Source organism: Mycobacterium colombiense, assembly GCF_001953985.1.
In the GTDB taxonomy this organism is placed as follows: domain Bacteria; phylum Actinomycetota; class Actinomycetes; order Mycobacteriales; family Mycobacteriaceae; genus Mycobacterium; species Mycobacterium colombiense_B.
Window position 1 is genome coordinate 57,672 of the sequence record NZ_MBEI01000008.1, and the last position, 55,775, is coordinate 113,446.

The 55,775-nt window shown below is 67.7% G+C and carries 57 protein-coding genes (2 of these 57 cut by a window edge); 27 read left to right on the forward strand and 30 right to left on the reverse strand.

Annotated elements, in window-relative coordinates; all coding sequences use genetic code 11:
• The 3 genes from gndA to A5732_RS01910 form a co-directional block, all read right to left on the reverse strand.
• On the reverse strand, positions 1-647 hold the beginning of the coding sequence (gene gndA / locus A5732_RS01900) for an NADP-dependent phosphogluconate dehydrogenase (RefSeq protein ID WP_076100306.1). 823 nt of this gene lie to the left of the window's left edge; 647 of the gene's 1,470 nt are visible here — the first part of the coding sequence; its start codon is at positions 645-647; the stop codon falls past the left edge of the window.
• 100 nt (positions 648-747) lie between these two features.
• Positions 748-1,698 carry a M56 family metallopeptidase gene (locus A5732_RS01905; RefSeq protein ID WP_076050606.1) on the reverse strand — a complete coding sequence of 317 codons (951 nt, stop codon included), beginning with the start codon at positions 1,696-1,698 and terminating at the stop codon, positions 748-750.
• Between the two features lie 14 nt (positions 1,699-1,712).
• Complete coding sequence (locus tag A5732_RS01910) at positions 1,713-2,132, reverse strand: BlaI/MecI/CopY family transcriptional regulator (RefSeq protein WP_064881047.1); 420 nt, start codon at positions 2,130-2,132, stop codon at positions 1,713-1,715.
• A 317-nt stretch (positions 2,133-2,449) separates the two neighbouring features.
• On the opposite strand from A5732_RS01910, the gene A5732_RS01915 reads away from it, so the two are divergent.
• On the forward strand, positions 2,450-2,878 hold the full coding sequence (locus A5732_RS01915) for a PaaI family thioesterase (RefSeq protein ID WP_371915846.1): 429 nt from the start codon (positions 2,450-2,452) through the stop codon (positions 2,876-2,878).
• A gap of 66 nt (positions 2,879-2,944) precedes the next feature.
• Here the strand turns inward: A5732_RS01915 and A5732_RS01920 are convergent, their stop codons facing one another.
• The 3 genes from A5732_RS01920 to A5732_RS01930 form a co-directional block, all read right to left on the reverse strand.
• Positions 2,945-4,330: an NAD(P)/FAD-dependent oxidoreductase gene (locus A5732_RS01920; RefSeq protein ID WP_065052888.1), complete on the reverse strand. Its 1,386-nt coding sequence runs from the start codon at positions 4,328-4,330 to the stop codon at positions 2,945-2,947.
• Positions 4,331-4,517: 187 nt separating this feature from the next.
• Positions 4,518-5,435: an LLM class F420-dependent oxidoreductase gene (locus A5732_RS01925; protein ID WP_076100308.1), complete on the reverse strand. Its 918-nt coding sequence runs from the start codon at positions 5,433-5,435 to the stop codon at positions 4,518-4,520.
• Between the two features lie 52 nt (positions 5,436-5,487).
• Positions 5,488-6,165: an SDR family oxidoreductase gene (locus A5732_RS01930; RefSeq protein ID WP_076050607.1), complete on the reverse strand. Its 678-nt coding sequence runs from the start codon at positions 6,163-6,165 to the stop codon at positions 5,488-5,490.
• 182 nt (positions 6,166-6,347) lie between these two features.
• On the opposite strand from A5732_RS01930, the gene modA reads away from it, so the two are divergent.
• The 6 genes from modA (at position 6,348) to A5732_RS01960 (ending at position 11,732) form a co-directional block, all read left to right on the forward strand.
• Positions 6,348-7,127, forward strand: coding sequence for a molybdate ABC transporter substrate-binding protein (gene modA, locus A5732_RS01935; RefSeq protein ID WP_076050608.1), 780 nt, complete (start codon positions 6,348-6,350; stop codon positions 7,125-7,127).
• Between the two features lie 8 nt (positions 7,128-7,135).
• Positions 7,136-7,930: an ABC transporter permease gene (locus A5732_RS01940; RefSeq protein ID WP_076100311.1), complete on the forward strand. Its 795-nt coding sequence runs from the start codon at positions 7,136-7,138 to the stop codon at positions 7,928-7,930.
• Complete coding sequence (locus tag A5732_RS01945) at positions 7,927-9,030, forward strand: sulfate/molybdate ABC transporter ATP-binding protein (protein WP_076100314.1); 1,104 nt, start codon at positions 7,927-7,929, stop codon at positions 9,028-9,030. Before A5732_RS01940 ends, A5732_RS01945 begins: the two co-directional genes overlap by 4 nt.
• 121 nt (positions 9,031-9,151) lie before the next feature.
• Positions 9,152-10,207, forward strand: a complete 1,056-nt coding sequence (locus A5732_RS01950) for an alanine and proline-rich secreted protein Apa (RefSeq protein ID WP_076100316.1) — start codon at positions 9,152-9,154, stop codon at positions 10,205-10,207.
• Positions 10,208-10,353: 146 nt separating this feature from the next.
• Positions 10,354-10,656 (forward strand): GlsB/YeaQ/YmgE family stress response membrane protein, encoded by a 303-nt coding sequence (locus A5732_RS01955; RefSeq protein ID WP_064950814.1) that lies wholly within the window; start codon positions 10,354-10,356, stop codon positions 10,654-10,656.
• Between the two features lie 47 nt (positions 10,657-10,703).
• Positions 10,704-11,732, forward strand: coding sequence for a zinc-binding alcohol dehydrogenase family protein (locus tag A5732_RS01960; protein WP_076100319.1), 1,029 nt, complete (start codon positions 10,704-10,706; stop codon positions 11,730-11,732).
• 7 nt (positions 11,733-11,739) lie between these two features.
• On the opposite strand, the gene A5732_RS01965 is transcribed toward A5732_RS01960, so the two are convergent.
• From A5732_RS01965 to A5732_RS01980, 4 genes are all read right to left on the reverse strand, one after another.
• Entirely contained in the window at positions 11,740-12,501 is a 762-nt protein-coding gene (locus A5732_RS01965) for a CPBP family intramembrane glutamic endopeptidase (RefSeq protein ID WP_076100322.1), read from the reverse strand.
• A gap of 67 nt (positions 12,502-12,568) precedes the next feature.
• The gene (locus A5732_RS01970) at positions 12,569-14,953 is read right to left on the reverse strand and encodes a phosphoketolase family protein (RefSeq protein WP_076100324.1); all 2,385 of its coding nucleotides are present in this window, start codon (positions 14,951-14,953) and stop codon (positions 12,569-12,571) included.
• A 44-nt stretch (positions 14,954-14,997) separates the two neighbouring features.
• The gene (locus A5732_RS01975; RefSeq protein ID WP_076050623.1) at positions 14,998-15,846 is read right to left on the reverse strand and encodes an SDR family oxidoreductase; all 849 of its coding nucleotides are present in this window, start codon (positions 15,844-15,846) and stop codon (positions 14,998-15,000) included.
• Positions 15,847-15,953: 107 nt separating this feature from the next.
• Positions 15,954-16,871: an undecaprenyl-diphosphate phosphatase gene (locus A5732_RS01980; protein WP_065055802.1), complete on the reverse strand. Its 918-nt coding sequence runs from the start codon at positions 16,869-16,871 to the stop codon at positions 15,954-15,956.
• Between the two features lie 209 nt (positions 16,872-17,080).
• On the opposite strand from A5732_RS01980, the gene A5732_RS01985 reads away from it, so the two are divergent.
• The 3 genes from A5732_RS01985 to A5732_RS01995 all read left to right on the forward strand — a co-directional run bounded on the left by A5732_RS01985 (position 17,081) and on the right by A5732_RS01995 (position 23,233).
• Positions 17,081-19,489: a CaiB/BaiF CoA-transferase family protein gene (locus A5732_RS01985; RefSeq protein ID WP_076100327.1), complete on the forward strand. Its 2,409-nt coding sequence runs from the start codon at positions 17,081-17,083 to the stop codon at positions 19,487-19,489.
• A gap of 19 nt (positions 19,490-19,508) precedes the next feature.
• Complete coding sequence (locus A5732_RS01990; protein WP_076100331.1) at positions 19,509-20,993, forward strand: acetyl-CoA acetyltransferase; 1,485 nt, start codon at positions 19,509-19,511, stop codon at positions 20,991-20,993.
• 113 nt (positions 20,994-21,106) lie between these two features.
• The gene (locus A5732_RS01995) at positions 21,107-23,233 is read left to right on the forward strand and encodes an NAD-dependent epimerase/dehydratase family protein (protein ID WP_076100333.1); all 2,127 of its coding nucleotides are present in this window, start codon (positions 21,107-21,109) and stop codon (positions 23,231-23,233) included.
• A gap of 3 nt (positions 23,234-23,236) precedes the next feature.
• Here A5732_RS01995 and A5732_RS02000 read toward each other — a convergent pair whose 3' ends face one another.
• The 7 genes from A5732_RS02000 to lon all read right to left on the reverse strand — a co-directional run bounded on the left by A5732_RS02000 (position 23,237) and on the right by lon (position 29,640).
• Positions 23,237-24,469, reverse strand: coding sequence for an NAD(P)/FAD-dependent oxidoreductase (locus A5732_RS02000; protein WP_076100335.1), 1,233 nt, complete (start codon positions 24,467-24,469; stop codon positions 23,237-23,239).
• A gap of 46 nt (positions 24,470-24,515) precedes the next feature.
• Positions 24,516-25,241 (reverse strand): DUF72 domain-containing protein, encoded by a 726-nt coding sequence (locus tag A5732_RS02005; RefSeq protein ID WP_076100337.1) that lies wholly within the window; start codon positions 25,239-25,241, stop codon positions 24,516-24,518.
• 7 nt (positions 25,242-25,248) lie between these two features.
• Complete coding sequence (locus A5732_RS02010; RefSeq protein WP_076100338.1) at positions 25,249-25,875, reverse strand: endonuclease; 627 nt, start codon at positions 25,873-25,875, stop codon at positions 25,249-25,251.
• Positions 25,876-25,918: 43 nt separating this feature from the next.
• Positions 25,919-26,251: a TfoX/Sxy family protein gene (locus tag A5732_RS02015; protein ID WP_076100340.1), complete on the reverse strand. Its 333-nt coding sequence runs from the start codon at positions 26,249-26,251 to the stop codon at positions 25,919-25,921.
• A gap of 40 nt (positions 26,252-26,291) precedes the next feature.
• Positions 26,292-26,681 carry a nitroreductase family deazaflavin-dependent oxidoreductase gene (locus tag A5732_RS02020; RefSeq protein WP_064952501.1) on the reverse strand — a complete coding sequence of 130 codons (390 nt, stop codon included), beginning with the start codon at positions 26,679-26,681 and terminating at the stop codon, positions 26,292-26,294.
• 66 nt (positions 26,682-26,747) lie between these two features.
• A complete protein-coding gene (locus A5732_RS02025) occupies positions 26,748-27,098 on the reverse strand; it encodes a hypothetical protein (RefSeq protein ID WP_065142035.1) in 351 nt (116 codons plus the stop codon).
• A gap of 220 nt (positions 27,099-27,318) precedes the next feature.
• Positions 27,319-29,640 (reverse strand): endopeptidase La, encoded by a 2,322-nt coding sequence (gene lon / locus A5732_RS02030; RefSeq protein ID WP_171974942.1) that lies wholly within the window; start codon positions 29,638-29,640, stop codon positions 27,319-27,321.
• Positions 29,641-30,062: 422 nt separating this feature from the next.
• Between lon and A5732_RS26815 the strand changes: the two genes are divergently transcribed.
• A complete protein-coding gene (locus tag A5732_RS26815; RefSeq protein WP_139334476.1) occupies positions 30,063-30,284 on the forward strand; it encodes a hypothetical protein in 222 nt (73 codons plus the stop codon).
• A gap of 305 nt (positions 30,285-30,589) precedes the next feature.
• Here A5732_RS26815 and A5732_RS02040 read toward each other — a convergent pair whose 3' ends face one another.
• Complete coding sequence (locus A5732_RS02040; protein WP_065051096.1) at positions 30,590-31,834, reverse strand: alpha-hydroxy acid oxidase; 1,245 nt, start codon at positions 31,832-31,834, stop codon at positions 30,590-30,592.
• Positions 31,835-31,852: 18 nt separating this feature from the next.
• Between A5732_RS02040 and A5732_RS02045 the strand changes: the two genes are divergently transcribed.
• Positions 31,853-32,290 (forward strand): DUF1810 domain-containing protein, encoded by a 438-nt coding sequence (locus A5732_RS02045; protein ID WP_076100344.1) that lies wholly within the window; start codon positions 31,853-31,855, stop codon positions 32,288-32,290.
• A 20-nt stretch (positions 32,291-32,310) separates the two neighbouring features.
• Here the strand turns inward: A5732_RS02045 and A5732_RS02050 are convergent, their stop codons facing one another.
• From A5732_RS02050 to A5732_RS02060, 3 genes are read right to left on the reverse strand one after another with little or no spacing between them, the layout of a single operon-like run.
• Complete coding sequence (locus A5732_RS02050; RefSeq protein ID WP_076100346.1) at positions 32,311-33,639, reverse strand: alpha-amylase family protein; 1,329 nt, start codon at positions 33,637-33,639, stop codon at positions 32,311-32,313.
• Between the two features lie 10 nt (positions 33,640-33,649).
• Positions 33,650-34,186, reverse strand: coding sequence for an alkyl hydroperoxide reductase (locus A5732_RS02055; RefSeq protein WP_076100348.1), 537 nt, complete (start codon positions 34,184-34,186; stop codon positions 33,650-33,652).
• Positions 34,187-34,224: 38 nt separating this feature from the next.
• Positions 34,225-34,812 carry a peroxiredoxin gene (locus tag A5732_RS02060; protein WP_064951400.1) on the reverse strand — a complete coding sequence of 196 codons (588 nt, stop codon included), beginning with the start codon at positions 34,810-34,812 and terminating at the stop codon, positions 34,225-34,227.
• A 100-nt stretch (positions 34,813-34,912) separates the two neighbouring features.
• Here A5732_RS02060 and A5732_RS02065 point away from each other — a divergent pair, with 100 nt between their 5' ends.
• Genes A5732_RS02065 through A5732_RS02080 form a run of 4 tightly spaced genes read left to right on the forward strand, consistent with a single transcriptional unit; the run spans position 34,913 to position 37,797 of the window.
• A complete protein-coding gene (locus tag A5732_RS02065; RefSeq protein ID WP_076050645.1) occupies positions 34,913-35,848 on the forward strand; it encodes a hydrogen peroxide-inducible genes activator in 936 nt (311 codons plus the stop codon).
• Between the two features lie 26 nt (positions 35,849-35,874).
• On the forward strand, positions 35,875-36,576 hold the full coding sequence (locus tag A5732_RS02070; protein WP_076100350.1) for an EthD domain-containing protein: 702 nt from the start codon (positions 35,875-35,877) through the stop codon (positions 36,574-36,576).
• A 9-nt stretch (positions 36,577-36,585) separates the two neighbouring features.
• Entirely contained in the window at positions 36,586-37,029 is a 444-nt protein-coding gene (locus A5732_RS02075; protein WP_076050648.1) for a PPOX class F420-dependent oxidoreductase, read from the forward strand.
• An 18-nt stretch (positions 37,030-37,047) separates the two neighbouring features.
• The gene (locus A5732_RS02080; RefSeq protein WP_076100353.1) at positions 37,048-37,797 is read left to right on the forward strand and encodes an enoyl-CoA hydratase/isomerase family protein; all 750 of its coding nucleotides are present in this window, start codon (positions 37,048-37,050) and stop codon (positions 37,795-37,797) included.
• A gap of 4 nt (positions 37,798-37,801) precedes the next feature.
• Here A5732_RS02080 and A5732_RS02085 read toward each other — a convergent pair whose 3' ends face one another.
• A complete protein-coding gene (locus A5732_RS02085) occupies positions 37,802-37,987 on the reverse strand; it encodes a (2Fe-2S)-binding protein (protein ID WP_064951405.1) in 186 nt (61 codons plus the stop codon).
• A 338-nt stretch (positions 37,988-38,325) separates the two neighbouring features.
• Between A5732_RS02085 and bfr the strand changes: the two genes are divergently transcribed.
• The 10 genes from bfr to A5732_RS02135 all read left to right on the forward strand — a co-directional run bounded on the left by bfr (position 38,326) and on the right by A5732_RS02135 (position 48,951).
• Positions 38,326-38,805 carry a bacterioferritin gene (gene bfr, locus A5732_RS02090; protein WP_064951406.1) on the forward strand — a complete coding sequence of 160 codons (480 nt, stop codon included), beginning with the start codon at positions 38,326-38,328 and terminating at the stop codon, positions 38,803-38,805.
• An 89-nt stretch (positions 38,806-38,894) separates the two neighbouring features.
• On the forward strand, positions 38,895-40,967 hold the full coding sequence (locus A5732_RS02095) for an MDR family MFS transporter (RefSeq protein ID WP_076100356.1): 2,073 nt from the start codon (positions 38,895-38,897) through the stop codon (positions 40,965-40,967).
• A gap of 65 nt (positions 40,968-41,032) precedes the next feature.
• A complete protein-coding gene (locus A5732_RS02100; RefSeq protein WP_064951408.1) occupies positions 41,033-41,527 on the forward strand; it encodes a carboxymuconolactone decarboxylase family protein in 495 nt (164 codons plus the stop codon).
• Positions 41,528-41,634: 107 nt separating this feature from the next.
• Positions 41,635-42,516, forward strand: a complete 882-nt coding sequence (locus A5732_RS02105) for a TIGR03854 family LLM class F420-dependent oxidoreductase (RefSeq protein WP_076100359.1) — start codon at positions 41,635-41,637, stop codon at positions 42,514-42,516.
• A gap of 57 nt (positions 42,517-42,573) precedes the next feature.
• Complete coding sequence (locus A5732_RS02110) at positions 42,574-43,923, forward strand: glutamine synthetase family protein (protein WP_076100362.1); 1,350 nt, start codon at positions 42,574-42,576, stop codon at positions 43,921-43,923.
• 8 nt (positions 43,924-43,931) lie between these two features.
• Entirely contained in the window at positions 43,932-45,065 is a 1,134-nt protein-coding gene (locus A5732_RS02115) for an amidohydrolase family protein (RefSeq protein ID WP_076100364.1), read from the forward strand.
• Between the two features lie 86 nt (positions 45,066-45,151).
• The gene (locus tag A5732_RS02120; RefSeq protein WP_076100367.1) at positions 45,152-47,116 is read left to right on the forward strand and encodes an adenylate/guanylate cyclase domain-containing protein; all 1,965 of its coding nucleotides are present in this window, start codon (positions 45,152-45,154) and stop codon (positions 47,114-47,116) included.
• Between the two features lie 109 nt (positions 47,117-47,225).
• Positions 47,226-47,480: a DUF3761 domain-containing protein gene (locus A5732_RS27775; RefSeq protein WP_075237425.1), complete on the forward strand. Its 255-nt coding sequence runs from the start codon at positions 47,226-47,228 to the stop codon at positions 47,478-47,480.
• Positions 47,481-47,683: 203 nt separating this feature from the next.
• Positions 47,684-48,517, forward strand: coding sequence for a lysophospholipid acyltransferase family protein (locus A5732_RS02130; RefSeq protein ID WP_076100370.1), 834 nt, complete (start codon positions 47,684-47,686; stop codon positions 48,515-48,517).
• Positions 48,517-48,951, forward strand: coding sequence for an SRPBCC family protein (locus A5732_RS02135; RefSeq protein WP_076100373.1), 435 nt, complete (start codon positions 48,517-48,519; stop codon positions 48,949-48,951). Before A5732_RS02130 ends, A5732_RS02135 begins: the two co-directional genes overlap by 1 nt.
• A gap of 64 nt (positions 48,952-49,015) precedes the next feature.
• Here A5732_RS02135 and A5732_RS02140 read toward each other — a convergent pair whose 3' ends face one another.
• The 8 genes from A5732_RS02140 to ag85B form a co-directional block, all read right to left on the reverse strand.
• The gene (locus A5732_RS02140) at positions 49,016-49,459 is read right to left on the reverse strand and encodes a nuclear transport factor 2 family protein (RefSeq protein WP_065054017.1); all 444 of its coding nucleotides are present in this window, start codon (positions 49,457-49,459) and stop codon (positions 49,016-49,018) included.
• An 84-nt stretch (positions 49,460-49,543) separates the two neighbouring features.
• Complete coding sequence (locus A5732_RS02145; protein ID WP_076100375.1) at positions 49,544-50,866, reverse strand: cytochrome P450; 1,323 nt, start codon at positions 50,864-50,866, stop codon at positions 49,544-49,546.
• 56 nt (positions 50,867-50,922) lie between these two features.
• Positions 50,923-51,345, reverse strand: a complete 423-nt coding sequence (locus A5732_RS02150; protein ID WP_076050665.1) for a lipoprotein LpqH — start codon at positions 51,343-51,345, stop codon at positions 50,923-50,925.
• 12 nt (positions 51,346-51,357) lie between these two features.
• The gene (locus A5732_RS02155) at positions 51,358-52,191 is read right to left on the reverse strand and encodes an SDR family oxidoreductase (protein ID WP_076050667.1); all 834 of its coding nucleotides are present in this window, start codon (positions 52,189-52,191) and stop codon (positions 51,358-51,360) included.
• 5 nt (positions 52,192-52,196) lie between these two features.
• Positions 52,197-52,670: an SRPBCC family protein gene (locus A5732_RS02160; RefSeq protein WP_170879892.1), complete on the reverse strand. Its 474-nt coding sequence runs from the start codon at positions 52,668-52,670 to the stop codon at positions 52,197-52,199.
• A 35-nt stretch (positions 52,671-52,705) separates the two neighbouring features.
• Positions 52,706-53,143: a resuscitation-promoting factor RpfC gene (gene rpfC / locus A5732_RS02165; protein ID WP_076050671.1), complete on the reverse strand. Its 438-nt coding sequence runs from the start codon at positions 53,141-53,143 to the stop codon at positions 52,706-52,708.
• Positions 53,144-53,248: 105 nt separating this feature from the next.
• A complete protein-coding gene (locus A5732_RS02170; RefSeq protein WP_076050672.1) occupies positions 53,249-53,833 on the reverse strand; it encodes a chorismate mutase in 585 nt (194 codons plus the stop codon).
• 174 nt (positions 53,834-54,007) lie between these two features.
• Positions 54,008-55,000: a diacylglycerol acyltransferase/mycolyltransferase Ag85B gene (gene ag85B / locus A5732_RS02175; protein WP_076050674.1), complete on the reverse strand. Its 993-nt coding sequence runs from the start codon at positions 54,998-55,000 to the stop codon at positions 54,008-54,010.
• 684 nt (positions 55,001-55,684) lie between these two features.
• Here ag85B and A5732_RS02180 point away from each other — a divergent pair.
• Positions 55,685-55,775, forward strand: partial view of a DUF7159 family protein gene (locus A5732_RS02180; protein ID WP_076050676.1) — the beginning only. Its footprint extends 1,028 nt past the window's final position; 91 of the gene's 1,119 nt are visible here — the first part of the coding sequence; it begins with the start codon at positions 55,685-55,687; its stop codon lies off the right edge, out of view.

Here is a 55,775-nt window from a genome sequence, read left to right on the forward strand (position 1 = left end):
CGCAACAACTGGTAGGCCTCGCCGATCAGCTGCATGTCGGAGTACTCGATGCCGTTGTGCACCATCTTGACGAAATGACCGGCGCCGTCGGGGCCGATGTGGGTGCAGCACGGCACGCCGTCGACGTGCGCGGAGATCTCCTCGAGCAGCGGGCCGAGCGACTTGTACGACTCGGCCGGGCCGCCGGGCATGATCGACGGGCCGTTGAGCGCGCCCTCCTCACCGCCGGAGATGCCTGCGCCGACGAAGTGCAGGCCCCGCTCGCGGATCGCCTTCTCGCGGCGGATGGTGTCGGTGTAGAGCGCGTTGCCGCCGTCGATGATGATGTCGCCGGATTCCATGGCGTCGGCGAGCTCGTTGATGACGGCGTCGGTGGGGTCACCCGCCTTGACCATGATGATCACCCGTCGCGGCTTCTCCAGCGCGTCCAGAAATTCCTCGATCGTCTCGGAGCGGACGAAGTTGCCGTCGTCGCCGTGCTCCTTGAGCAGCGCATCGGTTTTGGCGATCGAGCGGTTGTGCAGCGCCACGGTGTAGCCGTGCCGGGCGAAGTTGCGGGCGAGGTTTGAACCCATCACGGCCAGGCCCGTGACGCCGATCTGCGCGGTGCCGGTCTTGGAGCTGGAGCGGGCATCCGACGAACTCATGTTTTCGCCTCTCAATGTGGACAACTTTTCCGAAAAGCTTTCGGTGACACTGTGGCACAGCGAACAGTCGGGCGCCCGGGGTGATCGGCCCCCGGCTGCGTCAGAGGTTGAACAAGCGTTCCAGCTCGGTGAGCCACGGGACGGCCAGCGCGACGGTGGGCACCACGAACACCGCGGCCGCGGCCAGGTATGCGGCCGCCGACAGCAGCGGGCTGTTGCCACGTCCACCCAGCCGGCGCACCCTGACCACCGTGCTGGGGCCGCTGGCCGCGAGTGCACCCGACGGGGCCAGCCCCGATGCGCACGCGACCAGCGCCCGGGCCAGGGGAGCGCGACCCGCGGCGCGGACCGCCGCATCGTCGGCGAGCAACTCGACCAGGAGCTGGACCGCACCGAGCGCGTTGGCGCTGCGGACCAGCCGCGGGAATGCGGCGTGCACCGCTGTGAAGGCCTCCAGCACCAGGTCGTGTCGCGCGCGCAGGTGGGCGCGCTCGTGGGTGAGAATCGCCTCGACCTCGGCGTCGGCGAGCGTGGTCAGCGTTCCCTCGCTGACCACCACCCGGCTGCGCACGCCGGGCAGGCAGTAGGCGAGCGGCTGCGCCACGTCGAGCACGCGCAGATCGCGCGTGCGGGCGCGGGGCTGGGACAGCGCCGCGCCGTGGCCGACTCCGACCAGGTCGACGACCATGCGGTGGTGGGCCCGTCGTTTCCGGTTGGCGATGGCCACCCGGACCACCGCGACCATCAATCGGGCGCCGACCAGCACGGTCAGGGCGAAAACGCTGACGTAGACCGTCCACAGCGGCCAGCCGAGGCGGTCGGCGGCGCCGACGATGCTGGTCGTGGGGCGCCCGTCGCGGCCGGGCATCAGCAACCGGGTGGCGATCGCGATGCCGGCGCTGAACGCCGACAGCACCGCGGCCAGCGCGACGGCTTGCCAGAGCACCATGGCGGCGCGGGGAGCGCGCAGCGGCCAGCGCGCGCGTGCCAACATCGCCGGCACCGGGCCGGTCAGTAGCACCGCGAGAATGGTGAAAGCCAGCGCGGACACATAGTTAGTGTCCCTCAGCCCTCCGGTGGAGCGCCAGCAGATGGGGAGTTGTTGCGTTGATTGGCTTCCAGTTCGGCGAGTGCGCGCCGCAGCGCCTCCGCCTCGTCGGCGCCGACGCGTTCGACGAAGTGCACCAGCGCGGCCTGACGGCCGCCGGAATCCTCGGCCTGGGCCAGCGCGTCCACCATGAGTCCGGCGACCAGTTCGTCGCGACCGTGCACCGGTGCGTACCGGTGCGCCCGGTCGTCGCGGATCTGGGAGACCAGGTTCTTCTTGGCCAGCCGTTGCAGGACGGTCATGATCGTGGTGTAGGCCAGGTCGCGCTGTGCCGATAACGCCTCATGGACCTGGCGAACGGTCTGAGGCTCGGGCGTGGACCACAGGTGGTCCATGACGGCCCGTTCTAGATCCCCCAGCCGTGTCAGTTTGGCCATAGTTCGTTCATCTCCTGAGCGTCGAATCAAGCGTACTCCGGCTTACTACCGACGGTCGTACGAAAGCCTGACAAATCGCTGTGTCGGCCACCGCGCGCCCCCGCCGCGAACAAGAAGAACAATACCCCTTGCAAAGTTAGGGCAGCCTTGCCTATTCTGATCGAGTCGAGCGATAACGGACCGTGTGAGAGTCCTGAGGGCTGCAGCGACCCCCGGTCTACTCGATCGGCGAGCCCCGTGCCTTCGAGGCGCGGGGCTCAGCCGTTTTCCGGCCCAGAATCCGCCGCGACGTCGTGCCGGGGCCATGGTGTAGACACATGGACGTGCCAGAGCCGCAGAAAACGATCCTCCCGCCGGACTTCGCCGCACCGTTCGACCGCGAAATCGGGCTGCAATTCACCGAACTCAGCCCCGACGGTGCCCGCGCCCAGCTCGAGGTCACGCCCAAGCTGCTGCAGCCGATGGGTTTGGTTCACGGTGGCGTTTACTGCTCGATGATCGAGAGCATGGCCAGCGTCGCCGCCTACACGTGGCTGGCCACCCGCGGCGGCGGAAACGTGGTGGGCGTCAACAACAACACCGACTTTTTGCGCTCCATCGGCTCGGGCATGGTGTACGGCACCGTCGAGCCGATCCACCGCGGGCGAAGCCAGCAATTGTGGTTGGTCACCATCACCGACAGCGACGACCGGATCGTCGCCCGCGGTCAGGTGCGGCTGCAGAACCTCGAGGTTCGCGAGGGCTGATCAGGCTCGACCAGCGATGAAATGCGTTGTCGCGCACCCTCATCCGAGGGAGTCAGCGGCGATCGGCTAGCTGGCCCGCCTGGCCGCCGGCCGCTTGGCCTCCGCGGCGACCACTGCCAGCTGCTCGAGCCGGGTCCGGGCGAACGCCTGCTGCTCGGTGATCGTCAGCTGGCCGCGCCGGGTGCTCAGGAACGTCACCGTCCAGGACAGCAGCGTGCTGATCTTGGTCTTGAACCCGACCAGGTAGACCAGGTGCAGCACCAGCCAGGCGAACCAGGCGAACAGGCCGCTGAATTCGAGGGGGCCGATCTTGGCCACCGCGGAGAACCGCGACACCGTGGCCATGGAGCCCTTGTCGAAGTACTGGAACGGCTCCCGGTCGGCCGGGTTGGCGCCGCCGAGTTCGGCCTTGATGGCGCTCGCGACGTACTTGGCGCCCTGAATCGCCCCCTGCGCCACCCCTGGCACGCCTTCCACGGCGGCCAGGTCGCCGATGACGAACACGTTCGGGTGGCCGGGGACCGACAGGTCGGGCAGCACCTTGACGCGGCCGGCCCGGTCCAGTTCGACCGACGACTGATCGGCGAGGTCGCGCCCCAGCGGGCTGGCTGACACGCCGGCGGACCACACCTTGCAGGCCGACTCGATGCGCCGGACGGTGCCGTCGGAATCCTTCACGGTGATGCCGTTGCGATCGACGTCGGTGACCATCGCACCCAGTTGGATTTCTACGCCCATCTTCTCCAGCCGGGCCGCCGCGCGCTGACCCAGCTTGTCGCCGAACGGCGGCAGCACGGCGGGCGCGGCATCGAGCAGAATCACCCGCGCCTTCGTCGAGTCGATGTGCCGGAACGAGCCCCTCAAGGTGTCCTTCGCCAATTCCGCTATCTGCCCGGCCATTTCGACGCCGGTGGGCCCGGCCCCGATCACGGTGAACGTCAGCAGCTTGGCTCTCCGCTCCGGATCGCGCGACCGCTCGGCCTGTTCGAACGCGCTGAGGATGCGCCCTCGCACCTCGAGGGCGTCGTCGATCGACTTCATGCCGGGCGCGAATTCGGCGAAATGGTCGTTGCCGAAATACGACTGGCCGGCGCCGGCGGCGATGATCAGGCTGTCGTAGGGAGTGTCGTAGGTGTGTCCGAGCAAATCGGACACCACGAACTTGCCCTCCAGATCGATGTGAGTGACGTCCCCGAGCAGCACCTGAACGTTGCGCTGCCTGCGCAGCACGACCCGGGTCGGCGGCGCGATATCGCCTTCGGACACAATGCCCGTCGCCACTTGGTACAGCAGCGGCTGGAAGAGGTGGTGCGTCGTCCGCGCGATCAGTTTGATGTCAACGTTGGCGTGCTTGAGTTTCTTCGCCGCGTTCAGTCCACCGAACCCGGAGCCGATGATGACCACCTGATGACGGCGCTCCGGTCCAGCTGTGGTACCTGGCTGGGGGCTCATGTTTCCGCTGCTCCTGACGGGGGGCTTCTGGACGCGCGACTGCGATTAGCCACCACGCTAGTCAGGCGGATACCCGCAAACCTAGCTGGCAACATGTGTAATCAAACACATCGCCTGTATCACTGCTGGTCGTCGAGCGTGATACTCGTCATGTCCGCCCGGCCGGTCCGCTGAGGCGCCGAAATGCCTACAGCCCCACGAGCGGACGCAGCGCCGCGCCGGCCGCCTCGATGACGCCGGGCGTATAGAAGGGCAGGTTGATGATCACGCCGCCGATGCCCGCATCGATCACCTTTGACTTGATCTGATCGGCGACCGAATCCGGCGTGCCGACCACCATGCGCTGCGTCATCTCGGCGGGAATCTGGTCGAGGCTCGCGTTTTCGTCGATCAGCACCGTGGTCAGCGTGCTGGTTTCCAGGCTGGCGGGGTCGCGGCCCACGTCGTCACAGGCCCGTCGCACCGCGTCCAGCTTGCGCGGCAGCTCGTCGAAACCCGCAATCACGTTGAGGTGGTCGAAATGCCGTGCTGCGAGCGGGATTGTCTTCTTCTCGCCGCTGCCACCGATCATCAGCGGAATGTGGTCCCGGAAGCGGGGATTGGCGAACGCCTCGCTGGTTTGGTACCACTTGCCCGAGAAGGTGGCGCGCTCGCCCTTGAGCATCGGCAGGATGATCTCCAGGGCCTCGTCGAGCCGGTTGAACCTGTCGGTGAAGGTGCCGAATTCGAAGCCCAGCTGTTCGTGCTCGAGCTGGAACCATCCGGTGCCGATCCCCAGGATCGCCCGGCCCTGGCTCACCACGTCGAGCGTGGTAATGGTCTTCGCGAGCAGGGACGGGTTGCGGTACGTGTTGCCGGTTACCAAGGTGCCCAGCTGCACCCGCTCGGTGGCGGTGGCCAGTGCCGCCAGGGCGGTGTACGCCTCCAGCATCGGCTGATCCGGCGATCCCAGCATCGGCAGTTGGTAGAAGTGGTCCATCACGAAAACCGAGTCGAATCCGGCGGATTCGGCCTCGCGGGCCTGGGCGATGACCGTTGGGAAGAGTTGCTCAACCCCGGTGCCGTAGGAGAAGTTGGGAATCTGCAGACCGAGTCGAATAGCCACGAGATTTACCGTAGCGATCCGCCCCGCCCGGGAGAAGGGTGCGCGCTACGCCTCAGGCGAAACGAGCCAACGCGCCGTGGCTCACGTGCAGCGTCTGGCCGGTGATGTGGCGCGCCGCCGACGTGGTCAGGAACAACGCCAACCGGGCGGCCTCCGCGGCCACCGGCGCCGGGCTGCGGGACAGCCCGTCATAGCCGGCCTCGGCGCTGCGTCCACTCGCCACCACGTTGACCGTGATTCCGCGGGTGCCGAAAATGCCCGCCTGCCCGGCGGTCCAGTTCGACAGCGTGGCCTTGATGGCGGCGTCGGCGCTGCCCGCCGGCGGGTTCTCGGGCACCAGGCTGATGATGGAGCCGCCCGAGCGCAGGTGATCGCCCACGGCCTGCACGGTCAACACTGCCGAAAGCACCGTCGCGTCAAGGGCATTGCGCCAGGCGTTCGCCGTGTCGGCGATCGAATAGGTGCGCGGATCGCCGGCGTCCCAGGTTGGGGCCGGCACGTTGACGATGGTGTCCAGGTGATGCGGGAAGAGGGGACGGGCCTCTTCGAGGCTGGCCGGGTCGGTGGTGTCGCAGACGATCGCCTCGACCTCGAGCTCCTTGGCGGCGATCTCCACATCGCTCTTGCGTGCGCCCACGAGGGTCACCTTGTGGCCGTCATCGCGGAAGCTCTCGGCTACCGTGCGCCCCAGGTCCGTGTCTCCGCCGGTAACCAGCACCTCCACTGCCATGCCCTCCTCGTGTTCACGCGCGTTATGGCATCAATTCCCACATATGTTACTGGACAGTAGCTAGTCGGCGAAACTTTCGCCGGCGCGACGCGCGGATCATTTGCGTAACTATTCGGCCGCCACTTTCTTGCGGCGATTCAAGCGCCGAGCGGACCGCATCATCGGCGGGCTAGGGTGCATCCATGCGTCGGATCGGGATCCTGGCCGCTGTAATTTCGACCGTGCTGATGGCGGGCCTGATCGGGTGCGGTTCCAAGTCGCCCTCTTCGCAGACATCGTCGACATCCGGCGGCAAGGTCATGGTGTTCGCCGCGGCCTCGCTCAAGCCGTCGTTCACCCAGATCAGCCAGCGGTTCAAGGACCAGAATCCGGGCGTCGGCGTCGACTTCGAGTTCGCCGGCTCCTCCGACCTGGCGACCCAGCTGACGCAGGGCGCCACGGCCGACGTGTTCGCCTCGGCCGACACCGCGCAGATGGATACCGTCAGCAAGGCCGGCCTGCTGAACGGCAACCCGACGAACTTCGCGTCGAACACCCTGGTCATCGTCACCGCGCCGGGCAACCCGAAGAAGATCGGTTCCTTCGCCGACCTGGCCAGGCCCGGCCTCAACGTGGTGACCTGCCAGCAGCCGGTGCCGTGCGGGGCGGCGACCCACCGCGTCGAGGACAGCACCGGGGTGCGCCTCAACCCGGTCAGCGAGGAACTCAGCGTGACGGACGCCCTCAACAAGGTCACCAGCGGGCAGGCCGACGCCGCGCTGGTCTACGTCACCGACGCCAGGTCCGCCGGCAGCAAGGTCGCGACCGTGAACTTCCCGGAGGCCGCCGGCGCGGTGAACGTCTATCCCATCGGCGTGCTGAAGAAGGCGCCGCTCGCCGCGCAGGCGCAGAAGTTCGTCGACCTGGTGACCTCACCGACCGGGCAGCAGATCCTGGCCCAGGCCGGCTTCGCGAAACCCTGACGCCGCCCATGCACCGGCCGACGGATCTGCCCCGCTGGGTGTATGTCCCCGCGGCGGTGGGCACCATCTTCGTGGTGCTGCCGTTGCTGGCCATCGCGGTCAAGGTCGACTGGCCGCATTTCGGATCGCTGATCGGCAGCCGGTCGTCGCGGACGGCGTTGTTGCTGAGCCTGAAGACCGCCGCCGCCAGCACGGCGCTGTGCCTGGTGTTGGGGGTGCCGATGGCGCTGGTGCTGGCGCGCAGCACGGCGCGCGTGATCCGGTTGCTGCGGCCACTGATCCTGCTCCCGCTGGTGCTGCCGCCCGTGGTGGGCGGAATCGCGTTGCTGTACGCGTTCGGCCGGCTCGGACTGCTCGGCCGGTACCTGGAAGCCGCCGGTGTGAGCATCGCGTTCAGCACCACCGCCGTGGTGCTGGCACAGACGTTCGTCTCGCTGCCGTTTCTGGTGATTTCGCTGGAGGGCGCCGCGCGCACCGCGGGGGCCGACTTCGAGCTGGTGGCCGCGACGTTGGGGGCGCGCCCGAGCGTCGTCTGGTGGCGCGTCACCCTGCCGCTGCTGTTGCCGGGCGTGCTGTCGGGGGCGGTGCTGGCCTTCGCCCGCTCGCTGGGCGAATTCGGCGCGACGCTGACGTTCGCCGGATCCCGTCAGGGGGTGACCCGCACGCTGCCGCTGGAGATCTATCTGCAACGGGTGACCGACGCCAATGCCGCTGTGGCGCTGTCGATCCTGTTGGTGGTGGTGGCGGCCCTGGTGGTCTTGGGCCTGGGCACTCGCCGGCTGACCGGAACCGGGCAGCCGTGAGCGAACTGCGGCTGCGCGCGGCCGTCGCCGACCGCCATGTGGACGTGGAGTTCTCCGTGTCCGCGGGTGAGGTGCTCGCGGTGCTCGGCCCCAACGGCGCGGGCAAATCGACCGTCCTGCATGTCATCGCGGGGCTACTTCGTCCGGACGAGGGGGTGGTGCGGCTGGGGGACCGGGTCTTGACCGACACCGCGGCCGGGATAAACGTGGCGACGCACGACCGCCGGGTCGGGCTGCTGCTGCAGGACGCGTTGCTGTTCCCGCACATGAGCGTTGCCGCCAATGTCGCGTTCGGACCGCACAGTCGGCGCGCGAGGTGGCGCCCGGCGCGCGCCGCCCAGGCGGCGACCGCGCTGCGCTGGCTGCGCGAGGTCGATGCCGAACGCTTCGCCGACCGGAAACCGCGGCAGCTGTCCGGCGGGCAGGCCCAGCGGGTCGCGATCGCCCGGGCGCTGGCGGCCGAACCCGACGTGTTGCTGCTCGACGAACCGCTGGCCGGGCTCGACGTCGCTGCGGCCGCGGCGATCCGGGCGGTGTTGCGCAAGGTCATCACCCGCATCCGTTGCGCCGCGATCCTGGTCACCCACGACCTGCTGGACGTGTTCACCCTGGCCGATCGCGTCCTGGTGCTGGAATCCGGCACGATCGCCGAAATCGGCCCGGTGCCCGCGGTTCTCACCGCGCCCCGCAGTCACTTCGCGGCCCGCATCGCGGGCATCAACCTGGTGAACGGAACCGTCGACCGTGACGGCTCGCTGCGCGCGGAGTCCGGCGACCGCTGGCATGCGGCGCCGGGAGAGAGCGGCGAAACGGTCTCGCCGGACCAGCATGCGATCGCGGTGTTCCCGCCAACGGCGGTGGCCGTCTATCGCGACCGCCCGCATGGCAGCCCCCGCAACACCGTTGAGGTCACCGTGGCCGAGATGGACGTCCGCGGGGCGGCCGTGTGGGTGCGCGCCGCGCAGCAACCCGACGGGGCCCCGGGCGTCGCCGCGGAGATCACCGTCGACGCCGCGTCTGAGCTGCAATTGGTGCCCGGGGATCGAGTGTGGTTCTCGGTCAAGGCCCACGAGGTGGCGCTGTATCCCGCCGCGCGGTGAGCCGCCGGGTGCCGGCGTCATGCCGCCGGCAAGATTGCACATTGGCAACATCGGTAAATCCCCACAGCATTAGTCCGCATGCACCCTTGCGTCACAGCGGTAACACGGTAGGTTCGTCGCCATGGAGCAGGTGGATCCGACCTCGACCCGTCGTAAAGGACTGTGGACGACGCTGGCGCTCACCACGGTGACCGGTGCCAGCGCAGTCGCCATCGCGTTGCCGGCGACTTCCAGCGCCGATCCCGAGGTGCCGACGCCCGTCCCGCCGACCGCCACGGCCCCGCCGGGGGCCCCGGCGACCAACGCGCCGCCGGCCGCTCAGCCGCCGAATGGGCAACCGGCACCGGGTGATCCCAACGCGGTCCCACCACCGCCCGCCAACCCCAACGGCGCACCGCCGCCGCCCGTCGACCCGAATGCGCCGCCGCCACCGCCGGCCGACCCGAACGCCGGGCGGATCACCAACGCGGTCGGGGGATTCAGCTACGTGCTGCCGCCCGGCTGGGTGGAGTCGGACGCGTCGCACCTCGACTACGGTTCGGCGCTGCTGAGCAAGGTCACCGGCCCACCGCCGATGCCCGACCAGGCGCCGGCGGTCGCCAACGACACCCGCATCGTGATGGGCCGCCTGGACCAAAAGCTCTATGCCAGCGCGGAAGCCAACAACGCCAAGGCCGCGGTGCGGCTGGGCTCGGACATGGGTGAGTTCTTCATGCCCTATCCCGGCACCCGGATCAACCAGGACGCCACCCCGCTCTCCGGCAGCAACGGAAGCACCGGCAGCGCGTCGTACTACGAAGTCAAATTCAGCGACGCGTCCAAGCCCAACGGCCAGATCTGGACGGGCGTGATCGGTTCCGCCAACGGCGGCACCGCCCAACGCTGGTTCGTGGTGTGGCTCGGAACCTCGAACGACCCGGTGGACCGGGGCGCGGCCAAGGCGCTCACCGAGTCGATCCAGGCATGGACACCGCCGGCGGCTCCTGGAGCCCCCGCGGCACCGGGTGCGCCGGGTACAGCGACGGCTCCTGGCGCGCCCGCTGCTCCGCCGGCGCCCGGGGCACCCGCTGCGCCGCCGGCGCCGGGGGCACCCGCGCCGGTTCCCGGTGGCGCGCCGGCATCTTCCGAGGCCAGCCCGACGCCCACACCGACACCGCAGCAGACCCTCTCGGCCTGATCGCGCCGCTCGACGGCCCGCTCGCACCCGAAACCGACGGGTCAACCGTCTCCAATTCGGCGCTCATTTCGTGACCCAAACTGGGTATACCGAAGTGACGACCCAGCAAATAGCTGGGGTTTGCCAGCGATTGCAAGGAGACTTCGATGGACGTCATTGCTGCTACCGAATATCTGGCCCGCTCCTCGACGCTGACCAGCGTCGGCTGGATCGGCTACATCATCATCGGCGGTCTGGCGGGTGCGATCGCCAGCAGGATCATCAGAGGCAGCGGTGCCGGCATCCTGATGGACATCGTCATCGGCATCGTCGGCGCGTTGATCGGCGGCTTCATCCTGAGCTTCTTCGTCAACACCGCGGGTGGCGGAATCATCTTCACCTTCTTCACAGCGCTGCTCGGCGCCCTGCTCCTGCTGTGGGTCGTCGGCATGGTGCGGCACAGGACCTAATCGGCTTAACCCGTTGCGGCCGTGGTGGTTAGCGGCATGATGGATTGATGCCTCCACCGGTGACCACCACGGCAATGCGCGCCTGGCGCGTGCGTCGGCCCGGGCCGATGAAGAGCGGCCCGCTGGAGCAGGTCACCGCCGAGGTGCCACACCCCGGCCCCTCCGAACTGCTGGTGGCGGTACGCGCCTGCGGCGTCTGCCGCACCGACCTGCACGTCACCGAAGGCGACCTGCCAGTGCACCGCGACCGGGTCACTCCCGGTCATGAGGTGGTCGGCGAAGTCATCGACATGGGTGAGCAGGCCGGCGACGAATTCCGCGTGGGGGACCGGGTGGGCATCGCCTGGCTACGCCACACCTGCGGCGTGTGCAAGTATTGCCGGCGCGGCGACGAGAACCTGTGCCCCGATTCTCGCTACACCGGCTGGGACGCCGACGGCGGTTACGCCGAATTCGCCACCGTCCCGGCCGCTTTCGCCCACCCCTTGCCGAGCGGCTACAGCGACAGCCAGCTGGCCCCGTTGTTGTGTGCGGGCATCATCGGCTACCGCTCGCTGCAGCGCGCCGAGCTGCCGGCTGGTGGCCGCCTGGGTCTCTACGGCTTCGGCGGCAGCGCGCACATCACCGCGCAGGTGGCGCTGGCACAAGGCGCCGAGGTACACGTGATGACCCGCGGATCCCGCGCGCAGGAACTGGCGTTGGAGCTCGGCGCGGCATCGGCGCAGGGTGCGGCCGAGCCGCCCCCGGTGCCGCTGGACGCCGCGATTTTGTTTGCTCCGGTGGGTGATCTGGTGCTGCCCGCGCTGGAAGCGCTGGACCGCGGCGGCACCCTGGCGATCGCCGGGATTCACCTGTCCGACATCCCGGCCCTGAACTACCAGCGTCACCTGTTCCAGGAACGCCAGGTCCGATCGGTGACGTCCAACACCCGGGCGGACGCGCGGGCCTTCCTGGACTTCGCGGGTAAGCACCACATCGAGGTGACGACGCCGGAATATCCGCTCGGACAGGCGGATCGGGCGCTGACGGATCTCAGCGCCGGCCGCATCGCCGGTGCGGCGGTGCTGCTGGCCTGATTCGGCGTCAGGTGGACAGGTGCCACACCAGCGCGGCGGCCAGCGCGCCGAGCCCGTTCAACGACCAGTGCAACGCAATGGGCGCGATCAGGCTGCCGCTGCGCCGGCGTAGCCAGCTGAAGACGAATCCGGCGGCCCCGGTCGCGAGGACGGCCCCGGTCACCCCGGCCATCATGCCCACGATTCCGCCGCCGAACAGCCGGGTGAAGCCGACGTTGCTGCTAGTCAGGCCGAAGGACGTCGCGACATGCCATAGCCCGAACAACAGCGAACCCGCCAGCGCGACGCCGCGAAAGCCCCAGGCCCGGTTGAGCGCGCCGTGCAGGACGCCCCGGAAGGCCAGCTCCTCGGGGATGACGGTCTGCAGCGGGATGACGACCATCGAGGCGATCATCGCCCCGGAGATCGTGGCGTAGCGGTTGTTCATGAACAGCGGCCGGGTCTCCGGCAGCAGCACGCCCAGCGCGATCACCGACGCGACGACGGCCACGGCGGCCACGGCGTAACCCATGCCGGGCTTCCAGTGCTCGCGGCCCAGGCCGAGGTCCGCCCAGCCCAGGCCCCGCCAGCGCATCAAAATGACCAGCCCCACGGCCGCGGCCGGGACGGTGGCGATGCTCGCCCACGGCGTGGTGAAGTGCGCGATCAGGTTGGTCAGCACCAGCACCACGACGACGACGGCAATGTCGAGGTGGATCCGGAATCGGTGCAGCACCGGGAACCTTGACACCGCGGGGTGAATATCGGCTGTCCCGGTGGCGTCAAGCATCCGACCAGTTTACCGGCGCCCGAGGGATCGACCGGGTTGCTCGCGTCACTCGGCGGTCACCCGCGGCTCACTCGGCCGGCCAGGTCCAGCCGGCGATCTTCGGGTCGTCCTCGCCGTGCTCGCGGGTGTACATCCGCGCCGCGAGGCGCGCGTCGACCATCCGCTGCCGCAGTATGGCGGCGCGGCTGGCCAGGCCGTCCACCCGGTCGATGACGTCCATGACGAGGTGGAAGCGGTCTAGATCGTTGAGCATCACCATGTCGAACGGCGTCGTCGTGGTGCCGCGCTCCTTGAAGCCGCGCACATGCAGGTGGGCGTGGTTGGTGCGGCTGTAGGTGAGCCGGTGGATCAGCCAGGGATAGCCGTGGTAGGCGAAGATGACCGGCTTGTCGCGGGTGAACAGCGCGTCGAATTCGCGGTCGGGCAGCCCGTGCGGGTGCTCGGAATCCGGTTGCAGCCGCATCAGGTCGACGACGTTGATCACCCGGACGCCCAGCTCCGGCAGCTCGCGGCGCAGGATGTCGGCGGCGGCCAGCGTCTCCAGCGTGGGGATGTCTCCGGCGCAGGCCAGCACCACGTCGGGCTCCTCGGTGGCCGTGCTCGCCCACGGCCAGATGCCCAGGCCGCGGGTGCAGTGCGCGATCGCGGAGTCCATGTCGAGGTAGGCCAGCGCGGGCTGCTTGCCGGCGACGATGACGTTGATGTAGTCGCGGCTGCGCAGGCAGTGATCGGCCACCGAGAGCAGCGTGTTGCCGTCCGGCGGCAGGTAGACGCGGGTCAGTTCCGGTCGCTTGTTGGCGACGAGGTCGATGAAGCCCGGGTCCTGATGGGACGCGCCGTTGTGGTCCTGACGCCAGACGTGCGAGCTGAGCAGATAGTTGAGCGACGCGATCGGGCGGCGCCACGGCAATTCCCGGCTGGTGGCAAGCCATTTCGCGTGCTGGTTGAGCATCGAGTCGACGATGTGCACGAACGCTTCGTAGCAGTTGAACAGCCCGTGTCGCCCGGTCAGCAGATAGCCCTCCAGCCAGCCCTGGCACAGGTGCTCGGAGAGCACCTCCATCACGCGGCCGTCCGGCGCTAGGTGCTCGTCGTCGGGCTCGACCTCCGAGAGCCACACCTTGTCGGTCGACCCGAAGACGGCGTCGAGCCGATTGGAGGCCGTCTCGTCGGGGCCCATCAGCCGGAACCGGTCCCGGTTGCGGGCGATCACGTCGCGCAGGAACGCGCCCAGCACCCGGGTTGCCTCGTGCGTGGCCGCCGCCGGCCGCTCGACGGCCACGGCGTAGTCGCGAAAGTCCGGCAGGTCCAGATCGTGCAGCAACAGCCCGCCGTTGGCGTGCGGGTTGGCGCTCATCCGGCGATCGCCTTTGGGTGCCAGCGCGCGCAATTCGTCACGCAGCCTGCCGTTGTCGTCGAAAAGCTGCTCGGGCGCGTAGCTGCGCAGCCACTCCTCCAGCTGGGCGCGGTGCTCGGGATTTTTGTGCGTCTCGGACAGCGGCACCTGATGTGAGCGCCAGGTCCCCTCGACCTTCTTGCCGTCCACCACCTTGGGCCCGGTCCAGCCCTTGGGCGTGCGCAGCACGATCATCGGCCACACCGGTCGCTGCGCCTGACCGCCGCCGCGGGCCGCGGTCTGGATGGCCGCGATGTCATCGAAGGCGTCGTCGAGCGCGGCGGCCAGTTGGCGGTGCACGTCGGCCGGGTCGTCGCCGGCGACCGTGATCGGCCGGTAGCCGTAGCCGCGCAACAACGACTCCAGCTCGTCGTGCGGGATGCGGGCCAGCACCGTCGGATTGGCGATCTTGTAGCCGTTGAGCGCCAGGATGGGCAGCACGGCGCCGTCGGTCACCGGGTCGAGGAACTTGTTGGAGTGCCAGCTGGCGGCCAGCGGCCCGGTTTCGGCCTCGCCGTCGCCGACGACGCAGGCCACCACCAAATACGGGTTGTCCAGGGCCGCGCCGTAGGCGTGCACCAGCGCGTAGCCGAGCTCACCGCCCTCGTGGATGGATCCCGGCGTCTGCGCCGCGACGTGGCTGGGGATGCCGCCGGGGAAGGAGAACTGCCGGAACAGCTTGCGCAGCCCTTCGGCGTCCTCTTCGATGCCGGTGTACACCTCGCTGTAGGTGCCTTCCAGGTAGGCGTTGGCGACCAGCCCGGGTCCGCCGTGACCGGGCCCGGTCACGTAGATGACGTCGGCGTCGCGGTTGCGGATGATCCGGTTCAGGTGGGCATAGACGAGGTTGAGCCCGGGTGTTGTGCCCCAGTGCCCCAGCAACCGCGGTTTGACGTGCTCGGTGGCCAGCGGCTGGGTGAGCAGCGGGTTGTCCAGGAGGTAGATCTGTCCGACCGACAGATAATTGGCGGCGCGCCAGTACTTGTCGAGCAGAGCGAGTTCGTCGTCGGAGAGCGGAGATTCGGTGGGCGCGGAGGTTCGGGTTTCTAGGCTCACCCGGCCGATTGTCCGCGCCTTCGGTGAAGAATGCTCGTGCGCGATTACTCTTCGCCGCGGGCGCGGGCCTCATACGCCCGGCGCTTGGCGACGTCGACGTCGTCGGTGAAGACGTGATCACCGCCCAGCATCCGGTTCAGCCCCTCGGCGATTCGGCGCGGCCAGAACTTCTGGGACACCACCATGGCGCCCGCCGCCTTGGTGATCCGCACCCGCGGCTTGGGGTGAGCCACCAGGTTGACGATCGCGTCGGCGATCTCGGTGGGTTCGGCGTTGCGGAACCCCTTCATGCCGGGAGTTCCGGCGACCAACTCGGTGTTGACGAACGTCGGCAACACCAGCGAGAACTTCACGCCGGCGTCCTGGTACTCCAGCCGGGCCGAGTCGGTGAAGCCGATTACCGCGTGCTTGCTGGCGCAGTAGGTGGCCAGCCCGACGATGTTGAGTTCACCGGCCAGCGAGGCGACGTTGATGACGTGACCCTTGCCGCGCGGTGCCATGCGCTGGGCCGCCAGCTTGCTGCCGACGATCACGCCGTAGACGTTGATATCCAAGATCCGCCGGGTGACCGCGTCGGGCTCGTCGACGATCTTGCCGACGGGCATGATGCCGGCGTTGTTGATCAGCACGTCGATCGGGCCGAGCCGGCGCTCGACCTCGTCCAGGAAATCGGAGAACGAGTGCGGATCGGTGACGTCGAGCTTCCCGTAGACGTCGAGGCCCAGGTCGGCACCCGACTCCTTCACCCGCACCTCGTCGACGTCGCCGATGGCGACCTTGGCGCCCAGATTGTGCAGCGCGGTCGCGGTGGCCAGCCCGATGCCGCGGGCGCCTCCGGTGATCACGACGACCCTGCCGCGGACCTTCAGGCCTATCGAAGCCGTGTCTGCCATTCCGGTCCCCTCCAGTTTCTTGACGGGTGTCAACTAAACAACGGGGTTAAGCACAGCACTCGAAGTCGCCCCTGCGCAACAATCCCCGGTGACCGGCGCGCGACGGTTCAGCGCAGGGCGAACCAGACCAGGCTGGCGCCGCCGGCCAGGGCGCAGTAGATCGCGAACGGCGTCAGCGTGCGGGTCTCGAAATACCGTGTCAGGAAACGCACGGCGAGATAAGCACAAACGAATGAGGCGACGCTGCCGGCCAGCACCTGGCCGCCGATTCCGGCGCCCAGCGGCCCGAAGAGTTCCGGGATTTTGTACACGCCCGCGGCCAGGATGATCGGCGTCGCAAGTAAAAAGGAGAACCGGGCGGCATCTTCGTGCGACAAGCCCCGCCACAAGCCGGCCACGATGGTGATTCCCGAGCGGCTGATGCCGGGCAGCAGCGCGAGGATCTGCGCCGCACCGATCACCAAGCCGCGGGGCAGGGGGAGTTGGGCGAGCCGGCGGTCCGAGGCCTCGTCGCCGTGTTCGAGTTGCCCGCCGGCCATCGCGGCCTCATCCGGTGCGGGCGCGATGCGCCGGCGCAGCACCTCGCCCACATACAGGGCGATGCCATTGAGCAATAGGAACGCCGCGGCGGGGACGGGCTTGCCGAGTGTGGTGCGGAACAGCTGTTCCAGCAAGAGCCCGGCCAGGCCCACCGGGATGGTGCCCACCACGATCAGCCAGGCCAGCCGTTCGTCGGGCGTCTGGATCCGCCGATGGCGCAGCGAGGTGAAGAACCCCGTCAGGATCCGCACCCAATCGCGCCAGAAGAACACCAGCAGGGCGGCGGCGGTGGCCACATGCAGGCCCACGATGAACGCGAGATACGGCGATTTGGGGGCGGACACGCTGAGGTCCTGGGCCCATCGCCCGCCGACCAGCGCCGGCACCAGCACCGCGTGCCCCAGGCTGGAGACCGGAAACAGCTCGGTCACGCCTTGGAACGCGCCGACCACCACGGCCTCCACGTAGCTCAGGTGCGCGGTCATAGTGATGCCTCCATGAGACGACGGACAGGGTCGGGCGGATCGGCCTGTGACGATAGCCGACGCCGACCTTCGAGGAGAACGTTGCGCCGGTGCCGACGGCGCGCCGGGCGAAACAGCTTGCCCGCCCGGCACTTTGGCCGCCGCGGTAGCCGTTCGACGTCGGGAACGCCCGCCGCGCAGCGGCCTGACCAGGCAGGTACGGTGTCCAGATGGCCGACGGATTGCTCGATGCCGTGCGCGTCCTCGACTTGTCGAGCGGCGTCGCGGACGCGGTCACCCGGCTGTTCGCCGACCTGGGCGCCGATGTCCTCAAGGTGGAACCGCCGGGCGGTTCCCTGGGACGCGATGCGCTGCCCACGCTGCGCGGGGCCAGCATTCCGTTCGCGGTGCACAACGCGAACAAGCGCAGCGCGGTGCTCGACCCGTTCGACGACGAGGACTGCGACCGCTTCCTGGACCTGGCCGCCGAGGCCGACATCATCGTGGACACCGGCGCCGACGAACGCGGAGCCATGTTCGGGACCTCGGGCGACGAGCTGGCGGCCCGCTATCCGCACCTGGTGGTGCTGTCGATCACCGACTTCGGTGCGACGGGTTCGCGGTCGTCGTGGCGTGCCACCGATCCCGTGTTGTACGCGATGTGTGGCGCGTTGTCGCGATCCGGCCCCACCACCGGCACCCCGGTGCTGCCGCCGGACGGTATCGCGTCGGCGACCGCCGCGGTTCAGGCGGCGTGGGCCGCGCTCGCTGCGTACTACAACCGATTACGCTGCGGCACAGGCGATTACATCGACTTCTCCTGGTTCGACGCCGTCGTCATGGCCCTCGATCCGGCCTTCGGCGCGCACGGGCAGGCCGCCGCCGGGGTCCGTCGCAGCGGGCGGTGGCGGGGCCGGCCGAAGAACCAGGACGCCTACCCGATCTACCCGTGCCAGGACGGCTACGTCCGGCTGTGCGTGATGGCGCCGCGGCAGTGGCGCGGCCTGCGGCGCTGGCTGGGGGAGCCCGACGAGTTCCAGGACCCGAAATACGACGCGATCGGTGCGCGGTTCGCGGCCTGGCCGCAGATCAGCGAGCTGATCCGGGAGCTGTTCGCCGGGCAGACCATGAAAGACCTGGTGGCCGCAGGCCAGGCGAACGGGGTGCCGATCGCCGCGGTGCTGACACCCGCACGGATCCTGGGGTCCGAACACTTCCAGGCGGTGGGCGCCATCACCGACGCCGAACTGGTCCCCGGCGTGCGCACCAGCGTGCCGACCGGCTATTTCGTCGTCGACGGCCGGCGCGCGGGTTTCCGCACGCCGGTGCCGGCCGCGGGCAACGACGAACCGTATTGGCGGGGCAACCCGTCGGTGGTGCCGTCGTCCTCGGGCCGGCTCGGCGATTATCCGTTCGCCGGGCTGCGGATTCTCGATCTGGGCATCATCGTCGCCGGTGGCGAGCTGAGCCGGTTGTTCGGCGACCTGGGCGCCGACGTCATCAAGGTCGAAAGCGTCGATTACCCGGATGGATTGCGGCAGGCCCGGGTCGGCGATGCCATGAGCGAGTCGTTCGCCTGGACGCACCGCAACAACCGGGGATTGGGACTGGATCTGCGCAGCGCCGAGGGCAAGCAGATCTTCGGCCGCCTGGTGGCCGAAGCTGACGCGGTGTTCGCCAACTTCAAGCCGGGAACCCTTACGGCACTGGGCTTTTCCTATGATCAGCTGCGCGCCATCAACCCGCGGATCGTGCTGGCCGAGAGCAGCGCGTTCGGCGACACGGGGCCGTGGAGCGCCCGATTGGGCTACGGCCCCCTGGTCCGCGCCACCACCGGGGTCACCCGGCTCTGGACGTCCGACGGCGCGCTGGGCGAAGCCGCCACGGGCAGGCACGGGTTTTACGATGCGACAACGGTCTTCCCCGACCACGTGGTGGGGCGGGTCACGGCGACCGGGGCGCTGGCCGCGTTGATCCACCGCAACCGGGCCGGACAGGGTGCCCACGTGCACATCTCGCAGGCCGAAGTCGTGGTCAATCAGCTCGACACGCTGTACGTCACCCAGGCCGCGCTGGCCGCGGGCGTCGCGCAGATTCGCGAGGACACTAGCCTGCATGCGGTCTACCCCTGCGCGGGCGACGACGAATGGTGCGTCATCTCGATCCGCACTGACGACGAATGGCGCCGCGCCGCTTCGGTTTTCGACCATGCCGGGTGGGCCGACGATCCGCGCTTCGCCACCGGCGAAGCGCGGCTGAACCATCGCGACGAGCTGGTGGAGCTGGTCTCCGGCTGGACCCGCACGCGCACGCCGCTGCGGGCGGCCGAGCTGCTGCAGTCGGCCGGGGTCCCCGCCGGGCCGATGAACCGCCCGCCGGACGTACTCGAGGACCCACAGCTGATCGCGCGAAACGTCTACAGCCCCATGACGCATCCGCTGATCGAAAGCCCGTTGCCGGCCGAGACGGGCCCGGCGCCGTACCGCCACATCCCCGCGGCCCGGCAGGCCCCGGCGCCGCTGCCCGGCCAGGACACCGTCGAGATCTGCCGAAGCGTGCTGGGAATGAACCCCGCGGACATCGAGCGGCTGGTCGAGGACGGTGTCCTGTCCGTGCCGCCCGACACCGCGGATCCATAGCCACGCTAAATTCGTTCCCATGAGCGTCGACCCCAGGACCCCGGTGTTGATCGGTTTCGGCCAGGTCAACCATCGCGACGAGATCGACCCGGACACCCGCTCGGTCGAGCCGATGGACCTGATGGTCGCCGCGGCCCCCCAGGCCGCCGATGCCGCGGTGATCGAGGCCGTCGATTCCATCCGGATCGTGAACATCCTGTCCGCCCAGTACCGCGACCCGGGCCTGTTGCTCGGCCAGCGGCTCGGCGCGTCCGACTTCAGCACGCTGTACAGCCCCGTCGGCGGCAACGTGCCGCAGTCGCTTGTCAACCAGGCCTGCCTGGATATTCAACGCGGCCACGCCAAGGTGGTGCTGCTGGCCGGCGCCGAAACCTGGCGCACCAGGCGGGGACTGCGGGCCAAGGGCGGCAAGCTGGTGTGGACCGAGCAGGACCAGTCGGTCCCGATGGCCGAGATCAGCGGTGACGACGTCGCGATGGCCGGCGACGCCGAGATCAGGATCTCCCTCGACCGGCCGGCCTACGTCTACCCGATGTTCGAGGAGGCGCTTCGGGTCGCGAACGGCGAGTCGATCGACGATCACCGCAAGCGCATCGGGGCGCTGTGGGCACGGTTCAACGCCGTGGCGGTGGACAACCCGAACGCCTGGATCCGCAAGCCCTCGAGCGCCGACGACATCAGCCAGGCGGGCCCGCAGAACCGCATGATCAGTTGGCCCTACACCAAGCTGATGAACTCGAACAACATGGTCGACCAGGGCGCTGCGCTGGTCCTGACGTCGGTCGCGGAGGCGACCCGGCTGAAGATCCCGGCCGAGCGCTGGGTGTACCCGCACGCGGGCACCGACGCGCACGACACCGCGTCCATCGCCGAGCGCCACGAACTGCACCGGTCGACGGCGATCCGGATCGCCGGTGCGCGGGCGCTGGAGCTGGCCGGCCTCGGCATCGACGACATCGATTACGTCGACCTGTACTCCTGCTTTCCCTCCGCCGTTCAGGTGGCGGCCGCCGAGCTCGGGTTGAGCACCGACGATCCCGCCCGACCGCTGACGGTCACCGGTGGGCTGACGTTCGCGGGCGGACCGTGGAGCAACTATGTGATGCATTCGATTGCCACCATGGCGGAGTTGCTGGTTGCCAATCCGGGCCGCCGCGGCCTGATCACCGCCAACGGCGGCTACCTGACCAAACACAGCTTCGGGGTCTACAGCACCGAGCCGCCGGCCGAATTCCGTTGGGAAGACACGCAACCGGCCGTCGATCGGGAGCCGACGACGGACGCGGTGGTGGAGTGGGAAGGCGTCGGCACCATCGAGGCCTGGACGACGCCGTTCGACCGCGACGGCCAGCCCGAGAAGGCCTTTCTGGCCGTCCGCACGCCCGACGGGTCGCGCGCGCTGGCCGTGGTCACCGATCGCGCCACGGCGCGGGCATCGGTGCGGGAAGATATCGGTGGCGCCAAGGTTGCCGTCGCCGCGGACGGCAGCGCGACGCTGCGGTAGTCCTGGCCCACGGCAACACGACAGGTCACCGAACCGTTATCGGAGTAACGGTCGCGTAGCCAGTGCCTACTTGCCTATTGTTGATTGCTGAGGGTTGGGGGAGGTGAGCCCAGGTGCACATCCTGGTTACCGACGCCACCGGCGCACTCGGGCGGCTGGTCGCTGGGCAGCTGATCGCTGCCGGGCACACGGTCACCGGCATTGCTGAGCTTCCCCATCCGTGTCTGGACGGCAACGTCGAGTTTGTTTGCGCGTCGCTGCGCGACCGGGTCCTGCGCGAGCTGACCGACGAGGCGGACGCGGTGGTCCACCTGGCCCCCATCGACCCGTCCGTCCCCGGCAGCGCGGACTTGGACGGACTCGCGCGGGTGACCGATGCGGCCGCCCGCGCCGGCTCCCGGCTGCTGTTCGTGTCGCAGGCCGCCGGCCGTCCCGAGCTATACCGGCCGGCCGAGGACCTGGTGTCCTCGAGCTGGGGGCCCACCGTGGTCGTCCGGATCGCGCCACCGGTCGGTCGACAGCTCGACTGGATGGTGTGCCGTACCGTGGCCACCCTGGTGCGGGCGAAGGTCTCGGCCCAGCCCATTCGGGTGCTTCATCTCGATGACCTGATGCGCTTTCTGGTGCTGGCGCTCAACACCGACCGCACCGGTGTGGTGGACCTCGCCAGCCCGGACACCGTCAATCTGATCACCGCATGGCGGATGTTGCGAGCCACCGACCCGCGGTCCCCGCTGCATCGGGTGCGCAGCTGGTCACAGCTGACTCCGGACATGAATATCTCCGCGGCACAAGAGGATTGGGCGTTCGAGTTCGGCTGGCACGCGCTCGACGCGGTCGCCGACACCGCGCGCGGACTGGTCGGCCGCCGACTCGACACGGCCGGCGCGATCAACCACGGCGGGCGGCTCGCGCTCCCGGTCGAGGTGCTGGCACACGCCCGGCGGCCGGCTAGCGACGCGCACAGCGCGGCGCCGGAAGGCATCGAGGGCGAATTCGACGACCAGATCGATCCGCGGTTCCCGGTCTTCAGCAGCTCCGCCCTCAACCAGGCGCTGCCCGGACCGCTCACGCCGATAACGCTCGACGTCCAGCTGAGCGGGCTGCGCGCCGCGAGCCGGGTGCTCGGTCAGGCGCTCGCGCTCGGCGACGCGGTCGACGAGGAGTGGGGCAGCAGGGCGATCGCGGTGTTCGGCCACCGTCCCTACGTCGGGGTATCCGTCAACATGGTCGCCGCCTCCCAGCTGCCCGGTTGGGACCACGAGGCCGTCGCCCGCGACGCCCTGGTCGGCCGGCCCCACGTCGGGGATCCGCTGCCGTTCGGTGAGCCGGCCCTGTCGAACGGAGCGCTCGGCTCGGTCGCCAAGGCGGTGGCCGCGGGACGGTCGGTGGCGCTGCTGCGCCATCTGCGGGCCGACACCCGCGCCTACGCCGCCGCGGCGACCGCGGAGCACCTCGACTCCGGCCAACTCGCGCTACTGCCGGAGGCGGCACTGGAAGTTCGGCTCCGGCTGCTGCGCGACCGGATCCATCAAGGCTGGATGCTCAACGCGCTGTGGCTGATCGACGCCGGCGTCAGCGCCGTGACACCGGTACGTAGCCAGGCGCATCGCAGCGTGCCCGGGATGGGCATGATCACCGACAGCGGCCTCGTCGCCGCGGAGATCGCCGGGTTGGCGGCCGCGCTGCGGGCCGACCCGCCGCTGTGTGCGCTGGCCGCCGACGGCAACCTCGCGAGCATTCGCGCGTTGTCGCCGACAACCGCCGCCGTGGTGGATGCCGCCGCCGCACGGATCGGGCACCGCGGCCCGGGCGAGGCCGAGCTGGCCAGCACGACATTCGCCGACGACCCGACGATGCTGCTGATCGCCGCCGCGGCCGCCGCCGCGGTGCCCGCACCGTCGCCGACGCCGGACGGACATCCCGCCACCGGCTCCCGCGGCACCCGGGAGCTGGCCCACGACACCACGATGCGGTTCACGCACGAACTCCGAATGACGCTGCGCGCCTTGGGTTCCCTGCGAGTCGAGGCCGATCTGATCGACGACGTCGACGACATGTACTACCTGACCTGCAACGAATTGGTCACCCTGCCCGGCGATGCGCGGCTGCGGATCAAGCGCCGCCGCACCGAGCGAGAACGGCTGCAGGTGCAATGCCCACCCGACGTCATCGACGGGACGTGGGCCCCGACGCCGCGCAGCACCGACGGCCCCGACGCCGAGCGCACCGCCGGCTGACGTTCAGCCGAGCAGCTCACCCAGCGGCGACTGCGGATCGCGCAATTTGGCGACGTCGACCGGGGCCTGGGCTCGGATCAGAGCTTTGACGTCGTCGAGCACCTCCCAGACATTGACGTTCATCCCGGCCAGCACCCGGTCGTCCCCGTCGAGCCAGAACGCGACGAACTCGCGGCCGGCGACGTCGCCGCGGAAAACCACCCGCTCGAAGTCGGGGGCATGCCCGGCGTATTCCATGCCCAGGTCGTATTGGTCGGTGAAGAAGTAGGGGAGCTCCGCGTATTCGCCTGGCGTGCCCAGCATCCCGGCCACCGCGACCGCGGGCTGCTTGAGCGCGTTGGCCCAGTGCTCGGTGCGGATCCGGGTGCCGAACAGCGGGTGTAGGGCCGCGGCGATGTCGCCGACGGCATAGATGTCGGGGTCGCTGGTGCGCAACGAGGCATCGACGAGCACCCCGCCGTCGCCCATGGACAGCCCGGCCCGTTCGGCGAGTTCGGTGTTCGGCTTGGCGCCGACGGCAACCAGCACGGCGTCGGCCGTGATCGTCGCGCCGTCGCCGGTCCGCAAGCCGGTCGCCGCTCCGTCTGCCCGGGTGATCTCTTCGACCTGGGTCTCGAGCCGCAGATCCACACCGTGCTCGCGATGCAGGTTGGCGAACACTTCGCCGACGGTTTCGCCCAGTGCGGCCAGCAGCGGTTGGCTGGCCGCCTCGACCACCGTGACGTCGACGCCGCGCTGGCGCGCGCCGGCGGCCACTTCCAGCCCGATCCAACCGGCGCCCACGACGGCCAGCGAAGCGCCTTCGGTAAGAACGGAATTCAATGCCACCGCGTCTTCATAGGTGCGCAGATAATAGACGCCGGGGGCATCCGAGCCCGGTATCGGCGGACGCCGCGACCCCGAGCCGGTCGCCAGCAGCAGCTTTTCGTAACCGACGGTGGTGCCGTCGGCAAGACCCACGGTGTGGCCGGCGGCGTCCAGCTCGGACACCCGGGTGCTGAGCCGCAAGTCGACGTTGTTGTCCCGGTACCAGTCGGAGTTCTGCACGGTGAAATCGGTCAACGACTTCTTGCCGGCCAGATACTCCTTCGACAGCGGGGGCCGCTCGTAGGGCAGATGCTCCTCGTCGGCGAACACCATGATGTGACCATCGAAGTTGTTGTCGCGCAACGCCTCTGCGGCCTTGGCCGCCGCGAGCCCACCGCCGACGATCACGAAGCTGGTCGAGCTGGCCATAATGGGCGCTCCCTTCTTCGAAGGATTCCAGCCTACTCGCGGGCGCTCAACCCAAAAGGTCGCGCAAGGCCAGAGCGTTGCGGACCGCATGCCCGCCCAGGTCGTTGTTGAAATACATCCACACGTCCCTGCCGTCGCCGTCCCACTGGGTGAGGCGATCGGCCCAGCGCCGCAGATCGTCGTCGGAATAGGAGCCGGCGTAATTGGCGTCCGGATCCGGGCCGTGCATCCGGATGTACACCAGATCTGTCGTCGCCCGGGGGATGCAGTCCAGCCCGAGGCCACTCATCACCACATAGGCGGCGCGGCGGCGTTCCAGTAACTCGAACACGGCGGGGTCATTCCACGACGGATGACGCAATTCGACGGCGAGACGGATCGATTCGGGCATGAGGGCCAGGAACGAATCCAGGCGCGCGTCGTCGCGCTGCTGCTCGGGGTGCAACTGCACGAGCAGCACCCCGTGCCGATCACCCAGCAGATTCCAACAACGTTCGAATCGCTCGATCCACGGCTCGGGTGAGGCCAGCCTGCGGTAGTGCGTCAAGCCGCGGTGCGCCTTGACCGACATGGTGAAGCCCTCCGGCAGTTGCTGGCGCCAGCCGGTGAAGGTCGAATCCTGGGGCCACCGGTAGAAACTCGCGTTCAGCTCGACGGTGTCGAACACCTCGATGTAGCGGGCGAGCCGGCGTCCCGACGGCGTTCCGGTCGGGTACAGCACATTCACCCAGTGGTTGTACGACCACCCCGAGGTACCGATGCGTATGGTCACGGGTCGCTCAGCCGGCCACCAGCTGACGCACATCGTCGTCCAGCGACGCCCTGACCAGTGCGGCGGCCAGCCGCGCATTCTCCTGGGGCGCAAGCGATCCCAACTTCTTGGGCTCGGTGGGCAAGCCTAGTTGCTTGGCGGTGCCGGTGGTGCGGTCGTCGAAGTACGGCCGCACCCACGTCCACACGTCCTGAACTTCACGCAGGTAGATGTCGGCACCGGTGGCGCCGATCCCCTTGAATTGCTTGAGCATTCGTTTGGCCGCGGCCAGGTCGTGCTGACTGCGCTCGGCCAGCAGGCGCAGATCACCGGAGTAGTCGTCACGAACGCGCTCGGCCATATCGGCGAGCCGGGTCGCCGAGCTCTCGTCGTAGCGCACATAGTGCGCGCGTCCGAACGCGTCGATCATGGTCTGCCGGTTGGCCTGCAGCACGGCTTTGGGTGTCCGCAGGCCGGCTTTGAACAGTTCACGCGCGGCGGCCATGGCGATGCCCGCATCAATCGGCTTGCTGGCCAGCATACACAGGACCAGGAGCTGGAACAGCGGCATCGGCTTGTCGCTCATCGTGATACGCGCCTGCGCGGCATAGGTCGTGCCGGCAACGTCGAGCAGTCGTCGCACCCGCTTGTCCATACGCACCCGCGTACCCGCGCTTTGCGCGAACAAACCGGACCCGCTATTTGGGCGGCAGGCTGCGCGCGTAACCAACTCCGCGGGCGACCCAACTGTCAAGCTGGCGTTTGGTTTGCACGCCGGCGGCCTCAACGCGCAACCAGCCGCGGGCTTCCTTCCCGGCCATCACCATCGGGCTCACGTGCGCACGCTCGACGAGCTTGTCGGTGTCCTGCGGCGGCACCCGCACCAGCAGCCCGCCCTGCCCGCTGACGGCCACCGACATGTTGCCGTTGATCAGAAACGCCAGACCGCCGAACATGCGCTTTTCCTCGACGCCCGATTCGGTGCCCACTAGCTCGCGGATTCGGTTGGCCAGGTCTTCGTCGTAGGCCATGTCACGACCCTAATCCCGGGACCCGACACGCGTAACCGCGTCAGTCCAGATCGACGCGGATTGTCAGCAGGTCGCTGCCCATCAGCCGTACCACCGCGCTGTTCAGCCGCGGCAGATTGCCCAGCCGCTGCACGGCATCATCGTCGGGCAGCAGGTGTGCGGTGCCCTTGCGCCACCGGCCGCCGACCCGCACGCGGACAGCGGGATTGGCCTTGATGTTGCGGACGTAGTCCGAGTGCTCGCCGTGCTCGGAGACCATCCAGAACTGGTTGTCCACGACGCGCCCGCCCACCGCGGTGCGGCGCGGCTGCCCGCTCTTTCGGCCGGTGGTTTCCAGCATGGTCATCGGCAACTGACGACCAACGGGGTTGACCACCAGCCGCTGAACGCGATGGACGACTTGCCGTTTCAGATTCGCGAAGTCACTCATACCCTGCGATTCTGCCGCAACGAGAACGGCCGCCGCATCGGCGGCGGCCGTCTCGCTGTGCGGGTTTTACGTCGCGTAGGCGACGAACTGGCCGCCGGGCAGGAAAACGCCCCACTGGTTTACGGCCGGGTTAAATACAACCGGGTAATCGCCCGGTTGGCCCGGCGGCATCCAGCGAGCCGGATACCCGTAACCCACGGGGTCGTTGAAGTGACCCGGCGGCGGGAATCCGCGCTGCCCAGGCGGAAGCGGCGTGCCCGGCCCGTTGCAGTTCGCACCGGGCCCACCGACGCAACCCGGCACCGGCGGATTCGGCCCCTGTGGGTCGGCCTGCGCGAAACCGGCGCCGACTCCGAGCGCACCGGACGTCAGAGCGCCCGCGATCGCGGCGCTAGCAGCAATTCTGTTCAACCTCACGATGAACTCCTTACCCAGCCGCTACCCGCCATCGGCGGATTCACGGCGTGATTGTTGTTCGTCACCCGCGCCCTTGCTGACGTCGGGTTAGAGGTCATACCCCCCTCGGCTGGTCTTCCCTCTGTGCCAACGGCTACCCGGCTCCGGGGGAGGCCGAAACCTCTCGACCTCCCCCGGGCGTCGCGCCCACCTACGACTGAACATCCGTTCAGCGATGTTGTCAGGCGGCCGCCGTCGCGGGCTGTGCCGCCGGTTCCAGTGCCTGCGCGACGATCTCGGCGACGTCGGTCATGGGCCGCACGTCCAGCGCCGCGAGCACCTCGCCCGGCACATCGTCCAGGTCCGGCTCGTTGCGCGCCGGGATGAAAACCGTTGACAGCCCGGCACGTTGGGCCGCCAGCAGCTTCTGCTTGACGCCGCCGATCGGCAACACCCGGCCGTTCAGCGTGACCTCACCGGTCATCCCGACGTCGGAGCGAACCTGACGCCCGGTCGCCATTGACACCAGCGCGGTCACCATGGTGACACCGGCCGACGGGCCATCCTTGGGCACCGCACCCGCGGGCACGTGCACGTGGATGCGCCGGTCCAGCGCCTTGGGATCGACGCCCAGTTCGGCGGCGTGGGAGCGCACGTAGGACAGGGCGATCTGCGCCGACTCCTTCATGACGTCGCCCAGCTGGCCGGTCAGCTGCAGACCCGCCTCACCGTCGGTGGCGCCGGCCTCGATGTAGAGGACGTCACCGCCCAGGCCCGTCACCGCCAGGCCGGTGGCCACGCCCGGCACCGCCGTGCGTTCGGCCGATTCCGGCATGAACCGTGGACGGCCCAGGTAGTCAACGAGATCCGGCTCGTCGATGGACAGCGGCGCGGGGTCGGCGGCCAGCTTGGTGGTCGCCTTGCGCAGCGCCTTGGCCAGCAGCCGTTCGAACTGCCGAACCCCCGGCTCGCGGGTGTAGTCGGCGGCGATCTTGCGCAGCGCGGCGTCGGTCACCGCAACCTCGTCCTCGGTCAGCGCCGCGCGCTCCCGCTGCCGGGGCAGCAGGTAGTCGCGCGCGATGGCGACCTTGTCGTCCTCGGTGTAGCCGTCGATAGCCACCAGCTCCATGCGGTCCAGCAGCGCCGACGGGATGTTCTCGATCACGTTGGCGGTGGCCAGGAACACCACGTCGGACAGGTCCAGGTCCAGATCCAGGTAGTGGTCGCGGAAGGTGTGGTTCTGCGCGGGGTCCAGGACCTCGAGCAGCGCCGCGCTCGGGTCGCCGCGGTAGTCGGAACCGACCTTGTCGATTTCGTCCAGCAGCACAACGGGATTCATCGATCCCGCCTCACCGATCGCCCGCACGATGCGGCCCGGCAGCGCGCCGACGTAGGTGCGCCGGTGCCCACGGATCTCGGCCTCGTCGCGCACGCCGCCCAGGGCGACGCGCACGAACTTGCGGCCCAGCGCCCGGGCCACGCTCTCGCCCAGCGACGTCTTGCCGACGCCGGGAGGACCGGCCAGCACCATCACCGCGCCGGAGCCGCGGCCGCCGATCACCTGCAGCCCGCGCTGCGCGCGGCGCGCCCGCACGGCCAGGTATTCGACGATGCGGTCCTTGACGTCGTCCAGCCCGTGGTGATCGGCGTCCAGGATCTCGCGCGCGGCCTTCAGGTCCGTCGAATCCTCGCTCTTGACGTTCCAGGGCAGGTCGAGCACGGTGTCCAGCCAGGTGCGGATCCAGCCGCTTTCCGGGCTCTGGTCACTCGAGCGTTCCAGCTTGCCGACCTCGCGCAGCGCGGCCTCGCGGACCTTCTCGGGCAGCTCTGCGGCCTCCACGCGGGCGCGGTAGTCGTCCGAACCGTCCGGTTCGCCCTCGCCCAGTTCCTTGCGGATGGCGGCCAGCTGTTGGCGCAGCAGGAACTCCTTCTGCGTCTTCTCCATGCCCTCGCGGACGTCCTCGGCGATCTTGTCGCTCACCTCGACCTCGGCCAGGTGCTCGCTGGTCCAATCGATCAGCACGCGCAGCCGCTCGGCGACCTCGACGGTCTCCAGCAGCTGCCGCTTCTGAGCGTTGGTCAGGTAGGACGCGTACCCGGAGGTGTCCGCCAGCGCCGACGGATCGGTCAGCCTGTTGACGTAGTCGATGATCTCCCAGGCCTCGCGCCGTTGCAGCATGGCCAACAGCAGCTTCTTGTATTCCGCCGTCAGCGCCTTGATCTCGTCGGTCGGCTCGGCCTCGGGGACCTCGGTCACCTCGACCCACAGCGCCGCGCCGGGTCCGGACGCGCCCGCCCCGATCTGGGCCCTGCGCTCGCCGCGCACCACCGCGGCGGTGCCGCCACCGGCGATGCGTCCGACCTGCAGGATCTTGGCGATCACGCCGTGCGAGGGATAACGGTCCTCGAGCCGGGGGGCGATCAGCAGCTGTCCCGATTCGCTCGCCTGAGCGGCGTCGATCGCCGCGCGGGCGGCGTCGTCCAGCGCGATCGGCACCACCATTCCGGGCAGCACGATGGTGTCAGTGACAAACAGCACCGGCACCGACTTGGCTTCAGCCATCAAATCCTCCAAAAGTTGAGTCTGATGCGCTTAACCCAGCCGGGGAGCGGTTTGTTCCCGGGGGAACCTCAACCCGGGGCCCCGTCCGCCCTCAGCGAAACGCACCGCGCAGAGTCGATCGGACCGCACTTTATGCTTGCTGCCGATTCGTCGAAGTGAGCATTTAGCACCTGCGAAATCGCCACAGTCGGCGTTGGGAAAGTTTGCTATGCCGCGGCGCGTCACAGGTGTAGCGTCACAGTTAGTTCGGATCGGTTCGACTGGCCGTGGGGGCCGGGATCGACGAGACGGGTCCGCCGAGGCCGTTGGGGGTCGGGACTCGCTACGGCAACACCGATGCCATAGCACTCATATTCAGGTTCGGTTTTGTTGGGCCACCTGCTACCCAATTATCACCGTGCTTCCTTACGGAAGGCACCGCCATGACCACCAACGACACCGCCCACAAACTTGATAGCGAGTGCCTGGACAAGGGCACGTTCATGACCGTCCCCACGGGCCACATGCTGCTTGATAGCGAGAAGCGCGCGCGGATGGAGCAAATCCGAGAGATATTGCGCCGCCATAACCCGACACTGACCGACGAGCAACTGGACGAGCTGGTGATTCAGTTCTGGCAGCGGTCTGGTTTGGGTGACGGCTGAAGCCCGTCTTGGGAGTAGCACCCGCCGCCATTTAGTCCGGTGGTGTGCCCAGACGGCCGGGGTCTTTCGTTTCCCCGGCAGGACCCCGGCCGTCGCGCTTCGCATTCATCAATAGCCTGTATACGAGGCGCTAATTCTTCCATTTGGTGAGGGTGACGGGGACGACGGCTGCGCGTGCTGATGACCAGTCCCGAGCTAACAGCCTGCCTCCACGCCCTAGCGCCCCCGGCCGCTGGCAAGTTCGTGAAACACATTGGCAGCCGGCCGAAGTCGTTCGGCAACCAAGGCGCCGCGATACCGCCTCGTCAGGTCGCTGAATCAAGGGGGCCGAGTCGCTTGAGTTGTGTGACGTGCTGGGGCGTCAGCTCTTCCAGACAGGTGACGCCCAGCAGTGCCATGGTCCGCAGAATCCCGCTACCAAGAATGTCGATCGCCCGGTTCACCCCCGCCTCGCCGCCGGCCATCAGGCCGTACAAGTAGGCGCGCCCAACCAGCGTGCAGCGGGCCCCCAGCGCGATCGCGGCGACGATATCGGCGCCGGACATGATGCCGGTGTCGACCAGGATCTCGGTGTGCTTGCCGAGTTCGCGCGCGACCGTGGGCAGCAGGTGAAAGGGGACCGGGGCCCGATCCAATTGGCGCCCACCATGATTGGACAAAACGATGCCGTCGACGCCCCGGTCGACGACGGCGCGCGCATCCTCGAGTGTCTGAATCCCTTTCACGACGAGCTTGCCGGGCCACTGCGCCTTGATCCACTCCAGGTCGTCGAAGGTGAGGCTGGGATCGAACATCGTGCTGAGGTATTCGGCGACCGTGCCCGGCCAGCGATCCAGCGAGGCGAACGCCAGCGGCTCGGTGGTCAACAGATCGAACCACCATTTCGGGTGCGGCACGGCGTCGAGCACGGTGCGCAGCGTCAGCGTCGGCGGGATCGTCATGCCGTTGCGGTTATCGCGCAGCCGGACGCCGGAGACGGGAACGTCGACGGTGGCCAGCAGGGTGTCGAATCCCGCGGCGGCGGCGCGCTTCACCAGCGCCATCGAGCGCTCGCGATCGCGCCACATGTAGAGCTGGAACCACTTTCGGCCCTGTGGGACGGCGGTGACCAGATCTTCGATCGCGCAGGTGCCCAGCGTGGACAGGGAAAACGGGATCCCAGCCCGGGCCGCCGCCTGCGCGCCCGCGATCTCGCCCTCGGTGTGCATCAATCGGGTGAAACCGGTGGGCGCGATCGCGAACGGCAACACGACTGGCTGGCCCAGCACGTTCCAGCCGGCGGTGACTTGGGAGACGTCGCGCAGGATTGTCGGATGAAATTCGATGTCGCGGAACGCTTGTCGCGCACGTTGGATGGACAGCTCGTCCTCGGCGGCGCCGTCGGTGTAGTCGAACGCCGCCTTGGGGGTGCGGCGTTTGGCGATGGTCCGCAGATCCTCGATGGTGTATGCGGCGTCGAGGCGGCGCCTGGTCGCGTTGAGCCGCGGCCGCTTGAATTGCAGCAGCGGCGCCAGGTCGCGCACTTTGGGCACTCGTCGTTGGACTGCCATGTGTGCAACCGTAGTCATATGGAATCGGCAGGCGACCCCTTCGATCTCAAACGTTTTGTGGACGCACAGGAGCCGGTGTACGGCGAGGTCGTCGACGAGCTGCGGGCCGGCCGAAAACGCAGTCACTGGATGTGGTTCGTCTTCCCGCAACTGCGTGGGCTGGGCGGCAGCGCCACGGCGGCCCGGTTCGGCATCGCCTCACTCGAGGAAGCCGGCGCATACCTGCGCCATGAGCTGCTGGGCTCGCGGTTGCGCGAGTGCGCCCGGCTGGTCACCGCGGTACAGGGGCGCTCGATCGGCCAGATCTTCGGCTCGCCGGACGACCTCAAACTGTGCTCGTCCATGACGCTGTTCGCCCGCGCCACCGACGACAACAAGGACTTCCTCGCGGTGCTCGACAAGTATTACGACGGCCGCCAGGACCGGCTGACCCTAGAGCGGCTGGCCACGCCGTAGTCGACCGTCTGAATCCGGCCCTAGGCCGGGCTCAGGATCCGCCAGCCCCGGGCCTCGACGACGACGGTGTCGACGACGTCGGACGGCGGCGCCGCCGATCCGCCGATCACCTGCGCACGGGCCGTGCCCAGCTTCGGCAGCGACACGCGTAACGGCTCGTCGTCGATATTGAGCACCACCAGCAGCGCATCGTCACCGTTGCGGGTTTCGTATACGTAGTGCCGATTTTCCAGCAGCCGTGCGGTGGTGCACGCCTTGTGCAGCCAGGGGTAGCGGCGACGCAATCCGATCAGATACTGGTGCAACCGCCAGGTGTCGACGCCGAAGTCATCCAGTTGCAGTGGGGGAGAGTCAAACTCGGGCCGCACCTCGTCGTCGCCGCCGTACCGTTCTTCCTTGACCCCCCGGAAGCCGAGCTCGTCGCCGGCGTACACGGTGGGCACGCCGCCGATGGTCAGCAGCAGCACCAGCGCGTGGGCCACGTGCTCGGGGGTGTCCAGCCGGCTGGCGATGCGGGTGACGTCGTGGTTGCCGATGAACGTCAGCGGCGAGAAGGCGGCCAGAAAGTCGTTGTGGCGCTTCAGCGCCCAATCGAGTTCGAAGAAGTTGCCGTCGTTGAGGCTGCTCCAGATCGCCTTCCACAGCTCGTATTGCGTGGCCGAGTCGAAGGTGGCGGCTTGCACGACGGCGGCGTAATCGCCGTGGATGAGTTCGCCGGCGAACCAGGCGTCCGGGTAGCGCTCGCGTACCCGCGGCAGCGTGGAGGCCCAGAAGTGTTGCGGCACAGCATAAGCCGCATCGAGTCGCCAGCCGTCGGCGCCGCGCCCCAGCCAGTGCGCCATCACGTCGACGGTGTAGTCGACGACCTCGGGGTTGTCGTGGTTGAGGGTGATCAGCCCGGAGTGGCCCTCGAAGGTGTGGAAGCGGCCGGGGCGCCCGCGAAACCAGCGTGCGGCGGCGTCGTCGTCGGCCGCCGCGCGATAGCGTGCGAAATCCTCCCCGACGTGATTGAACACGCCGTCGAGCAGCACGCGCAGGCCGCGGTGATGCGCCTCGGCCACCAGGTGGTCGAAGTCGGCGTCATCGCCCAGCCGGGGATCGATGCGGTAGTGGTCGGTGGTGTCGTAACCGTGTGTGCGCGAGGCGAAGATGGGTCCCAGCGCGATGCCCGAAGCCCCGAGTTCGATGGCATGGTCCAACCAGTCGACGAGCCGCCGCAACCGGTGTTCCTCCGGTTGCGGCGGCTCGTGTGACTGCGGTGTGGGGAATGCTCCCACGAATCCCAGCGGGTAGACCTGCCACCAGATGGCGTGCTGGACCCAGGAGGGTCCCGTCACGGCACTGGACACGGCGGCGCGATCAGCCGACGGTTGCCAGCGTCTGGGAGGCGATGATCGCTTGTGCCACGCCGGAAACGATCGCCGCGGCCTTCAACGCCTCCTGAATGGTTTCCCGGCTGACACCGGCTTCGCGCAGCGTGTGCTCGTGGGCGGCCACGCAGTCCGGGCATCCGTTGATCGACGACACGGCGAACGACCATAGTTCGAAGTTCACCTTCTCCACGCCGGGATTGGCGATGATGTTCATCCGCAATCCCGCGCGCAGGTCGTCGTACTTGCCGTCCAGGAAACCGCGGCCACGGTAGAACACGTTGTTCATGCCCATGATCGAGGCGGCTCCCAGCGCCGCGTTGTACGCCTCGGCGGACAGGCTGTCGGCCGCCTCGGCCCCAATCTCGGTGAGCACCTGCGTGTTCCGGGTCGCTGCGGCGCTGGCCAGCAACGTGCCCCACAGCTGCTCGGAGTTGAGCTCGGTGGTGCGGGTGATCGAGCCCAGGTTGAGCTTGAGGTCCTTGGCGTACTCCGGTAACGCTTCTTTGAGATTTTCTACGCTCATCTCGCCTCCTAATCCGACCTTATGCGATCAGGTGAGAATCAGGCCGACTGCTTGAGCAGCTCGGTGGCGTCCAGCGTCGGGTCACCCTTGCGCCAGTTGCAGGCGCACAGCTCGTCGGACTGCAGTGCGTCCAGGACGCGCAGCACCTCTTCGACGTTGCGGCCCACCGAACCCGCGGTGACCGAAACGAACTGGATCTCGTTGTTCGGGTCGACGAGGAAGGTCGCGCGGTCGGCCACGCCCTCGGCGTTGAGCACACCGGTGCCCAGGCTCAGCTCCCGCTTGATGTCGGACAGCATCGGGAAGGGCAGCTTCTTCAGGTCCTCGTGCTGGGCACGCCAGTTGAAGTGCACGAATTCGCTGTCGATCGAGACGCCCAGCACCTGCGCGTCACGGTCTTCGAACTCGTCGTTGAGCTTGCCGAACGCGGCAATCTCGGTCGGGCACACGAAGGTGAAGTCCTTCGGCCAGAAGAACACCACGCGCCACTTGCCGGCGTGGTCCTCGCTGGTGATGGTGGTGAAGTAGTCCCCAGGCTGCTTGGCGTCGACCTTGGACAGATCGCCCGCGATCAACGCAGTGAGCTCGTAGGCGGGGAACTGGTCGCCGATGGTCAGCAGAGGCATGTCACTCCTTGTTTGGATTTACTCAAGATTAGCTTTCTCCACCATGTTGCCGCGTACCCTAGTTGAAGTAAAGGTGATATTTCCCACTAGACTTATAGCCATGTCCGATAAGAGTTATCAGCCCACTATCGCCGGCCTGCGCGCGTTTGCCGCTGTCGCCGAGAAACGCCAATTCAGTAGCGCCGCAACGTCTCTCGGTGTGAGTCAGTCGACGTTGTCGCAGGCGCTGGCGGCGCTGGAAGCGGGCCTGGGCACCCAGCTGGTGGAGCGCTCGACCCGGCGTGTCTTCTTGACAACGGAGGGCACCCAGCTGCTGCCGCGCGCCCAGGCCGTCGTCGAGGCGGCGGACGCATTCAGCGCCGCGGCCGCGGGCTCCTCGGACCCGCTGCGGGCCGGCATCCGGCTGGGGCTGATACCGACGGTGGCGCCCTATGTGCTGCCGACCGTGCTGGCCGGCGTCGCCGAGGAGCTGCCGGGACTGACGCTGCGGGTGACCGAAGACCAGACCGAGCGGCTGCTGGCGGTGCTGCGGGAAGGCGCGTTGGACGCGGCACTGATCGCCCTGCCCGCCGAGGGCGCCGGCGTCACCGCAATCCCGATCTACGACGAGGATTTCGTGCTCGCCCTGCCGCCGGGTCATCCGCTGGCGGGCAAGCGCCGGGTGCCGGCGACCGCGCTGGCCGACCTGCCGCTGTTGCTGCTGGACGAGGGGCATTGCCTGCGCGATCAGGCGCTCGACGTCTGCCACAAGGCGGGCGTTCGGGCGGAGCTGGCCAACACCCGGGCCGCGTCACTGGCGACCGCCGTGCAATGCGTGACCGGCGGCCTGGGCGTCACGCTCATTCCCCAGAGCGCGGTGCCGGTCGAGGCGTCCCGAAGCCGCCTGGGCCTCGCGCAGTTCGCCGCGCCGCGCCCGGGCCGGCGGATCGGTTTGGTTTTCCGCTCGTCGAGCGGGCGCGACGAATCCTATCGCCAGCTGGCCGGGCTCATCGGCAGGTTGATCAGCAGCCAGCACCAGGTGCGGATGGTCAAATAGCTGGCCGGCGACTGTAAGTTCTGCGTATGGAGAAGGTCATCGCCGTGCTGATGCGTGCCGAGCCCGATGACGCGTGGTGCGCCCGGCAACGGGGTCATATCGCCGACGCGCTGCTGCAGCTGGGCGTCGTCGGGCTGCAGATGAACGTTCGTGACAGCACCGTGCGTAACTCGCTGATGACACTGACAACCCTGGACCCGCCGGTGGCCGCGGTGGTGAGCATGTGGACCCAGCAGTGCTACGGCGACCAGATGACGGCGGCATTCAAATTCCTCGCCCAGGAATGTGAGCAGCTGGCCGCTTACCTGGTGACCGAGTCGGTCCCGTTGATTGCGCCCACCGTCGAACCCGGTTCTCGCACACCGGGTTTGGCCAATATTGCACTGCTGCGCCGGCCCGCCGACATGGACCAGGCCACTTGGCTGAACCGTTGGCAACGCGACCACACCTCGGTGGCCATCGAAACGCAGTCGACGTTCGGTTACACCCAGAACTGGGTGGTGCGGGCGCTCACCCCGGACGCGCCGGGAATTGCGGGCATCGTCGAGGAGTTGTTTCCCATCGAGGCCATCACCGACCTCCACGCGTTCTTCGGAGCCGCCGATGACCAGGACCTGCAGGACCGGCTGGGCCGGATGGTCGCCAGCACAACCGCATTCGGCGCGAACGAGAACATCGACACGGTGCCGACAAGCCGCTACGTGTTCGAGACACCGTTCCGGGAGTAAGGACCGCCCATGACAACACTCGACGAGGCTGTGGCGCTGGCCAAGGGAGAAAGCGGTCTGGCGGTGATCTCGACCGTTCGTGCCGATGGAACGGTTCAGGCCTCGCTGGTCAACGTGGGCCTGTTGGCGCACCCGGCGAATGGTCAACCCGTCCTGGGCTTTACCACCTACGGCAGGGTCAAGCTGGCCAACCTGCGCGCCCGCCCGCAGCTGGCCGTGACCTTCCGCAACGGGTGGCAGTGGGCGACGGTCGAGGGCCGCGCGGAGTTGGTCGGCCCCGAGGATTCCCGGCCCTGGTTGACGGACGCCGATCAGTTGCGATTGCTGCTGCGCGACGTGTTCACCGCGGCGGGCGGCACCCACGACGACTGGGACGAGTACGACCGGGTGATGGCTGCCGAGGGCCGCGCCGTGGTGCTCATCGCCCCAACCCGCGTCTACAGCAACGGCTAGCCTCGTTAGGCTGCTCGCGTGACGCTGCAGATCGATGACGAGAACCGGGTACGCACTCTCACGCTGAACCGGCCCGAGGCGCTCAACGCATTCAACGAAGCCCTCTACGACGCCACGGCCGAGGCGCTGCTGGCCGCCGCCGAGGATCCCGAGGTCGCGGTCGTGCTGCTGACCGGCGCGGGGCGCGGCTTCAGCGCCGGCACGGACCTGGCCGAGATGCAGGCACGTATCACCGACCCCGACTTCGCCCCCGGCAAGCACGGCTTCATCGGGCTGATCAATGCGCTCAGCGCGTTTCCGAAGCCGCTGATCTGCGCGGTGAACGGCGTGGGCGTCGGGATCGGCGCCACCATTCTCGGCTATGCCGATCTGGCGTTCATGTCGTCGACCGCCCGGCTGAAGTGCCCGTTCACCAGCCTGGGCGTGGCACCGGAAGCGGCGTCGTCGTATCTACTGCCCCAGCTGGTGGGCCGGCAGAACGCGGCCTGGTTGTTGATGTCCTCGGAGTGGGTCGACGCCGACGAGGCGTTGCGGATGGGCCTGGTCTGGCGGGTCTGCGAGCCCGACGAGCTGTTGGCACAGGCCCGTCAACACGCCGAAATCCTTGCCTCCCGGCCGATTTCGAGCCTGATGGCCGTTAAGCACACAATGACCGAACCCGTCCGCCCGGAGATCGCAGCGGCCACCGCTCGGGAAAACGCGCACTTCGCTGAACTGATGGGCGCCCAGGCCAACGCGGCGGCTTTGGCCGACTTCAACAAACGCTGACGCGCTAGATCGACGGAGCCGTTTGCAGCTTCGCCTGGGCGGCGAGGATCGCGCGCAATGTGCGCCGGCAGCGGCCGCAGTCACCACCGGCGCCGCACGCGGCGGCGATCTCTTTGGAGGTCGATGCGCCCTGTGCGACGACGTCGCACACGGTCTGGTTGGTCGCCCCAACACAGAGGCACACGTACATCAGCGCACCTCCTGCACGTCGGAATCCCCTTCGTCGAGAGCTCTGTCCTGCGTCTGCGATTCGTCCCCGACTCCGGCGTTCCGAGTCATCGGGCACCTGGCGATGAGGCCGAATGCGCATGCCGCTTATTAGCAGAGTCTAACCTAAGTTATTAAGCGCAGTCTAACCTAACCAAGGGGCCACTTACTTCACTCTTGACGTCACTGAGTGCAGCCAAACCTTGCTGGAACATTCCAAGCGGCCGTGGCAAAGTGCTGCTACAGCCCAGGTTTGCGCGCTCCAGCCCAGCGCGCGTGCCGCGGCCACACACGACAGCCGCTCACACCATAGGAGTGACAATGCAAGGGGATCCGGAAGTTTTGCGTCTGCTCAACGAGCAGTTGACCAGCGAGCTCACCGCGATCAACCAATACTTCCTGCACTCCAAGATGCAGGACAACTGGGGTTTCACCGAGTTAGCTGAGCACACCCGGGCCGAGTCCTTCGACGAGATGCGACACGCCGAGTCGATCACCGATCGCATCCTGATACTCGACGGATTGCCGAACTACCAGCGCCTCTTCTCGCTGCGCATCGGCCAGACGCTGCGCGAGCAGTTCGAGGCCGACCTGGCCATCGAATACGAGGTGATGGACCGGCTCAAGCCGGCGATCATCTTGTGCCGGGAAAAGCAGGACTCCACCACCGCGAACCTCTTCGAGGAGATCGTGGCCGACGAGGAAAAGCACATCGACTACCTCGAGACCCAGCTCGAGTTGATGGACAAGCTGGGCGTCGAGCTGTACTCGGCGCAGTGCGTGTCGCGGCCACCCAGCTGACTCTCGGGCGCCGCCCTTGCGCGGGGGTTTTGGTTGCCACCGGTTGACCGTGGGCACTCATTACCATCGAACGCCGTGGGAAGGCAGGCATGACGAGGGCGACACCAGCAGCGGCTCCGGCCGGCCACGCTTCGGATTCGCAACCCGGCAATGTCGCGGTCGACGCGCAGCGACGCAATTTCATCTTCGTGGCGATCCTGCTCGGCATGCTGATGGCCGCGCTGGACCAGACGATCGTGGCGACCGCGTTGCCGACCATCGTCGCCAATCTCGGTGGCGCAGGCCATCAATCGTGGGTGGTCACCAGCTATCTCCTCGCGTCGACCATCATCACCGCCCTCGTCGGCAAGTTCGGTGACCTGTTCGGCCGCAAGCGGGTCTTCCAGGCGGCCGTGGTGTTCTTTGTCGCCGGATCCGTGCTGTGCGGGCTCTCGAGTTCGATGGGCATGCTGGTCGCGTCGCGCGCACTGCAGGGCATCGGCGGCGGCGGGCTCATGGTGACCGCCATGGCCCTGATCGGCGAGGTGATCCCGCTGCGAGACCGCGGCCGCTACCAAGGCGCGATGGGAGCGGTGTTCGGTGTCACCACCGTGATCGGTCCCTTGCTCGGCGGCTACTTCACCGACCACTTCACCTGGCGGTGGGCCTTCTGGATCAACGTGCCGATCTCGGTCGTCGTCTTCTTCGTGGCGGCCGCCGCCATCCCGGCGCTGACCGACCGCACCAAACCGGTCATCGACTACACCGGGATCCTGTTCGTCGGCCTGGGCGCCGCCGGCCTGACACTGGCCACCAGTTGGGGCGGGACCACCTATCCGTGGGGATCGCCCATGATCATCGGGCTGTTCGTCGGCTCGGTGATCGCGTTGTGCATCTTCGCCTGGGTGGAGAGCCGCGCCGCCGCGCCGATCCTGCCGATCCGGCTGTTTCAGAGTTCGGTGTTCACCGTCTGCTGTGTGCTGTCTTTCGTGGTCGGGTTCGCGATGCTGGGCGCCCTGACATTCCTGCCGACGTACATGCAATTCGTCAACGGTGTCTCGGCCACCACGTCGGGCCTGCGCACGTTGCCGATGGTGATCGGCATGCTGACCACCTCGATGGGCAGCGGTGTCATCGTCGGCCGCACAGGCAGATACAAAGTCTTCCCCATCGCCGGCACCGCAGTCATGGCGGTGGCGTTTTTTCTGATGTCGCGGATGGACCCGTCGACATCCGCTGTCGTCCAATCGTTGTTCCTCGTAATCCTCGGCGCCGGGATCGGGATGTGCATGCAGACCCTGGTCCTGATCGTCCAGAACACTTCGAGCTTCGACGACCTCGGCGTCGCGACCTCCGGCGTCACCTTCTTCCGCACAATTGGCAGCTCGTTCGGAGCCGCCATCTTCGGCTCGCTGTTCACAAACTTTCTGCACAGCCGAATCGGCCCGGCGCTGGTGGCCAGCCACGCACCGGCCGCGGCCGCCGCGTCGCCGGAGGCGTTGCACCGGCTGCCCCGCCAGGCGGCCGCCCCGATCGTCGCCGCCTATGCCGATTCGCTCACCCAGGTTTTCCTCTGGGCGGTTCCGGTCGCGCTGGTGGGGTTCGTACTCGCATTGTTCCTGCGCGAGGTGCCGCTCCAGGAATTCCACGACAGCACAGTCGATCTCGGCGACGCCTTCGGGATGCCGACCAGCGAGACACCGGACCAGATGCTGGAGAACGCGATCGCACGGATGATGCGCGGCGTTCCCGGCATGCGGTTGCGCAGCATCGCGATGCGACCCGATTGCCGACTCGACGTCGCCGGGTTATGGGGAGTCCTGCGGATCAATCGCTACAGACAGATTTACGGGACCGCTCGGCTCACCGACATGGCCGACTATCTACGGGTACCGTTCGAGATTCTCGAGCCCACCTTCGCCCGCCTGGTGTCCGGCGGCTACGCGCAGAGCGACGGCGAACAGTTGTGGCTGACCCCGACCGGGAGGCAGCAAGTCGCCTACGTGCACTCGCTACTGCTGGCCTGGCTGGTCGACAAGCTCGCGCGCTCACCGGGCTTCGAGGGCCGCCCGGACCGCCGCGCGGTGGAGGCCGCGCTGGAGCGTGTCGCGCATCGCGTTCTGGCCCAACGTGATTGGCAGGATGAGCAGCCAACCGTGGCGATTCCGTCGGCCGCTCGCTAGCGGGTACCCCTCCCCATTCGCCGACATCCCCGACCGGGGTCCCGACGCGGGCGTACCATCACGCCATGAGCCGAATCGGAACATTTGCTGACGACGACCTGGCCGGCTGGTTTGCGAAGTCTCCGGACATCGGCGGCGCGCTCGGGGGCTTCAGCCAGGCGGTCTACACCAAGAACCGGTTGCCGTTGCGCACCCGCGAACTGGCGCGCGCCGTGATCGCCCACCGCAACGAATGCGTCGTCTGCGTCAACACCCGAGACGAGGACGGCCCCGCCGCCGGCGTCGACGAGGAGTTGTACGACCACGTCCACGAATGGCGTACCTGGCCCGGTTACAGCGACCAGGAGCGGCTGGCCGCCGAGTTCGCGGACCGATTCGCCACCGACCACACCGCCCTGCGCGACGACGAAGACTTCTGGAGCCGTTGTGCGGAACACTTCTCGGACGAGTTGCTGGCCGACCTGGCCCTGTCCTGCGCGCTGTGGGTCGGCATGGGTCGAGTGCTGCGGACCCTCGACATCGGGCAGGCCTGCAAGCTCACCATCCCCAGCCGCGGCTAGTTTCCCGCCCACTAAGGCCGGGCAACCGGCGATGACTCGCGCCCCGGGCACAAATGGCGGCGCGGTGATGTTGCGGTGTGGGTGAGAGTACGCAGAGGGAGACGCCGGTGAAGATTCGCTTCGGCGTCGGCCTCGGTGCCGACACCGCACCGGACCAGCTGGCCGCGATCGTCGATCACCTCGAGGCCGGCGGGGTGGACTCGCTGTGGTTTTCCGAACTGGTGTATTCGCCGGCGGTCGATCCGGTGGTCGGCATGGCGTATGCGCTGGCCCGGACGACCCGCCTCAAGGTGGGCACGTCGGTGGCCGTGCTGCCGGGGCGACATCCGGTGCTGGTCGCAAAGCAATTGGCGTCGCTGGCGGCCGTCGCGCCCAAGCGGGTGCTACCCGTCTTCGGTCTGCGCTCGGCGATACCGGCCGAACGCGAGGTGTTCGTGGTCCCCGACGGCGAGCGCGCGGCGGTGTTCGACGAGTCGCTGCGGCTGCTGCGGGCGGCACTGATAGAGGAATCGGCGACGTTTCGCGGCCGGTATTTCAGCGTCACCGACGTGGCCGTCGCTCCGAGACCGACACCGCCGCTGGACATCTGGGTGGGCGGTGCGGCGCCGGCGGCGTTTCGCCGCATCGGCGCGCTGGGCGACGGGTGGCTGGGCAGCTTCCTCACCCCGGCGGAGGCGCGCGCCGGGCGCGCGGCGATCGAGCGGGCGGCCGCGGACGCCGGCCGCAGCATCGAACCCGACCACTTCGGCATCTCGCTGGCGGTCGCCGACGGGGAATTGCCCGCCGAGCTGGCCGCGGCGGTGCGCCGGCGTCGGCAGGACCGCGACCCCGGCGAGCTGATCGCCGCGGGATGGGATCAGCTGCATCGACAACTCGACGCCTACATCGAGGCTGGGTTGACGAAATTCGTCATTCGACCGGTGGGCAAGGCGCCGGTCAATGGCTTCCTCGATCGATTCGTCACCGAATTGGTCGCCCGGCAGAACTGAGCGTGCGGGTAGGCCGTTTACCGTACGGCAAGATCCGAGGTTGGGAGAATGACAGCCATGACCGGCACACCGCTTGCCGCGGCCGTTGCCCAACTCGAGGTCGAGGGCGTCGACACGGTCATCGGCACCGTGGTGAATCCCGCCGGGCTCACCCTGGCTAAAACCGTGCCGATCCGGCGAACCAACGCCTTCGCAGATCCGGGGCTGGGGGCCAGCCCGTCCTGGCACGCGTTCGCCATCGATCAGACCGGCATCGCCTTCACCGCCGATGTGGGCGTGGTGGGTGACCAGCGTCTTCGTATCGATCTGTCCGCGTTGCGCATCGTCGGTGACGGTCTGGCGTGGGCGCCCGCCGCGTTTTTCTCCCAGGACGGCACGCCGGTTCCCACGTGCAGTCGGGGAACGTTGCGACGTCTCGAGGCCGCACTCACCGAAGCCGGGATCGAAGCCGCGATCGGCCACGAGATCGAATTCCTCCTGGTCGGCCCGGACGGCGACCGGCTGCCGCCGACGTTGTGGGCGCAGTACGGCCTGGCCGGTGTGCTGGAGCACGAGGCGTTCGTGCGCGACGTGATCAGGTCGGCGACGGGCGCCGGCATCACGATCGAACAGTTTCACCCCGAGTACGGCGCCAACCAGTTCGAGATCTCGTTGTCACCGCAGAGCCCCGTGGCCGCCGCCGATCAGCTGATCCTGATGCGACTCATCATCGGCCGCGTGGCCCGCCGCCATGGGCTGCGCATCAGCCTGTCGCCCGCGCCGTTCGCCGATGGCGTCGGATCCGGTGCACACCAACACTTTTCGCTGACGACATCGGAAGGCCGGCTGTTCTCCGACGGCCCCGAAAGTCACGGCATGACGGAGGCGGGCCAGAGCGCGATAGCGGGCGTGGTGCGCGGCCTGCCGGAAGCCCAGGGCGTACTGTGCGGGTCCATCGTCTCCGGCTTGCGGATGCGCCCCGGCAACTGGGCCGGGGCCTATGCGTGCTGGGGCACCGAAAACCGCGAGGCCGCAGTGCGATTCGTCGCCGGCGGGCCGGGAAATCCGCGCGGCGGCAACGCCGAGGTGAAGATCGTCGACCCGTCGGCGAACCCGTACCTGGCCTCGGCGGCCATCCTCGGCCTGGCCCTGGACGGCATCAAGTGCCAGGCCGCGCTGCCACCGGAGATCACGGTCGACCCGGCCGTCCTGTCCGATTCCGACCGTGAGCGCGACGGCATCGTGCGCCTGACCGATTCACAGGCCGAAGCAATTGCGGCACTTGATGGTTCAGAGGCCATGCGGCGCATCCTGGGCGATCCGGCAGTCGACATGGTGGTCGCGGTGCGCCGCCTGGAGCAGGAACGCTACGGCGACCTGACGCCCGAGCAGCTCGCGGACAAATTCCGCATGGCCTGGAGTCTGTGACGGCTCCTATGGTCTCCGACACCCGCGCCCTCGCCCATTACATCGGCGAAGTGGCGCTGGTCGATCAGCATGTCCACGGTTGCTGGCTGACGCGCGGAGACCGGCGGCGATTCGAGAACGCACTCAACGAGGCCAACAGCGAACCCATCGATTATTCGGGCTTCGACTCACAACTCGGGTTCGCGGTGCGCGCGCATTGCGCCCCCGTCCTGGGGCTGCCCGAACACGCCGATCCGCAGGCCTATTGGGAGCGGCGCAGCCAATTCGCGGAGGAGGAGCTGGCGCGGCTGTTCCTGGCGGCCGCCGGCGTGAGTGACTGGCTGGTAGACACCGGGATCGGCAGCAATGGCGTCGCCGGGGTCGCGGACATGGCCCGGCTGTCCGGCCGTCACGCGCGCGAGGTGGTCCGCCTCGAGGAGGTGGCCGAGCAGGCCGCGCAGGCCCCCGGTGATTACGCCGCGGCGTTCGAGGAGATCCTGCACCGGCGCGCGGCCGGCGCGGTCGGCACCAAATCGATTCTGGCCTACCGCGGCGGGTTTGACGGCGACCTGAGCCAACCGTCGACGGCGGAGGTCGCCGACGCCGCCGCCCGCTGGCGCGAGCGTGGCGGTACCCGATTGCAGGACAGGGTCCTGCTGCGGTTCGGGTTGCACCAGGCGCTGCGGCTGGGCAAGCCGCTGCAGTTCCACGTCGGCTTCGGCGATCGGGATTGCGACCTACACAAGGCCAATCCGCTGCTGCTGGTTGACTTTCTGCGCGACACGGCGGACGTCCCGGTCGTCCTGCTGCACTGCTATCCCTACGAGCGCGAGGCCGGCTATCTGGCCCAGGCGTTCAACAACGTCTATCTCGACGGCGGTTTGAGCGTCAACCACTTGGGGGCGCGGTCACCGGCCTTCCTTGCTCGATTGCTGGAGATGGCGCCCTTTTCCAAGATCCTCTATTCGTCCGACGGATTCGGCCCGGCAGAACTGCATTTCCTCGGTACGGTCCTGTGGCGCAGGGGCATTGATCGGGTGCTGCGCGAGTTCGTGGACCGCGGCGACTGGAGCGAGGCAGACGCCATCCGGGTGGTCGATCTCATCGCCCGCGGGAACGCCGCGCGCATCTACGACCTGACACCTCAGGGTTGTCGGTCATGACAACGAGCCCGGAACGCTCCGGCTCCTGGCGTCGCAGGCCGATGGACATACGCCGGGGATCGAGGCTCCGCACGGCTAACTGGCTCATGCATTTGGCGCTGCCCATGCTGGCGTTGTGGCTGCTGCTGGACCAACCCCAGGTCGACCTGGAGTGGGACAACCGGGTGGCCCATTTCATCTTGGTGCTGTCCGCCTCGGCCGTGAGTGTGGTGTTGGGCGCCCTGATCGCCCGGGCCTCACGTGCGCGCGATGACGCCCGCCTCTGGCTGGGTTCGCTGGTTTTCATGACGACCGCCGGCTTTTTCGGAGTTCACGCCGTCTTCACCCCCGGCGTTCTGTTCGACACGTCCGATGCGGACTTCATGTTGCCGACCCGAATGGGGCTGGTGCTGGCCGGAATAGCCGCGCTGGCCTCGTCGATGAGATTCAGCCCGGAGAGAAGCGCCCGCCTCTGGGCACTGCGCCGCCCGTTGGTGGTATTGGTGGTCGCGCTGATGGCCGCCTGCGCGGTGACCATTTTCTACGGGCTACTCGACCGACTCCCGGATCAAGAGCTGGTGGAACGCGTCGAGCAGGCCGCGGCGCTGGTGGGTGCCGCACTATTCGCCATTGCTGCGCTTGCCTACCTTCCGATCTACCGGCGTCGCCCGGCGGTGGTAGTCATCTCGGTGCTGACGGCATTCATGTTGCTGTCCGAGTCGGCGGTGGCCCTTGCCTTCGGGATGAGCTGGCATGCCTCGTGGTGGCTGTGGCATGTGCTGATGACGACGGCCTTCTGCTTCATCGCGTACAGCGCGCGAGTCCAATTCCGCCGCGAGGGCACCGTCAAGGGGCTTTTCGATGCGCTTGCCACACAACAGACCATCGCCAATTTGCGCCGCGACTACACGGCGGCGTTGGAATCGATGGTGGACATGCTGCAGCGCCGCGAGCGGGGTGAGCGGGTGCCGCCCGCTGCCGCCACTGCGGCCCTTACCGACCGGTTCGAACTCACCGAGCAGCAGGTGGCAGTGCTCAAACGCAGCGCCGAAGCCCTGGGCACCGAACGAGAACGCGTCCGCAAGCTCGGCGAGCTGGTGGCGTTGGGCAAGGAAACCAGCGTCATCCAGGACGAGGATGCCCTGCTCGCAGGGGTGCTGGCGGCTCTGGCGAAAGCCTTCCCGGACAATGTTTTTCGGATCGGGCTGATGCGCGCCGGTGAACTCCGCTTTGCGGATGGGTCAGCCGACAGGCCCATCAGCAATACCCCGAATCCCTCAGGCCTCGAACTTCCACTGACGGTCAAGGGCCAGGCCGCCGGGGTGATCGAGGCCCAAACACCGGCGGGCGCCTTCTCGGACGCCGATATCGCACTGCTGTCGTCGTTCGCCATGCAGGCCTCGATGGCGTTGGAGAACGCGCGGATATACCAGAACCTCGACGGGCTGTTTCGCAGCTACATGTCACCCGCGGTTGCTACCGCCCTGGTTGCCGATCCCGACCAGGCGGGGCTGGGTGGCGCGATCACCGAGATCACTGTGTTGATGGCCGACTTGCACGGGTTCACCGCATTCACCGAAGCGACCTCGCCGGCGCAGGTTGTCGACATGCTCAACGCCTACTATGGCGCGGTCGTTCCAGTCATCCTCGAGGCGGGCGGCACCGTCCTGCCCTTTGCCGGCGATGCGGTGGTGGCGATCTGGAATGCTCCGGTGCGCCAGCCCGATCACGTGTTGCGGGCGGCGCGCGCCGGACTGGCGCTGCATACCGTCGTCGAGGAGTCGGCCGCCGGTCATCATGACTGGCCGCGCTTTCGGGTCGGGATCAACACGGGTCCCGCGCTGGTAGGCAACGTCGGCGCGCTGCAGGTGCGCAACTTCACCGCCATTGGCGACACGATGAACCTGGCGGCACGGCTGCAGGGCCTGGCCCGGCCGGGCCAGGTGGTCATCGGCCCCAATACCGCAGCGGCGCTTGGCGTGTCCGCGCAAGTGACCGTACACGGGTGGGTGGACGTCAAGGGCAAGCGCGACCCCGTCCGGCTCCGGGTGCTGCGCGGACTCGGGGACTAGCGGAAATTTCACGAATTCCCATGTCGTCAACCGCTCGGACGCATAGGCTTCGAGCGACGAATCGGGCAAACGTCACCAAACTGTAGGTAGAAGATGGAGGTTTGGGCACGTGTTGTCCCGTGCTGCGTTCGTCATCGCAGCCATCGTCACGGCCGCCACCGCGTTGGCGGCATCGGCCTACGCGTCACCCAGTGGCGGGTGCTACACCGCCAGTTCTGGTGACTGCGTGCCATATCCGCAAAAGGGTGGCCCACAACCGCAGGGCGCCACGGCCCAATGCGCGGACGGAAGCTGGTCTTTCAGCGAGCACCCGCATGCCAGTGGGACCTGCCACGGCCACGGAGGCGTCCAGCAGTACTTGTAGCTGACGGTAGAACGCCGGGCTTGCCGAGAAGCCTTGGGATGGCCAAAGTACGAGGGGTGACCATCTCAACATGGTCAGGCAGGGTTCGAGCTCAAGGTCAATGGGCCGGACAGGCCGTCGGAGACCAGCACGCATCGCCCGCAAGAGCGCCGCGCGCATCTACCGCGTTTGACCCCCCGTGACGCCGGGGTATGCCTCCCGTCATGGCGACCGCGAAGGGCGTCTTGAATTGGGCTCGCGACAAGGTCGTGTCGTGGGTGCCCAAAGCCGACCTTGACCAGCGGGATCCCGATTACATCCGGGATCAGCTGCCGGGTACCTGGCTGCTGGCGTCGCTGTACTTCAGGGCCGACGTGCGCGGTTTAAGCCGTATTCCGGCCGAGGGACCGGTGCTGCTGGTGGGCAACCACAGCGGCGGCAATGTGCCGCCCGACACGTTTGTCTTCACGCTCGCCTTCTGCTCGTACTTCGGTGTCGAGCGGCCCTTCTACCAGTTGGCCCACGACCTCGTCGTCTCCGCGCCGCCGCTCGGCTCGCTGCGCAAATTCGGAACCGTCGCCGCGAATCCCGAAAACGCCCGCCTCGCACTGGAATCCGGAGCGGCCCTGCTGGTCTACCCCGGCGGCGACTACGAGGTGTTCCGGCCCTCATGGGAACGGCACAAGGTCGACTTCGGCGGGCGCATGGGTTACGTAAAGCTGGCCCGCGAAGCCGGGGTGCCGATCGTTCCCGTCGCCAGCATCGGTGGGCAGGAAAGCGCGCTGTTCCTCAACCGGGGGCAGTGGCTGGCCAAGCTGCTGATGGCGGACAAGTTGCTCCGGCTCAAGAGCATCCCGGTATCGCTGGCGCTACCCTGGGGACTCAATATCAGCGATTTGGCGGGCCACATTCCGTTGCCCACCAAGATCGTGATCGAGGTTCAAGACCCGATTGAGGTCGACGGCGACGATCAAGCGGTGCACGACAAGGTGATGGCCTCCCTGCAGGGGGGTGTCGACCGGCTTGCCGCCGAACGACGATTCCCGGTGATCGGCTGATGCGCGTCGAACGCCGCTGCGTCATCAACGCCGACCGCGACGCGGTCTGGAAAATCATCAGCGACCCGGATTGCTACCCGTCGTTCATGACGAACCTCGAGCGATGGGAGTCGTCGAACGAGATCCCCGCCGGTCTCGGCGCGCGCTACACCGTCCACTGGAAGATCGGCTCGGTGCCGGTGGGCGGCCTGATCGAGGTGGTCGAGTTCGACGAAGGCCGCGACCTCGCCTGGGTGGGTATCACCGGGGTAACCCTGCGCGGGCGGATGCGGTTGCGCGACACAGGCGACGGCTGCACAAAGGTGACGTTCCGGCTGTCGTATCAGGCGCCCGGGGGAATACTTGGGTATATCGCCGATCGGATCGCCGTGCGCCAGGTGGGACGCACGCTGACGGAAACATTGAAACGCCTCCGAAGGATGGCCGAGTCGTAGCCGCAATGATGCGTTCCACCGTCGTGGGGTGGCAGACCGTCCGCGTTGCCTTGAATGGGGATCGTCAGACCAACGCCGAGGCGTCGTACACCCAACTCACGTCGCCGGTTGCCAATCCCTCGAAGTGGTTCGGGGGAGCGAAGGCCACCAGGCTGTTCATGTCCCAATAGTCTTTCCAGACAGTAACTTTGCCGTCGACAACCTTGTGCACCGTGACGAATCGCAGCACACCCTGCTCGCCGGTGGCGAATGTCCAGGTCTCGGAGTGCTCGTAGAGCACGTCGGAGCCGTTGGACACCAGCACGCCGGTGTGGTTCTCATAGCCGGCCAACTGCTCGAGACCCATCCTGAGGCGTTTGACGATGTCCTCCGGCCCGCGGGCCGACAGCGCGGGAACCGGCATGTCGACATAGAGGCAGTCGTCGGACAGGAAGGTCTTGATCGCTTCCCAATCGCGCCGCGAAAGGGCCTGCCACAGCCCACGGACGACGTCCTCGACCGCGATCATAGACACCTCTGTCATAACGGCAAATAAAACTCTGTTGCCGCCCCGGTGTCAATAAGCCGGCCGGGGTTCACGTGGCGTGGACCGCTAGCCGTCCACCGCGGCCATCGACCGGGCCGGGCCCAGGTTCACCGGCAACGACGACCACCCCCGCAGGACACGGGTTTCGCGCCTGCTTCCGGCGCCCGCCGCGCGCACCTGGGGGAAGCGGTCGAAAAACGTGCGCAGCCCGACTTCGCCCTCGGCACGGGCCAGGGCCGCGCCGAGGCAGAAGTGCCGGCCACCGGAGAAGGCGAGATGCCTTCCGGCGTTCTCCCTTTCGATGTCGAAGCGGTGCGGATCGGGAAACACGGCCGGATCCCGGTTGGCGGCGGCCAGATACACCAGCACCAAATCGCCGCGTTCTAACCGCCGGCCGGCTATCTCCACATCGTTGAGCGCTAACCGCGCGGTCAGCTGCACCGGCGACTCCAACCGCAGGATCTCTTCGACGGCGTTGGGCCACAACTCGGGGCGCCGCCGCAGGGTGTCGAGGTGCTGGGGCGCGTCCATCAGCATGCGAATCCCATTGCCGAGCAGATTCACCGTGGTCTCGAAACCGGCGGCCAACACCAGACCGGCGATCGCCTGCAACTCTATCTCGTTGAGATACGTTTCCGCCGAGCCGCTTTCGGCGGTCTGGATCACCTGACTCATCAAATTGTCGCTGGGGTCCAAGCGCAACTGCTGCAGGTGCTCGTCAAGCCAGGAGCTGAAGCCCGCGATGCCTTGCTGCACGCTGCGGTACTGCCGCCACGGCAATCCGATGTCGAGACTCGGCGCGGCAAGTTCACCGAATTCCAGCACCCGCCGCCGCTCGGACTCCGGCACGCCGAGGATATCGCTGATGATCGAAACCGGAAGTTGTGCGCAGTACCGCCGGACGATGTCCACGACACCCACGTCGCCGGTCAGCCGATCCAACAGCTCGGCGGCGGTCTGCTCCACCCGATCTCGCAGCGCGGCAACCGCTCTGGGGGTGAACACCGCCGAGACGGTCTTGCGGTAGCGGGTGTGGTCGGGTGGCTCGACCGCCAGTAACGACGGTGCCCGCAGTGGGTGCAGGAGGTCGTCGCGGGTGCGGCGCTCCAGCCACCGCAGCGGCGCCGGCAGGTTCGATCCGAAGATCAGCACCCGGAAGTCATCGGACCGCAGCAGCTCGTGGGCGAGCGCGTGATCCGCCGTCAGATAGGAGACGCGGCCCTTCACCAGCTTGCCCCGGGCGCGGACCTCGTCGTAGTAGGGGACCGGGTCGGCGGCCACCGCCGGATCCGCGATCAGCCTGGCCTGGACCTCACCGCGCCAGGCCCCGAGCGCGGCGACTCCCCGGATGAAGCCGTGCATCGCGAACCAGTGCAATCGTTCCTTCACTGGCCCCTCCCTCGTCCGGGTGTCGTTTCGAGCCTAGGCTCCGACCACCTCGGGAGTCAGCACTGCGCGACGATCTTGAAGTCGGTGGTCACCACTTTGTTGGGGTTGCTGCTGTTGATGCCGTACGCGCTGCCCGTGATGGTGTACGCGTCGTTGGTGAGGTCGACGTGCGCGTCTCCCACCCCGCCTTGCCAGAAGCTGCCGGTGAAGCCGTCGACATTGCGGATCTTCACCCACTGCGGCATCACCCGATAACCGCTGAGCAGCACCACCGCCTCGACTCCGCCATCGCGGTCGCCGATGTTGATGCTGCGGTACATCTGGTCCTGGTGGCACGCCGGGGGACGCGTCGTGTGGGTGGCGCCGTCGATGGTCAGACGGGCCGCCCGGCGCGGTGTCGTCTGCGCCGCGCTGCACCCCGCGACGCTGACGACGACCGCCGCCAGGACCAAAGCGACTGTGGGCAACCGATTTTGCATCAGCCGACCTCCTTATTGTTGCTTCGGCGCCAGCTTGGGTAGGGACTTGACGATGCTGCGTCGCACGAATTCCGGACTCAGACCTTTGAAAAAGTCAATCAGGCGAATGCTCTTCGGCACATACCAATGCAACCGCTTGTGATTGTGGTAAGCCTGCCACGCCGTTTCGGCCACACTGCTTGCCGGCATCAACCGAAGCATGCCCTTCTTAGGCGCGCTGGCCCGCAGTTGCTCGGCCGTCATGGGTGCACGGCCGTCGTCGGAGTGGTTGGTCGTCGTCGTGAGGATGGCGGTGTCGATCAGGCCCGGCAGCACGTCGGCGACGCGCACCCCGTGCCGCTGCCATTCCACACTCAGAGCCTCGGTCAAACCTTTGACCGCATGCTTGGTGGACGAGTAGACGGCCAGGCGCGGCATGCCATAGGTCCCCGAGGACGACGACGTCGAAAACATCAGGCTGCCGGGGGTTTTCTTGAGGTAGGGCAGCGAGGCGTAGGCGCCGGTCAGTACCGCCTTGAAGTTCACGTCGACGACGCGCATCGCGGCGTCGTAGGGCACGTCCTCGAACCAGCCGGACTCGCCGATGCCGGCGTTGTTCCACATCATGTCCAGGCCGCCACCGGCGTTGCCGGCGCAGAAGTCGGCCAGGGCGCCGTCGAGGGCCGCCTTATCCGTCACATCGACCGCGCGGGTCCACAGCCGATCGCCACCGAGTTCGTCGCTCAGGGTCGTCAGGCCGGCCTCGTTACGGTCGACCGCGCCCACGCGCCAACCCTTGGCGTGGAACAGCTTTGCTCCCTCGCGGCCCATGCCGCTGCCCGCCCCGGTGATGAAGACCGATTTCACGCGCGTCAGCCCGCCTCGACCACGTCTTTGATGCGGATCAGCGTCTTGGTCATGTCGCGGACGTTGCGGCGCTTGCGCAGAAAACCGCCGAACAGCCAGTACACGCCGAGCCACGGTGCCGGGTTGAGCCGAAACGACTCGGTGACGTCGGTCCCGCCGCCGCTGGGCGCCAGGCGGTAGTGCCAGTTGTTGACCGGCCTGTCACCGAGCAGCACCGTGAAGCCGAATTCGCGACCCGGTTCACACGCGGTGACCTTGCACGTCGTCCAGTACACCGGGCCCATCTCGTTGCGCTTGACGTGGCCGCGGAATTTCGCGCCGAGCGCCGGGCCGGTCGCGCCGCCCAGCCACTCGGCTTCAAAAACTTCCGGGGAGAACTTTCCGGTGTTGCGGACGTCTGCGATGAGATCCCAGATCTTGGCCGCAGGCGCCGCCATATGAACAGTCGCCGAACCTTCCATGGGCTGATCCAAACACAGCTAGGCGCTGGGACATAGACCGCAGGTGCCTTTCATCAGTGCGGGACGGCCGCCTGGATCAACCCGTTGATGATCTGCTTGATGCCCTGGGCCGGGTGCGAGTACCAACCGATTGGCAGGCCGGATTGCGCACCGCACTTTGGCCAGGGCTCGACGCCCTCTTCGGCGAAAACACGGTTGGCCACGGCGATTTGCTGCTCCCTGGATGCGGTCGCCGGGTTGCCGACGCCGCCGTAGCGGGCCCAGGTGGCTGGTTTGAATTGCAGTCCACCGTAATTCCCGTTTCCGGTGTTGGCATGCCAGTTGCCTCCGGATTCGCATTGAGCGATCGCGTCCCAGTTGGGAGCGGCATCCGCGCTCACCACACCCGTGGACGAAGCCATCGATGCTGCAACGAACCCGCCGACCGCGATGGACTTGACGAGAAGCTTGCAGAGATTCTTCATGTCCGGGATTTCGGCGCGTGTGGCCAAAGCGTTACCTATTCGAAAATGGCGCGAGATATGCCATCTATCTGCGGAAACCGCCTTATCGGCAGGCCAAATCGGACCGTTAGAAATCGGTGAGGAAAAATTAAGTTATTGCTGGCAATAAGACTGCGTCGCTGATGACAGGGCCTTTTGGTACAGGCTGTCGAGCTGACGATCCCGGATGACGCCGCTTCGCGCGGCGTCGAGTTGCGTTGCACAATCCGGCGAATGCAGCAGGTTCCAGTTGGCCAAAATCTGGGTCAGCATCGTCCGGTTGAATGCGTCGATCGATGACCGCGACGCCGACAGGTCCGGCGAGTCGGCCGGTGCGCTTGCCGGGTTCAGCTTCCAGTCCGCGAACCGGCTGTATTCGATGGCCTCGGTGGCACCGATCTGGTCGGTGAAAACCCGGGCGACGTAGTCGCGGTCGACGTGTTCGGCGTCGGCCTCGTCGCCCAGCCTGGCCAGCTCCTGCTGGACGCGGGCTGGGTCTTCGATGGCGCCGTGCTGGTTCCATTTGTAGGCGGCGACAGGCTCGGCAACCTTCAGCCGCTGCGCGGCGGCGTCGACCAAGGGGGTCAACGGGCTCGCCGGGTCGGCCCGAACCGGCGCCACCAGCATCGCCAGGCCGCCGATCACGGCACCGCAGCGCGCGGCCGCGGCCACGCGGGGCCGGCGAACGCTGCGGTGCATGACGATGATTCTCGCGTGTCGGTGACGCGGCGCTGGCCTAGACGCTCCGACGGGTGCCGTCACCGTGATCATTTGTCACCCCGGACGACGAAACCCCCGGGCTGTCGTCCCCTTAACGCACTACTGCGCCTGACGAAGTTGTCAGGCGCAGTAGTGAACGAGCCGGGCGAAGGGTTATCCGCCGCCGCCCTGGGTGGCGCCGAGGGCGCCCTGCAGGTCGGGCTTCATGGCGTTGAGCTGGGCTCCCCAGTACTCCCAGCTGTGAGTCCCATTGGCGTCGAAGTTGAACACGGCGTTGTGGCCACCGGCAGCGTTGTAGGCATCCCGGAACTTCAGGTTGCTGCTCCGGACGAAGTTCTCCAGGAACTCGGCGGGCATGTTCGCCCCACCCAACTCAGACGGCGTCCCGTTACCGCAGTAGACCCAGAGGCGGGTGTTGTTACCGGCCAGCGCCCCGACCTGAAGGGTCGGATCGTTGCGCGCCCAGGCCGGGTCGCTCGACGGCCCCCACATGGCGTCGGGCTTGTAGCCGCCGGCATCGCCCATTGCGAGACCGATCAGGGAGGGCCCCATCCCCTGGGAGGGGTCCATCAGGGCCGACAGCGAGCCGGCGTAGATGAACTGTCCCGGGTGGTTCACGGCCAAGATCAGCGCTGAGGAGCCGGACATCGAGATACCGACCGCGGCGCTGCCGTTGGACTTGACGCTCTTATTGGAGGCCAGATACCCGGGCAGTTCGCTGGTCAGGAAGGTCTCCCACTTGTACGTCTGGCAGCCGGCCTTACCGCACGCCGGACCGTACCAGTCGGCGTAGAAGCTGGACTGGCCGCCGACCGGCATGACGATCGACAGGCCCGACTTGTAGTACCACTCGAACGCCGGTGTGTTGATGTCCCAGCCGTTGTAGTCGTCCTGGGCCCGCAGACCGTCCAGCAGATACACCGCGGGAGAACCGTTGCCGCCGCTCTGGAACTGGACCTTGATGTTGCGGCCCATTCCCGCGGACGGCACCTGCAGGTACTCGACGGGCAGACCCGGACGCGAAAAAGCGTTCGCTGTCGGGGCGCCGCCGGCAAGACCGATCAGGCCCGGCAGTGTGGCTGCCGCCGCTGTGCCGACCAAAAGCCGGCGCCCCCAGGCCCGGACCTTCTCGCTCAGATCTGTCATACCTGCCCCTTGTCGATGTGGTCAGTGTGATCGTGGTCTCACAGGAATTTACCGTGTGAGTCCGCGAAATGTCGATTGGGACGCGAACGCGTCTCGTTTCGGCATCTCTTTTCACCTCATAATTTCGCCACCTGGCACACCCGGGCGGCGACAGGCCACGCGTACCCGCTCGGCGAGGGTCCAACCCGTCGCGTCATGAAACGCCAGGCAGCCCCGCCCCTCGGGCGGGGTGTGCGCCGAGCACCCCCGCGATGACCCACGTTATAGAAAGCACCCGAAATGAAGCCCGCACCGGATTTGGGCGCGGGTCGCCACCGGACAGCTGCGTGTCGCATCTTTGACCGTTTGAAGGCGTTCGCCATGCAACCGCGACACCGATAAGTATTTTCTCGGCCGATAAATCGATGTGGCTTTTGCCGGCGAACGGCCACCGCCCAACTCGGTGGCAGGTCGGCGGTCGCACCCGCGGTTGCCGGCGCCGCCCCGTTCATCTGGCGATTCCCAGGCGATGGCCGACCGGGGCAGCCGGACTTGCGCCGACCGCGTAGGCTCTCTCGAAGCAAGCCGACGAAGACCACGCAATCCCGTGTCTGTTCCGGCTCTCACGAATCACCGCACCTGCGGCTTCATGGTGCGCGTCGGTGCGGCTGAGGGGTCGGGCGCGGGACCGATTGGGGCATAGATTTGGACACGGTTCTTGGCCTGTCAGTGACGCCGACCACGGTTGGTTGGGTCCTCGCTGAAGGGCACGGCGCGGACGGCACCATCCTGGATC

What these genes read in the sequence shown, in the direction of transcription:
- A5732_RS02060 (WP_064951400.1), bottom strand. Translation starts at nt 34,812, where the DNA reads ATGCCTCTGCTGACCATCGGCGACCAGTTCCCCGCCTACGAGCTCACT.
- A5732_RS01915 (WP_371915846.1), top strand. Translation starts at nt 2,450, where the DNA reads ATGGACGTGCCAGAGCCGCAGAAAACGATCCTCCCGCCGGACTTCGCC.
- A5732_RS02085 (WP_064951405.1), bottom strand. Translation starts at nt 37,987, where the DNA reads ATGTACGTGTGCCTCTGTGTTGGGGCGACCAACCAGACCGTGTGCGAC.
- A5732_RS02150 (WP_076050665.1), bottom strand. Translation starts at nt 51,345, where the DNA reads ATGCAAAATCGGTTGCCCACAGTCGCTTTGGTCCTGGCGGCGGTCGTC.
- A5732_RS02000 (WP_076100335.1), bottom strand. Translation starts at nt 24,469, where the DNA reads ATGGCCAGCTCGACCAGCTTCGTGATCGTCGGCGGTGGGCTCGCGGCG.
- A5732_RS01965 (WP_076100322.1), bottom strand. Translation starts at nt 12,501, where the DNA reads ATGCTTGACGCCACCGGGACAGCCGATATTCACCCCGCGGTGTCAAGG.
- A5732_RS01975 (WP_076050623.1), bottom strand. Translation starts at nt 15,846, where the DNA reads ATGGCAGACACGGCTTCGATAGGCCTGAAGGTCCGCGGCAGGGTCGTC.
- A5732_RS01940 (WP_076100311.1), top strand. Translation starts at nt 7,136, where the DNA reads ATGCACCGGCCGACGGATCTGCCCCGCTGGGTGTATGTCCCCGCGGCG.
- A5732_RS02010 (WP_076100338.1), bottom strand. Translation starts at nt 25,875, where the DNA reads ATGGACAAGCGGGTGCGACGACTGCTCGACGTTGCCGGCACGACCTAT.
- A5732_RS02015 (WP_076100340.1), bottom strand. Translation starts at nt 26,251, where the DNA reads ATGGCCTACGACGAAGACCTGGCCAACCGAATCCGCGAGCTAGTGGGC.
- bfr (WP_064951406.1), top strand. Translation starts at nt 38,326, where the DNA reads ATGCAAGGGGATCCGGAAGTTTTGCGTCTGCTCAACGAGCAGTTGACC.
- A5732_RS02170 (WP_076050672.1), bottom strand. Translation starts at nt 53,833, where the DNA reads ATGCACCGCAGCGTTCGCCGGCCCCGCGTGGCCGCGGCCGCGCGCTGC.
- A5732_RS02100 (WP_064951408.1), top strand. Translation starts at nt 41,033, where the DNA reads ATGAGCCGAATCGGAACATTTGCTGACGACGACCTGGCCGGCTGGTTT.
- A5732_RS01910 (WP_064881047.1), bottom strand. Translation starts at nt 2,132, where the DNA reads ATGGCCAAACTGACACGGCTGGGGGATCTAGAACGGGCCGTCATGGAC.
- A5732_RS01930 (WP_076050607.1), bottom strand. Translation starts at nt 6,165, where the DNA reads ATGGCAGTGGAGGTGCTGGTTACCGGCGGAGACACGGACCTGGGGCGC.
- A5732_RS01950 (WP_076100316.1), top strand. Translation starts at nt 9,152, where the DNA reads ATGGAGCAGGTGGATCCGACCTCGACCCGTCGTAAAGGACTGTGGACG.
- A5732_RS02120 (WP_076100367.1), top strand. Translation starts at nt 45,152, where the DNA reads ATGCATTTGGCGCTGCCCATGCTGGCGTTGTGGCTGCTGCTGGACCAA.
- A5732_RS26815 (WP_139334476.1), top strand. Translation starts at nt 30,063, where the DNA reads ATGACCACCAACGACACCGCCCACAAACTTGATAGCGAGTGCCTGGAC.
- A5732_RS01980 (WP_065055802.1), bottom strand. Translation starts at nt 16,871, where the DNA reads ATGACCGCGCACCTGAGCTACGTGGAGGCCGTGGTGGTCGGCGCGTTC.
- A5732_RS02095 (WP_076100356.1), top strand. Translation starts at nt 38,895, where the DNA reads ATGACGAGGGCGACACCAGCAGCGGCTCCGGCCGGCCACGCTTCGGAT.
- A5732_RS02070 (WP_076100350.1), top strand. Translation starts at nt 35,875, where the DNA reads ATGGAGAAGGTCATCGCCGTGCTGATGCGTGCCGAGCCCGATGACGCG.
- lon (WP_171974942.1), bottom strand. Translation starts at nt 29,640, where the DNA reads ATGGCTGAAGCCAAGTCGGTGCCGGTGCTGTTTGTCACTGACACCATC.
- A5732_RS01985 (WP_076100327.1), top strand. Translation starts at nt 17,081, where the DNA reads ATGGCCGACGGATTGCTCGATGCCGTGCGCGTCCTCGACTTGTCGAGC.
- A5732_RS02140 (WP_065054017.1), bottom strand. Translation starts at nt 49,459, where the DNA reads ATGATCGCGGTCGAGGACGTCGTCCGTGGGCTGTGGCAGGCCCTTTCG.
- A5732_RS02115 (WP_076100364.1), top strand. Translation starts at nt 43,932, where the DNA reads ATGGTCTCCGACACCCGCGCCCTCGCCCATTACATCGGCGAAGTGGCG.
- A5732_RS02065 (WP_076050645.1), top strand. Translation starts at nt 34,913, where the DNA reads ATGTCCGATAAGAGTTATCAGCCCACTATCGCCGGCCTGCGCGCGTTT.
- A5732_RS02040 (WP_065051096.1), bottom strand. Translation starts at nt 31,834, where the DNA reads ATGGCAGTCCAACGACGAGTGCCCAAAGTGCGCGACCTGGCGCCGCTG.
- A5732_RS02075 (WP_076050648.1), top strand. Translation starts at nt 36,586, where the DNA reads ATGACAACACTCGACGAGGCTGTGGCGCTGGCCAAGGGAGAAAGCGGT.
- A5732_RS02135 (WP_076100373.1), top strand. Translation starts at nt 48,517, where the DNA reads ATGCGCGTCGAACGCCGCTGCGTCATCAACGCCGACCGCGACGCGGTC.
- modA (WP_076050608.1), top strand. Translation starts at nt 6,348, where the DNA reads ATGCGTCGGATCGGGATCCTGGCCGCTGTAATTTCGACCGTGCTGATG.
- A5732_RS02020 (WP_064952501.1), bottom strand. Translation starts at nt 26,681, where the DNA reads ATGAGTGACTTCGCGAATCTGAAACGGCAAGTCGTCCATCGCGTTCAG.
- A5732_RS01955 (WP_064950814.1), top strand. Translation starts at nt 10,354, where the DNA reads ATGGACGTCATTGCTGCTACCGAATATCTGGCCCGCTCCTCGACGCTG.
- A5732_RS01920 (WP_065052888.1), bottom strand. Translation starts at nt 4,330, where the DNA reads ATGAGCCCCCAGCCAGGTACCACAGCTGGACCGGAGCGCCGTCATCAG.
- A5732_RS02130 (WP_076100370.1), top strand. Translation starts at nt 47,684, where the DNA reads ATGGCGACCGCGAAGGGCGTCTTGAATTGGGCTCGCGACAAGGTCGTG.
- A5732_RS02055 (WP_076100348.1), bottom strand. Translation starts at nt 34,186, where the DNA reads ATGAGCGTAGAAAATCTCAAAGAAGCGTTACCGGAGTACGCCAAGGAC.
- ag85B (WP_076050674.1), bottom strand. Translation starts at nt 55,000, where the DNA reads ATGACAGATCTGAGCGAGAAGGTCCGGGCCTGGGGGCGCCGGCTTTTG.
- A5732_RS01990 (WP_076100331.1), top strand. Translation starts at nt 19,509, where the DNA reads ATGAGCGTCGACCCCAGGACCCCGGTGTTGATCGGTTTCGGCCAGGTC.
- A5732_RS02045 (WP_076100344.1), top strand. Translation starts at nt 31,853, where the DNA reads ATGGAATCGGCAGGCGACCCCTTCGATCTCAAACGTTTTGTGGACGCA.
- A5732_RS02110 (WP_076100362.1), top strand. Translation starts at nt 42,574, where the DNA reads ATGACCGGCACACCGCTTGCCGCGGCCGTTGCCCAACTCGAGGTCGAG.
- A5732_RS01960 (WP_076100319.1), top strand. Translation starts at nt 10,704, where the DNA reads ATGCCTCCACCGGTGACCACCACGGCAATGCGCGCCTGGCGCGTGCGT.